Annotated in this window: 36 protein-coding genes, 4 tRNA genes and 1 other RNA gene; 15 read left to right on the forward strand and 26 right to left on the reverse strand. The window is 28.1% G+C overall.

Annotation, left to right across the window (positions count from 1 at the left end):
* From ACXYRK_RS01840 to ACXYRK_RS01870, 7 genes are all read left to right on the forward strand, one after another.
* On the forward strand, positions 1-574 hold a 574-nt coding region (locus ACXYRK_RS01840), incomplete at its 5' end, for a hypothetical protein (RefSeq protein ID WP_458617814.1).
* A gap of 43 nt (positions 575-617) precedes the next feature.
* Positions 618-1,616, forward strand: a complete 999-nt coding sequence (locus ACXYRK_RS01845) for a heat-inducible transcriptional repressor HrcA (protein ID WP_458607329.1) — start codon at positions 618-620, stop codon at positions 1,614-1,616.
* Position 1,617: 1 nt separating this feature from the next.
* Positions 1,618-2,466: a nucleotide exchange factor GrpE gene (grpE, locus tag ACXYRK_RS01850; RefSeq protein ID WP_458617816.1), complete on the forward strand. Its 849-nt coding sequence runs from the start codon at positions 1,618-1,620 to the stop codon at positions 2,464-2,466.
* A 76-nt stretch (positions 2,467-2,542) separates the two neighbouring features.
* Positions 2,543-4,336 (forward strand): molecular chaperone DnaK, encoded by a 1,794-nt coding sequence (gene dnaK / locus ACXYRK_RS01855; RefSeq protein ID WP_435128983.1) that lies wholly within the window; start codon positions 2,543-2,545, stop codon positions 4,334-4,336.
* 137 nt (positions 4,337-4,473) lie between these two features.
* Positions 4,474-5,262, forward strand: coding sequence for an NAD(+) synthase (gene nadE, locus ACXYRK_RS01860; protein WP_458617817.1), 789 nt, complete (start codon positions 4,474-4,476; stop codon positions 5,260-5,262).
* A gap of 8 nt (positions 5,263-5,270) precedes the next feature.
* Positions 5,271-5,996, forward strand: a complete 726-nt coding sequence (locus tag ACXYRK_RS01865) for a YebC/PmpR family DNA-binding transcriptional regulator (RefSeq protein WP_458617819.1) — start codon at positions 5,271-5,273, stop codon at positions 5,994-5,996.
* A complete protein-coding gene (locus ACXYRK_RS01870; RefSeq protein WP_458614070.1) occupies positions 5,996-7,015 on the forward strand; it encodes a ZIP family metal transporter in 1,020 nt (339 codons plus the stop codon). Before ACXYRK_RS01865 ends, ACXYRK_RS01870 begins: the two co-directional genes overlap by 1 nt.
* 32 nt (positions 7,016-7,047) lie before the next feature.
* Here ACXYRK_RS01870 and hpt read toward each other — a convergent pair whose 3' ends face one another.
* From hpt to ACXYRK_RS01915, 9 genes are all read right to left on the reverse strand, one after another.
* A complete protein-coding gene (hpt, locus tag ACXYRK_RS01875; RefSeq protein ID WP_458597576.1) occupies positions 7,048-7,590 on the reverse strand; it encodes a hypoxanthine phosphoribosyltransferase in 543 nt (180 codons plus the stop codon).
* A gap of 53 nt (positions 7,591-7,643) precedes the next feature.
* The gene (greA, locus tag ACXYRK_RS01880; protein WP_458617821.1) at positions 7,644-8,126 is read right to left on the reverse strand and encodes a transcription elongation factor GreA; all 483 of its coding nucleotides are present in this window, start codon (positions 8,124-8,126) and stop codon (positions 7,644-7,646) included.
* The gene (locus tag ACXYRK_RS01885; protein ID WP_458607334.1) at positions 8,116-8,820 is read right to left on the reverse strand and encodes a BC85_0335 family putative methyltransferase; all 705 of its coding nucleotides are present in this window, start codon (positions 8,818-8,820) and stop codon (positions 8,116-8,118) included. The genes greA and ACXYRK_RS01885 overlap by 11 nt, the downstream gene beginning before the upstream one ends.
* On the reverse strand, positions 8,796-9,251 hold the full coding sequence (gene ruvX, locus ACXYRK_RS01890) for a Holliday junction resolvase RuvX (protein ID WP_458607335.1): 456 nt from the start codon (positions 9,249-9,251) through the stop codon (positions 8,796-8,798). Before ruvX ends, ACXYRK_RS01885 begins: the two co-directional genes overlap by 25 nt.
* Positions 9,233-11,860, reverse strand: a complete 2,628-nt coding sequence (gene alaS, locus ACXYRK_RS01895) for an alanine--tRNA ligase (protein WP_458617822.1) — start codon at positions 11,858-11,860, stop codon at positions 9,233-9,235. The genes ruvX and alaS overlap by 19 nt, the downstream gene beginning before the upstream one ends.
* An 8-nt stretch (positions 11,861-11,868) precedes the next feature.
* Complete coding sequence (gene mnmA, locus ACXYRK_RS01900; protein ID WP_458617824.1) at positions 11,869-12,981, reverse strand: tRNA 2-thiouridine(34) synthase MnmA; 1,113 nt, start codon at positions 12,979-12,981, stop codon at positions 11,869-11,871.
* 69 nt (positions 12,982-13,050) lie between these two features.
* Entirely contained in the window at positions 13,051-14,493 is a 1,443-nt protein-coding gene (gene proS, locus ACXYRK_RS01905) for a proline--tRNA ligase (protein WP_458617826.1), read from the reverse strand.
* A gap of 74 nt (positions 14,494-14,567) precedes the next feature.
* Positions 14,568-14,642 (reverse strand) — tRNA-Gln (locus ACXYRK_RS01910).
* A gap of 3 nt (positions 14,643-14,645) precedes the next feature.
* A tRNA-Tyr gene (locus tag ACXYRK_RS01915) sits at positions 14,646-14,729 on the reverse strand.
* 275 nt (positions 14,730-15,004) lie between these two features.
* Here ACXYRK_RS01915 and ACXYRK_RS01920 point away from each other — a divergent pair.
* The 7 genes from ACXYRK_RS01920 to ACXYRK_RS01950 all read left to right on the forward strand — a co-directional run bounded on the left by ACXYRK_RS01920 (position 15,005) and on the right by ACXYRK_RS01950 (position 20,401).
* Positions 15,005-16,624, forward strand: coding sequence for an ABC-F family ATP-binding cassette domain-containing protein (locus ACXYRK_RS01920; RefSeq protein WP_458617827.1), 1,620 nt, complete (start codon positions 15,005-15,007; stop codon positions 16,622-16,624).
* A gap of 5 nt (positions 16,625-16,629) precedes the next feature.
* Positions 16,630-16,896 (forward strand): hypothetical protein, encoded by a 267-nt coding sequence (locus ACXYRK_RS01925; RefSeq protein WP_458617829.1) that lies wholly within the window; start codon positions 16,630-16,632, stop codon positions 16,894-16,896.
* A 385-nt stretch (positions 16,897-17,281) separates the two neighbouring features.
* Positions 17,282-18,640 carry an HNH endonuclease signature motif containing protein gene (locus ACXYRK_RS01930; RefSeq protein WP_458617831.1) on the forward strand — a complete coding sequence of 453 codons (1,359 nt, stop codon included), beginning with the start codon at positions 17,282-17,284 and terminating at the stop codon, positions 18,638-18,640.
* Positions 18,633-19,313 (forward strand): 16S rRNA (uracil(1498)-N(3))-methyltransferase, encoded by a 681-nt coding sequence (locus ACXYRK_RS01935; RefSeq protein WP_458617833.1) that lies wholly within the window; start codon positions 18,633-18,635, stop codon positions 19,311-19,313. Before ACXYRK_RS01930 ends, ACXYRK_RS01935 begins: the two co-directional genes overlap by 8 nt.
* A gap of 128 nt (positions 19,314-19,441) precedes the next feature.
* Positions 19,442-19,876, forward strand: coding sequence for a 50S ribosomal protein L13 (gene rplM / locus ACXYRK_RS01940; RefSeq protein ID WP_458617835.1), 435 nt, complete (start codon positions 19,442-19,444; stop codon positions 19,874-19,876).
* A complete protein-coding gene (gene rpsI, locus ACXYRK_RS01945) occupies positions 19,876-20,271 on the forward strand; it encodes a 30S ribosomal protein S9 (protein ID WP_435128936.1) in 396 nt (131 codons plus the stop codon). Before rplM ends, rpsI begins: the two co-directional genes overlap by 1 nt.
* Before the next feature lie 53 nt (positions 20,272-20,324).
* A tRNA-Ile gene (locus ACXYRK_RS01950) sits at positions 20,325-20,401 on the forward strand.
* 62 nt (positions 20,402-20,463) lie between these two features.
* On the opposite strand, the gene ACXYRK_RS01955 is transcribed toward ACXYRK_RS01950, so the two are convergent.
* From ACXYRK_RS01955 to ACXYRK_RS01965, 3 genes are all read right to left on the reverse strand, one after another.
* A complete protein-coding gene (locus ACXYRK_RS01955) occupies positions 20,464-21,126 on the reverse strand; it encodes a hypothetical protein (RefSeq protein WP_458614611.1) in 663 nt (220 codons plus the stop codon).
* Between the two features lie 75 nt (positions 21,127-21,201).
* A complete protein-coding gene (locus tag ACXYRK_RS01960) occupies positions 21,202-21,453 on the reverse strand; it encodes a hypothetical protein (protein WP_458607341.1) in 252 nt (83 codons plus the stop codon).
* A 487-nt stretch (positions 21,454-21,940) separates the two neighbouring features.
* A complete protein-coding gene (locus ACXYRK_RS01965) occupies positions 21,941-23,356 on the reverse strand; it encodes a hypothetical protein (protein ID WP_458615073.1) in 1,416 nt (471 codons plus the stop codon).
* A gap of 229 nt (positions 23,357-23,585) precedes the next feature.
* Here ACXYRK_RS01965 and ACXYRK_RS01970 point away from each other — a divergent pair, with 229 nt between their 5' ends.
* On the forward strand, positions 23,586-24,641 hold the full coding sequence (locus tag ACXYRK_RS01970) for a hypothetical protein (protein WP_458617837.1): 1,056 nt from the start codon (positions 23,586-23,588) through the stop codon (positions 24,639-24,641).
* A gap of 31 nt (positions 24,642-24,672) precedes the next feature.
* Here the strand turns inward: ACXYRK_RS01970 and ssrA are convergent.
* The 14 genes from ssrA to ACXYRK_RS02040 form a co-directional block, all read right to left on the reverse strand.
* Positions 24,673-25,051: a transfer-messenger RNA gene (gene ssrA, locus ACXYRK_RS01975) on the reverse strand.
* On the reverse strand, positions 25,042-25,488 hold the full coding sequence (gene smpB, locus ACXYRK_RS01980) for an SsrA-binding protein (protein ID WP_435128922.1): 447 nt from the start codon (positions 25,486-25,488) through the stop codon (positions 25,042-25,044). The genes ssrA and smpB overlap by 10 nt, the downstream gene beginning before the upstream one ends.
* A gap of 81 nt (positions 25,489-25,569) precedes the next feature.
* Positions 25,570-26,298 (reverse strand): hypothetical protein, encoded by a 729-nt coding sequence (locus ACXYRK_RS01985; RefSeq protein ID WP_458614061.1) that lies wholly within the window; start codon positions 26,296-26,298, stop codon positions 25,570-25,572.
* A gap of 2 nt (positions 26,299-26,300) precedes the next feature.
* The gene (locus tag ACXYRK_RS01990; protein WP_458614060.1) at positions 26,301-27,707 is read right to left on the reverse strand and encodes a hypothetical protein; all 1,407 of its coding nucleotides are present in this window, start codon (positions 27,705-27,707) and stop codon (positions 26,301-26,303) included.
* A gap of 100 nt (positions 27,708-27,807) precedes the next feature.
* Entirely contained in the window at positions 27,808-28,569 is a 762-nt protein-coding gene (locus tag ACXYRK_RS01995; RefSeq protein ID WP_458617839.1) for a hypothetical protein, read from the reverse strand.
* 195 nt (positions 28,570-28,764) lie between these two features.
* Positions 28,765-38,790: a GDSL-type esterase/lipase family protein gene (locus ACXYRK_RS02000; protein WP_458617841.1), complete on the reverse strand. Its 10,026-nt coding sequence runs from the start codon at positions 38,788-38,790 to the stop codon at positions 28,765-28,767.
* 179 nt (positions 38,791-38,969) lie between these two features.
* Positions 38,970-39,054 (reverse strand) — tRNA-Leu (locus tag ACXYRK_RS02005).
* A 68-nt stretch (positions 39,055-39,122) separates the two neighbouring features.
* Entirely contained in the window at positions 39,123-39,386 is a 264-nt protein-coding gene (locus ACXYRK_RS02010; protein ID WP_435128905.1) for an HPr family phosphocarrier protein, read from the reverse strand.
* 254 nt (positions 39,387-39,640) lie between these two features.
* Complete coding sequence (locus ACXYRK_RS02015; protein ID WP_435128902.1) at positions 39,641-40,963, reverse strand: ABC transporter ATP-binding protein; 1,323 nt, start codon at positions 40,961-40,963, stop codon at positions 39,641-39,643.
* Positions 40,956-42,263 carry an ABC transporter ATP-binding protein gene (locus ACXYRK_RS02020; RefSeq protein WP_458597595.1) on the reverse strand — a complete coding sequence of 436 codons (1,308 nt, stop codon included), beginning with the start codon at positions 42,261-42,263 and terminating at the stop codon, positions 40,956-40,958. The genes ACXYRK_RS02015 and ACXYRK_RS02020 overlap by 8 nt, the downstream gene beginning before the upstream one ends.
* 8 nt (positions 42,264-42,271) lie before the next feature.
* Positions 42,272-43,324: an ABC transporter permease gene (locus ACXYRK_RS02025; RefSeq protein ID WP_458615079.1), complete on the reverse strand. Its 1,053-nt coding sequence runs from the start codon at positions 43,322-43,324 to the stop codon at positions 42,272-42,274.
* A complete protein-coding gene (locus tag ACXYRK_RS02030) occupies positions 43,325-44,380 on the reverse strand; it encodes an ABC transporter permease (RefSeq protein ID WP_458617843.1) in 1,056 nt (351 codons plus the stop codon).
* On the reverse strand, positions 44,381-47,422 hold the full coding sequence (locus tag ACXYRK_RS02035; RefSeq protein ID WP_458617845.1) for an ABC transporter substrate-binding protein: 3,042 nt from the start codon (positions 47,420-47,422) through the stop codon (positions 44,381-44,383).
* Between the two features lie 8 nt (positions 47,423-47,430).
* Positions 47,431-52,938, reverse strand: coding sequence for a PDxFFG protein (locus ACXYRK_RS02040; protein WP_458617847.1), 5,508 nt, complete (start codon positions 52,936-52,938; stop codon positions 47,431-47,433).
* Between the last annotated feature and the right edge of the window lie 284 nt (positions 52,939-53,222).

Consider the following 53,222-nt stretch of genomic DNA (forward strand, 5'->3'; position numbering starts at 1 on the left):
GAATATAATCTTTTGTCTACTTGCTATTATTTTAAATTTTATTTTTTATAATATTATTTATGATAAAAACAGAATAATTTCTAATGCAGTTAATTTTAGTGAAAATTATTCAAATTATAAATTCTCTATTAATTATCTTACATATGCTTACATTCCAGGGGCAGTTGATATTATAATTCCTTTATTATTACTTATTTTTTACACTTTATTATTTAAAAAACAAACAAACCAAATAAAAAATTTGATAAATAGCTTTACTTTTTCCTATTGTAATTATTTTATACCAAAGCCTTTTTTTGAGAATTTAATACAAGTAAAGAAATTTTATTTCGATTATCATAGTATAAATAAAAAAGTTAATTTAGATATACATAATCATAAAGAACAAATACATAATGAAAAAGAAAGATTATATATTTTTTATTTTATCATCTGAGGATATCATTTTGATCAAATAAATAAAGGAAATATTATTTATGATGACTTATATTCTAATTTCATAACAACCTATCAAAAGGTATTTAATGAAGATATAATTTACCAAACATCAGAAAATAAAAATTTAGCAATTTAATTATTTATTTGCTAAATTTTTATTTTTGTGCTAGAATATTATTATGATTAAAGAGGAAATAAACAAAGGTCATGAGTTAATTCTAAAGTACACTGTGCTTTTATATATTGAATCAGGTGAGGCAGTAAGTAGTGCAAAACTTATTAAAAGATTTAATGAAATAACTTTTTCACCTGCTAAAATTCGGTATTTAATGAATGATCTAGAAAACAAGGAATTTTTGATAAAACCGCATTTATCTAGTGGTCGCATCCCAACATCAAAAGGACTGAGCTATTATGCAAACTTTTTATCAGAAACATATGAAGAAAAGTTGTTAAGAAAACTTGAAAAGATTTTAGACAAAAAAAGAAATGATATAGACACAACTATTGAGCAAGCAGCAAAAATTATTTCAGAAATTACTAATTTAACATTAGTTACAACTGATTTATCACAAAAGCATCTGCTCAAAAGCATCGAAATGGTTCCATTAGATCAACATCGAGCCACGATTGTAATGGTAATTTCAAATGGAGAAGTTTTTTCAAAAATAATTACTTTTGATAAAGATGTAAGCATTAATGACTTACGAATTGCTATAAAGATATTTAAAGATCGCCTTATTGATATCCCATTAGATAAGTTAGCAGACCATGTTTTATCACTTGCTGAACCGCTTGCATCACAAATTAAGAATTATCAAAAGGTAATCGATTCATTTATTACTCAGGTTTTTACAGAAAAAATTAATCACATTACTCAAAATAAAGTTTTTGGTAAATCGAATATTATCTTAAGAGATGATATAAATAGAGAGACATTAAATAAGATGTTAGAATTAATCGAAAACTATTCTGTTTGAGATCGCATCGAAGAAAGTGTTGAAAATGATCAAAAACTTAAAATATCAATTAACGATGAACGAACATATATGTCTAAGCGAATCGAAAACAATAGCAATGTCACTGAGGTTTCAGTAATTGGTGCTCAAGCATCTGATTACGATGCAATGCGAACAGCATTAAATGTTTTAGAAATTTTACTAAAGAAAAGAGGTTAATATGTTTAATAAAAAATATAAACATGGAGATAAAATAACAGGTGATTTTCGTCTTTATTTAGATGGTCACCATCAAAAAGAATATGATAAAAATACTACAATTACCTTAGGAAATAATGAATATTTACCAGATTTAGATAAATATATCATTGGTCGTAAATATAAGAAAGTTTTAGAGGTTGAATTTACTTATTCTAAAAAGTTCGATGATCCAAAATTTGCCGGAAAAACAGTTAGGTTAGTAATAACACATGTAAATTCAAACCATATTGTTTCAGATGATAGCATAGTTGAAGAAGGTGGGGTCAAAGAAGAACTTGCAAAACTAAGAGCAGAAGTTTTCCTTTTAAGACAACAAATTGCTCAAAAAGATTTAGATATACTTAAATTACAAACAGAGTTTAAAGAAAAAGCATCGCAGTTATCAAAAAAGGCAGATCAGATGTTACAACAAGAAATTGAAAACCAAAAGCAAAAACTCGAAAACGAGCGAAATGATATTAAAAATTATGCTTTGCAATCTTTCTTTGAAGATTTTGTTATTCCTTATAACAACCTTGTAATGGCAGTTAACTTTGGAAGTAATTCAACATCTGAAGAAACTCGTAATTACACAATAGGATTTAATATTGTTTTAAAACAATTTGAAGATGTTTTTTCAAGTAATGGTGTTGAAATAATTAATCCACAACTTGAAACTGAATTTGATCCAAGTTCGCAAGCAGTAGTTGATTTTATCGACTCTGATATTGATAATATAGTAAAAAAAGTTACAGCATATGGTTTAAAATTAAACTCACGTTTAATTAAACCTGCATCAGTTATACTGACAAAAAAAATTAGCAATTAAATTCTTTGTTTGCTAAATTATGTTATAATTAATCTATATAACAAACAAAAACAAAAAAACTATTAAGGAGAAAATCATGGCAAAAGAAATTATTTTAGGAATAGATTTAGGAACTACAAATTCAGTAGTTACAATTATGGATGGAAAAAAATCAGTAGTTTTAGAAAACCCTAACGGTAAAAGAACTACTCCATCTGTAGTATCGTTTAAAAACGGAGAGCAAATTGTAGGGGATAATGCTAAACGTCAAGTTGAAACTAACCCAAATACAGTTATCTCTATTAAAAGACTTATGGGAACTGATAAAACAGTTCATGTAAATGGAAGAGACTATAAACCAGAAGAAATTTCAGCAATGATTCTTTCATATATGAAAGAATATGCTGAAGCAAAATTAGGAACAAAAGTTAAAAAAGCAGTTATTACTGTTCCTGCATACTTTGACAATGCACAACGTGAAGCAACTAAAATTGCTGGTAAAATAGCAGGATTAGATGTATTAAGAATAATTAATGAACCTACAGCGGCTGCATTAGCATTCGGTCTTGATAAAGATCATAAAGGAATGAAAGTATTAGTATATGATCTTGGTGGAGGAACATTTGATGTTTCAGTTCTCGAAGTAGAAGATGGAACATTTGACGTATTATCTACCTCAGGTGATAACCACCTAGGTGGAGATGATTGAGATCATGAAATTGTAAACTGATTAACTAAGAAAATTAAAGATGTTTATAAATTTGAAGTTGGAACTGATAAAACTCGTTTAAATCGTCTTAAGGAAGCTGCTGAAAAAGCAAAAATTGATCTTTCTGAGCAAGGACAAGTTACTATTGCAATTCCTTTCTTTGGAATGACAGAAAATGGACCTGTTAATGTTGAATTAAACCTAAAGCGTAGCGAATTCGAAGAAATGACATCACATTTATTAGATCGCACTAGAAAACCAATTGAAGATGCTTTAAAAGAAGCTGGAATTACTGCTAAGGATTTGCATGAAGTATTATTAGTTGGTGGATCAACTCGTATGCCTGCAGTGCAAGATATGGTAAAACGTACCTTAAATAAAGAACCTAACCGTTCAATTAACCCTGATGAAGTCGTTTCAATTGGTGCCGCTATTCAAGGGGCTGTATTGGCAGGTGATATTGATGATATCTTATTATTAGATGTTACACCATTAACCTTAGGAATTGAAACTATGGGAGGTATTGCAACTCCATTAATCAACAGAAATACCACAATTCCTGTAACTAAATCACAAGTATTCTCAACAGCAGCTGATAATCAAACCGAAGTAACAATCCGTGTTGTGCAAGGTGAAAGACAAATGGCATCAGATAATAAGACTTTAGGTCAATTCAATCTTGGTGGAATCGAACCTGCACCTCGTGGAGTACCACAAATTGAAGTAAGTTTTACAATTGATGTTAATGGTATTACAACTGTTACTGCTAAAGATTTAAAAACAAATAAAGATGCAAAAATTACAATCACAAATTCAACAAAACTTTCTGAAGAAGAAATTCAAAGAATGGTTAAAGAAGCAGAAGCAAACAAAGAAGCAGATGCAAAGCGCAAAGAAGAAGTTGAAACCATTGTTCGTGCTGAATCATTAATCGACCAAATTAAAAAGGCAACTGCCGAACAAGGTGATAAAATGGATGAAAAAGCAAAAGCAGAGAGTGAAAAACTTATTAACGAATTACAAGAATTAATTGATAAAAAAGATATTCCTGCATTAAAAACAAAATTAGAATCAGTAGAAAATGTAATGCGTGATTTTGCAAACTATGCAGCACAACAAAATGCTACAAAATCTGAAACAAAAAATTCCGACGAAGACACAGCAACAGTTGTAGAAGACTAAAAATAACCCTATTATGGGTTTTTTTTACTTTTAAGTCTAGATAATAGACTTAAAAGTAATTTTATATTACTATATAGTAATTTTTATATAAAAAAACAAATTTTATAATATAATATAACTTATGTAGAAAGGTAAGTATGAGTAAAATTACCAATTATAATGGTTTTGAACATTCTTTTAATGAGCAAAAAGCTTATGAATATATAGATGTTCTAAAAACTTTTTTAAATGATATGTTACAAAAAGCAAATGCAAAAGGATTTGTTGTCGGAATTAGCGGAGGAATTGACTCATCGTTAACATATGCTTTAGCGAAATCTGTAACAGATAATACGATTGGGGTTGTAATACCGGTGCAATCAATGCTACAAGCCGATTTAGCAGATATACAAGCACTTGAACAAAGGTTTAACACAAAGTTTAAAACTATTAAATTAAGTGCTGCATTTAAGGCAATAAGCAAGGAATTAAACCTAGCAAACCCTCTTGCAATCGCTAATATTAAGCCACGTTTAAGAATGACAACTTTATATGCAATAGCACAAGAAAATAATTATTTAGTTTTAGGAACTGATAATGCTGATGAAGTATATATAGGTTACTTTACTAAATACGGTGATGGTGGAGCAGATTTATTACCTATTTGTCAACTAACAAAGGGTGAAGTTGCTTATCTAGCTCAACTTTTAGGTGTACCGGATAGTATTATAAATAAAAAGCCATCAGCTGGTTTATGAGATGGACAAACAGATGAAGGTGAACTCGGTTTTTCATATCGTCAATTAGATTTTTATATAAATCACCTTGATAAACCACAAATTATTAAACAACACTTAACAAAAGATATAATCAACAAAATAGAATATAGACATAAAAATACAGAACATAAAAGACAACCTGTTTTTAAACCAAAACCAGTAGAATAGGAGACATTATGGCAGGACATTCACACTCAGCTAATATTGCGCACCGCAAGGGTGCCCAAGATGCAGCAAGGGGAAAAATTTTCCAAAAACTTTCAAAAGAAATTTTTGTTGCAGCTCAATTAGGACCAGATCCAGATAAAAATCCTACTTTAAAACTTGCTATTTCAAAAGCAAAAGCAAAAAATATGCCAAAAGACAATATCGAAAGAGCAATCGCTAAGGCAGCAGGGAACAAAGATGGTTCATCATATACAGAATTAATTTTTAATGCTACTATTAGTGGTGGTGCTACCTTTATTGTTGTAACTTTATCTGATAATATAAATCGTGTTAAATCGAATATCCAAGCATATTTTAATAAGCAAAATGCAACCTTAGGAAAAACTGGACAGATACCTTTTTCATTTGATAAAAAAGGTATTATCGAATTTAGCAAACAGAATATTTCAGAAGATGATTTAATGCTTATCGCATTAGAAAATGGTGCAGATGATGTACAAAGTAATAATGAAACATTTGTCATCTTAGTGCAACCTGAAAACTTTAGTGAGCTTAAATCTGCACTTGAAACAGAGTTTAAAATCGATAACTTTATCCAATGTGAAGTTACATATATTCCAAATGTGTATGTAAATTATGATGCAGAAAAACAAGCAAAATTATTGGATTTTGTTGAAAAATTAAAAGATGACGATGATGTACAAGATGTATTTCATAATGTAGAAATTAACTAATGCAGTGATTAAATAATCTTTATTTAGGTATTAACAACGGGATAAATAACCCTTATTTATCGAAATTTTTATTAAGTTTAATCTTTTTAATTGTTCTTTTAATGGTTCCTATTATCTTATCATTTGTGCTACCGATATTTAAAAAACAAATTCAAAAAACTAAAGTATACTTATATGCTTTTTCAACTGGTTTTTTTATAATACTTGCTTCCTTTGGTTTCTTGCGTGAATCATTAGAAGTTGCTTCGCATCATTCTGAAATATTTGGCGAAGGTACATCAGTATATTATTTATCTAATATTGGTATGGTAGGTGGAGGAATTTTAGTCGGATTAACATTTGCTTTTGTTTTAAAATTTGTTATTTCTTCAAAATTAAACAAACAACTGATGAAGTCAAAAAAACTTAGTGTTTTTGTCCACGAACATAAACATAGCAACAGCGAACATGACCACACCCATAGTCATGAAGAATTTTTAAGCAACCGAGAAGATAAGTTACAACTTGTAGAAAATACTCTACTAGCAAAAACTGAAGGAAAGTTAAAACTTATCGCTCTGCTATTATTACTTACACATCGCATCCCGGAAGGATTATTAATTGGTTATAACCTTTCACAAGTAGCAGCCGATGCATCAAAAGCAAGCGATATTACTGTAGCATACTTTATTTCCTTAATCTTACATCTTATACCCGAAGAAACCATCTTCTACCTTAGATTACGTGATGCAGGATTTTCTCCTTGAAAAGCATTATTCACATCCTTTGCTGGTTTAGGTTTATTTTTACCTTTTATCCTAATTGGTATTTATGGTGGTGATTTTGTTAGTGATCCACTTAAAAGTATAATTTATTCGGGTATAGGTGGTATCTTTATTTTTACATCATTAGTTGAATTCTTCCCTGAATTCTATCATGAAATATTTAATAAGAAAAAATGATTTATTACTTTATTAATGTTATTTTTAGGAGTTGTTTTTTCAGTTATTATTCTTTCAATCCATTCACATGGTCATTAAAAATACGGAAATTTTCCGTTTTTTTTTAATTACTATAAATATTTTTTATCAAATATCCCAATATATGGTAAGTTTCTGAGTTTTTCTTTATAATCCAAACCAAAACCAACCAAAAATTCATCTGGAACTTTTATTGCTGAAAAATCTGCTTGCAAATCATTCTTTCGATGAAATGGTTTATCTAACAAAGTCAAAATTCTTAGTGATTTTGGTTTACGTGATAATAAAAGGTTTTGAATTTTTTCTAATGTAATTCCACTGTCAATGATATCTTCAACGATTAAAACATCTTTATCAAAAATATCTTCTGCTAAGTCCATAATTATTTTTACACTACCTTTGGATTGGCTACCTCCTGCATAACTGCTTGCTGTAATAAAATCAAGCGAATGGTCAACTTCAACATCTTTAATCAATTGTGCTAAAAACGGTATAGAACCCTTTAATAAGCCAACAATAACTAAGTTATCACTTGTTTGGTAAGTTTGATTAATTCATTCTGCACACTTTTTAATTTCTGCTTCCAAAAATTCTTGTGTATATAATATTTCTTTAATGTGTGGGTGTTTGTTCATTTTGTTCTCCTTGTGTTATATTAAAAAAAGCCGTAGTAAAATACAGCTTAATTTTATAAATGTTCTACATTTATGATTTTTATTGAATATTTATTTGGAGCTTCAATTTCAATAATATCTCCTGGTTTTCTACCAATCATAGCAACTGCTAAAGGACTTGACATTGATACCTTATCTTCAAACGGGTTGGTATCGTGTGATCCGGTAATAGTAACTGATTTTTCCAGATTCTTTTCCAGCACCAAAAAGGTTACCAACGAGTTTATTCCAACTGTGTTATCAGATTTATCATGTTTTGATTCGATAATTTGTGCATTATCAAGAATATTTTCAAGTTCGCTTATACGTCCTTCAACAATTCCTTGACGTTCTCTTGCTGCATCATATTCAGCATTTTCAGATAAATCACCTTGAGCACGTGCTTCTTTAAGTGCTTCCTGCACTGCCTTACGTTCAATATTGACTAAATTTTCATATTCTGCTTTATACTCGTCATATTTTTCTTGTGAAAGGTAAATAATGTTTTTATTGTCCATTTGATACTCCTAAATTATCTGTTATTATATCGTTTTTTACAATAAACAAGAATCGATTTGTAATATATGATACTTCATGTTTAATATTTTTATCTTTAAGCTTTTTATCTAACTCTAAAATTTCTGAATTTTTATATTTCTTTAGGTTTATTGCAAGCATACCTTTTGCATTGAGATTTGGATAATGATTTTCATACAAAGTATTAAGGTTCTTATCACTGTTAAAAACTGCCACAAAATCAATATTTTCATTATTATAAGGTAATACTGGTTGCATAAATTGATCCGGAAGTTTTCTACGAACTTCATTATATTTTATAAAATCAAATTCATCTAAGTCGTAATAACCTGCTAATTTGACTTTTTCAACCATGCAAGCAAAAGGGAATAAATCATTTTTCGATATTACTAACAATGAAGTATATTTATTTATATAAAATGTATTAATTAACCCTTCGATATCTAAATCATCTGCTTTAGATTTAAATTCATCTTTGAGAATATACGGTAGCGTACCTATATCATTCCGTAAGGTTTGTATCTGAATTTGTGTTTGTTTTTGTGATTTTTGTACATATTTTTTTCTAATATATCTTGCATAAATTTGTAATCCGATATATATACCGATACCAACCACAAAAACTACAACAGCAGATACTCATAAGCCAGTTATTGTTGCTTGTGATAATTCCATTTAATTTCCTTTCTATGCTTATAATAATCTAAATACTCTTGCAAAATTAAAACTGCTGCTATTTTATCTTTATATAATTTTCTTTTTGCTCTTGTATATCCTGCTGAAATTAAAGTTTCATGAGCTTTTTTAGTTGTGTATTGCTCGTTTACAAATAAATAAGGAATATTAAAATTTTCATCTAATAATTTTGCAAATTGTTCTACCATTAAGGTTCTTTCGCTTTTTTGGCCACTAATTTTGAGTGGGTAACCTAAAATCAAGCCATCAATTTGGTATTGATTTATATACATTTTTATTTTATTTATAACTGCTTGAAAATCATTTTCATCCATTTCAAAATTTTCTAAACCAATTGCTATAATTTCATTTTCATCAGTTATTGCAAAACCACAGGATTTTGTTCCTAAATCTAAACTGAGTTTTCTCATTTAATACTATATAGCAGTTGCAAAATGTTTTTGTTATCAGAAATTTTTCCCATAGCTAAGATGTTGTTTCCACCACCTCTACCATTTAATTGCTGCATAAGTCGCTGTGCAATAAGGTTTGAATTATATTTTTTTGACGCAACAACTAACATTGGATCTATATCAGGAGAAGTTAAAACAACTAAAGCATCTGGATATTTTTCTCTCAATGTTGAGGCAACTATTTTTATTTGTGATTTATCAACTGATGTATTCAAATAAACTTTATGATTGTTAATTTCAACAAACTCCGCTGCATCATAGTCAAAAACAAATGATTCAGTCTGTTTTTTACTTTCTTTTATATAATCATTGCGAACTTGCTGTATCTGATTATTTAAATATTCAATTGCTTGTTGTAAATTATTTGGTATATCAATATCTTTTTTATAATTTGGATTGATTTTTTCAACTTTTTCAATACTTTTATTTAATTCTATAATTAGCATATCCTTTTGTTCATTTAAATATTCATTTACTGTTTCAAATGATGAAATAGCGCGAATCCGGTATACACCAGCCGCTTTCTTTTCAACATTAGTAATTTTAAAATCTTCTAAATTAGCAGTATGTGATAAATGAGTTCCACCACATAAATCGGCTGTAATGCCTTCAAATTTGACTATACGGACTGCTTTTGGGTCCATATATTCAGCTTCTTCTAAGGTCATTATTGCACCAATTTCTTTGGCTTGTTCAGTTGACATAATTAAATAATCACGTTTTGCATCTTGTTTAATATATAAATGAATTAAGTCTTCGATTTCTTTAATTTGAGCTTCTGTAGGTTTTTTATCTGCTGGTAAATCAAATGTTAAGCGCTCTTCATTGTTATCGCTACCAAGTTGTTTAATTTGTGGCCCTAAAACTTTTCTTAGAGCACAAAATAACAAGTGAGTTCCGGAGTGGTTTCTCTCTAAACCACGACGAATTTTTTCATCAACATAGCATTCTATTTCATCGAAACGATTAATTTTACCTTCAACCTTATGAATATGGTTTCCGAACTTATCTTTAAAGACATCTATGATAATTATTTTATTATCATTTTGCAGCATATATCCTCGATCGTGTTTTTGCCCACCACCTGTAGCATAAAATGGAGTTTGCTTTAAAATAACATAACTTATTTTATCAGATGCATCAATTTCTTTTTCTGTATCTAGCAGATGTAAAATAGTGGTTTTAGATTTTGTATCAGTATATCCTATAAATTCATCTTCTTTATTTTTAATTAAGGTTAATGAGTTAATAACTTTATCCATTCCTGAAAGTTTTTTACCACGACTTATTTGACTATGTTTTTCTTTTGCTTGATGATACGAATCCATTTCAATACTTATTCCATCTTGTGCAAGTATTTCAGTTGTTAATTCTATTGGAAATCCATATGTTTCAAATAACTTAAATGCTATTTCACCTGAAAAAATTTTTTGATTTGACTTTATCTCAGATTTTAATAATAATCTTCCGTTCTCGACTGTTTTTAAGAAATTCTCTTCTTCTTCATAGATAATTTGTGCTACTTTTTTGGCATCATATTCATATGGTAAAGTGCTTTTTATAACATCAACTAATTTATATAAAAAAGGTTTATAAATACCTAATTGCATTGCTATATATGCGCTACGACGCACTAAACGACGTAAAATATAACCACGACCTACATTTGATATCTTAGCACCATCGGCAACAGCATTAACAACTGCACGCATATGATCAGCAATTATTTTAAAATAACTATTTATTTTATTTTGCTCAGGTTCTTTGGTAAAATAGTTATTTATATCATATCTAAAACTAGTATATTTTTCTATTTCATAAATTATTGGTAAAAACAAGTCAGTATCATAGTTTGTAGGGGCATCTTGTAAAATTGAAACAATTCTTTCAAAACCTGCACCTGTATCAATATTTTTTTGCTTAAGTTCTATATAGTTTCCTTCACCATCTGAATTATAAGTAGAAAACACAATATTTCATATTTCAATGTAGCGGTCATTTTCAATATCTTGTTTTAAAAGTTCGATGCCACGACTATCATATTTTTGTCCACGATCATAAAATATTTCAGTATTAGGTCCACAAGGTCCAGATCCTACTTCTCAGAAATTTGTATCTTTTGTCCCTGCTATCAAGTGTTTTTCCGAAATTCCATAACTTAATCACAGATTCTTGGTTTCTAAATCTTCATAATAATATGTAAAATATAACTTTTCTTTTGGTAGTTTTAAATCATTTAATAAAAACTCTATCGCAAATTCAATAGCTTCTTTTTTAAAATAATCCCCTATCGAAAAATTTCCAAGCATTTCAAAAAAAGTATGGTGTCGAGCTGTTACCCCGACATTTTCTATGTCATTAGTTCGAATCGATTTTTGTGAGTTAGTTAAACGTCGAGATTGTGGAATTTTTTTTCCTGAAAAATATTCTTTTAAGGTTGCTACACCCGAATTAATTCAAAGTAATGATGGATCATTTTGTGGAATCAAACTTTTTGATTCAACAATATAGTGATTTTTAGATGCAAAAAAATCTAACCATCTTTGTCTTATTTCTTTTGATTTCATTATGCTCCTTATAAATAATCTAACCTTTTATCTTTATAAAATATTTCATCAATTGTTGCTCCACCAATGCACTTGTCTCCATCATAAATTACAACATGTTGCCCCGGAGTAACTGCAGAAGATGTTTGAGAATAATGTACTTTTATATGTGTATCACTTAATATTTCAAGTTTTATTGGTATATCTTCTTGACGATATCGAAATTTAGCAGTCAAATTATTTTTATCAAACTCTGTATGATTAAAGGTGTAGTTCGAAGCAATCAAAGCATCCGAAAGCAGTCACTGCATTTGAGTGCTTGGTGCTACATAAATAATGTTTTTTGTTACATCTCTTCCGCAAACATAATAAGGTTGCTCCATCCCACCTAAATTAAGTCCTTTGCGTTGTCCGATTGTATAATAAAAACTTCCTATATGTCTTCCTATTATTTTATTAGTTGTAATATCAACAATATCCCCATCACAAGCAGGAATATAATTTTGTAAAAACTCACCAAAATTACGTTCACCGATAAAGCATATTCCTGTCGAATCTTTTTTATCTGCAGTTGCTAAATCAAGTTTATGAGCAAGCTCACGAATCTGTGATTTGGTTAGTTCTGCAAGTGGCATTATAACATTGGTAAGTTGCTCGCTGGTTAATTGTGCTAAAAAATATGTTTGATCTTTATTAGTATCTTTTGCACGATATAAATGCCCGTTTTCAACCTTTGCATAATGTCCCATTGCAATATAATCTGCTTTCAGTTCATTAAAAGCATATTTGGCAAACTTGTCAAATTTAATATATTTATTACATAAAATATCAGGATTCGGTGTACGCCCTTTTTGATATTCTGATATAAAGTTTTCAAAAACATTTTGTCAATACTCTTGCACAAAATCAACTCTATATAGTGGTATTTGTAATTTTAATGCAACTTTTTGAGCATCTAAATAATCTTTTTCTTGTGGACAAATATCACTATTCACATCTTTGTTTCCTAGATAATCGTTATTTACTACACTATCTCAATTGCGCATAAATAAACCTACCACTTCATAACCTTGTTGTTTTAATAAATATGCACAAACTGACGAATCAACACCACCACTCATTCCTAAAACAACTCTTGCCATAAACTCCTTTCATCAAATTATAAAACATTTATAAATATGTAAAAATACTAGACAATTTAGCCTAGTATGCTAATATGCTTTAGCAAAAATTACATAGCGATTAGTGATATTATTACAATCTTCAAAAATGCAGTGATTTCTATTCCCTGGTTTTTTAAACAACTTAATCGGTATACATCTAGTGGTAGCACCTGTTTCTTGTTTAATCCGTCTTTCTGCTTCATCTAAGCAACAAAAAGGAGCATAAACAAATTTTCCAGCTTCAATTTGTTGTTTTAATTCTTGATACGAATCTACATAAACCACATTTTCTTTCAATCGTTTTAATGCAGTTTGATATAAGTTATTATGGATATCGGTTAAAGTTTGTTTTACTGTTGCTTTTATATCAGTTATTTTAACTTGAAATTTTTGCAAAGTATCACGACGAACAAAAGTTACTTCATCGTTTTCTAAATCACGTGGTCCTATTTCAATTCTTAATGGAACACCTTGGATTTCGCTATTAGATGCTTTAAATCCAGGATTTCGATCAGAATTATCTAAATTTACACGAAATTTTTTAGATAACTCATTAAATATGAATTTACCTATAACAGATACTTTTTCAGATTTTTTATTAAATAACTCCAAGATATCAACTTGAATTGGTGCAACAAATGGAGGAATAATAATTCCGCGATTATCTCCGTGTGTCATAATAAGGGCACCTAACAAACGAGTAGAAACACCTCAGGATGTTTGATAAACATAATCAAGTGTATTTTCTTTATTTTTGAATGTTATTTCATATGGTTTTGAAAAATTTTGTGCTAGATAATGGCTTGTTCCCGCTTGCAAAGCCTTTCCATCTTTCATCATCGCTTCTAGCGTATATGTCGAGCAAGCTCCTGCAAATTTTTCACTTGGTGTTTTCTTACCTACTATTGTAGGGATTGCAAGAAAATTTTTCAAAAATTTTGCATATGTATTTATCATTTCACGAGTAAATTTTCGGGCTTCTAAGGGATCAGAGTGGCAGGTATGTCCTTCTTGTCATAAAAACTCACGTGAACGTAAAAATGGGTTAGTGGTTTTTTCCCAACGCACAACATTGGCTCATTGATTATAAATTATTGGTAAATCATTATAGGAATTTATGCTCTTTTTGAATAAATCTGCAAATAAAACCTCAGATGTTGGACGAATAACAAGTGGTTCATCTAATTCACGATCCCCAACACATGTCACAGTTGCTAATTCAGGATTAAATCCTTCAACATGGTCCTTTTCTCTATCAAACAATGATTTAGGTATTAATAATGGTAAATAAACATTTTTAATTCCTTTAAATCTAAAAATTTTATTTAACTCTTTTTGAATAATTTCCCAAATACCATATGAATTTGGTTTGAAAATAATAGAACCTTTTGAGGGTCCGTATGCGATTAAATTCCCGTTTTTAACTACATCTGTATATCACTTAGCGAAATTTTCTTCTAATGGTGTAATTTTTTCTAATTCACGATTCATATTTTGCTATTATACCACTTTCTCTATGTTTAAATTGTGTGTTTAGTCATAAAAAAACACCCCTAAAGGTGATATGGCTGCCCCAGTTAGATTCGAACTAACGCATGTCGGAACCAAAACCCGATGCCTTACCGCTTGGCTATGGGGCAACATGGTGGGGGGAGAGGGATTCGAACCCCCGAATCGTAAGAAAGTGGGTTACAGCCACCCGCATTTGGCCGCTTTGCTATCCCCCCGAGTTGCTAAGATATTATAACAGTTAATAATTTTTTTCATAATTTATTTTCACTTTTTTATTATCAGATGTAAATTATTAACTGTAAAACCAATATTTTGATAATTTTTTAAATTTCTCATTATCAAAATATAATGTAAAACATTATTTTAGTTTTTTTATATTAAAAAGAAAAATTTAAGATAAAATTAATAAGAGCCGACATCGAGCAATATGCTTAATTGTCACAGCCTTCTTTTGAAGGTTTTTTTAAATTTAGCAAACTAAGGGGTAAAAATGTTAGAGATTCAAAATTTAAGTATGGTTTTTAGTGATAAAAAACTTTTTGAAAATGTTAATTTAAAATTTACTGAAGGAAATACATATGGGGTAATTGGAGCAAATGGTGCTGGTAAATCAACATTTTTAAAAATTATGTCAGGTGAACTAGAAGCTTCTGCAGGACAAATTATAAAAGAAAAAAATAAACGCATTTCTGTTTTATCTCAAGACCACAATGCATATAATAATTATAATGTAACCGATGTTGTAATAATGGGAAATACTGATTTATATGCAGTTTTAGAAGAAAAAAATGCCATTTATGCAAATCCCGATGCAACAATGGATGACTACACAAGAGCCGGTGAACTAGAAGATAAATATGGTGAATTAGGGGGTTGAACAGCCGAAAATGATGCACAAGAATTGTTATCAAATCTTTCAATTCCAAAAGAAAAATGACATGTACCGATGTCACAATTAACAGCTAATCAAAAAATTAAAGTGTTATTGGCAAAAGCATTGTTTGGAAATCCGGATATTTTGATAATGGATGAACCAACTAACCACCTTGATTTACGTTCGATTAAGTGATTAGAAAACTTTTTGACTGATTATCAAAATGTTGTTATCGTTGTTAGTCATGATAGTGATTTTCTTGATGCAATTTGCACTCATATTGTTGATATAGATTATAATGAAGCGAAGATTTATACAGGTAATTATTCATTTTGAAAGCAATCATCTGAATTAGCTCGTGAAATAATGAAACAAAGTAATATTAAAAAAGAAGTACAAATCGAAAAACTTAAAGAATTTATTGCTCGTTTTAGTGCAAATGCTTCAAAATCAAGACAAGCAACAAGTAGAAAAAAAGCACTGGAAAAAATTTCTTTAGATGAAATCAAACCTTCTAATCGCAAATACCCTTATGTTCGTTGAGAAATGAATCGTGATCACGGGAAGCAAATCTTATATGTTGAAAATCTGACTTATAAAAATGAAAATGGTGATGTTTTGTTTGAAAATGTATCATTCACTTTACGTCCTGGTGAAAAAATGGTTATTGTCGGTGATGATGATATTGCTAAAACCAGACTTTTAGAATGTATTATTGGTGAAAGAAAACCATCGAGCGGAACTATAGAATGAGGTCAAACTATAACACCAAGTTATTTCCCTAACGATAACAGTAAATATTTTGATACCAACGAAACCGTTTTAGAATGAATTTCAAAATGACCTTTATTAAATAAAGAAAAAGAGAATAAAGAAAATGACGATGCTCGTATGCGTGGTTTTTTAGGGCGCATGTTATTTAGTAATGATTCAGTATTTAAAAAAGTTTCCGTTACAAGTGGTGGAGAAAAAGCACGTTTAATGTTTTCAAGAATGATGCTTTTAGAATCAAACTTTATTGTTTTAGATCAACCACTTGATCACCTCGATGCAGAAAGCATTGATTCAGTAATAGAAGGAGTTAAAAGTTATAAAGGTGGTGCAATATTCACTACATATAATCGCGCTTTTGTAAATCAATGTGTCGATGTGATTTTAGAGCTTCAATCACCAACAAAAAGTTTTTTATTCCGTGGTAGCCTTGAAGAATACGAAGAAATTATGATGGGTAATTAAAATTTATGAAGATAATAGAAAAAGTGTTAGATAACTTGAAAAACGGTGAAAATCTTTCGCAAAACGTAAATTTTGTGAAAGAATATTTACTTTCTGCAAAAGAAAAAAGTAAAAATGACATTACAAAAGCATTTCGTTATGCAAACGATGATGAATGATATACAACAAAAGAAGATATTAAATTTTTTATTGATAATGCTAAAATTCCCCAAAATAAGGTAATTTGATGTCCGTTTGATTTACCTGATTCAAATTTTGTAACTGTATTTTAAAATAATGGCTATAAAGTTCTTTCATCACACATATATAATAGACAAGATTTTTATAAATATCAACCAGATGAAAATTGAGATATTATCATTAGCAATCCACCATTTAGAAATAAACATAATTTATTAAAAAGACTTCTTGAATTTAACAAACCATGAGCACTGATCTTTGGAATTCAAGCATTAAATAGTGAAAAATTTTGTGATTTTTTACAAAAATTCAAGAGGGTGCAATATGTACATTTAAAACGTAGAATGTGTTTTACAAAGAATTATTTGAACTATGATCATATGAATTTGCAAAGGCCATCATTTGCAAGTATGTGAATTGCTAACGACTTATTCGATAAAGATATCCAGGTATGGAAAGGTGTAGATTACAAAAAAGATGGAAAAGAATATACATAAAGATATAATACAAATTTGTATTTCTGATAAATATTTTGACTCTTTAGTCATTCAACTAAAAAATATAGATAGCAAAAAAACACAAAAAGATTTAAAAAGAACCATTTTAGATGAACTTATATATAATAAATTCATTAATAATATTTCTCCAAATAATATCAACTGAATTTTTGAGAAGAAACAATATCAAGGTTTGTTTATTACGAATACCAACACACTTGTTTATTTTAGTCAAAAACTAAACAAAAAATTTAAATTAAAAAGCAGAAACGCTTTTATTAAGCAAAACTCTCTACCTATTATTAAATTATACGAAAACAATCCACAATTCAAGAATATTTACCTTTGTTTAAATCCTTTAGATTGATATTTCTTAAAGTTAAAAAATCAAAAACTTTACATTTCAAATTCTGTAATTCTCGATCTTGAACAACTAATATATATAGATTTTAAAATTAGTGATTCATTTTTAGATTTTATAGATCAGAATATAAAAAATAAAACAGAAAACTTATCTAGAAATCTCTCATTAATTCAGTCTATAAAACAGAAACAATTATCTAGTTTAAAAAATAAACTTAATAAGCCGTTAATTATTGAGTATCAAATGATAAAAAATCACATTTTTATTGATGTTTATGGTAAATTTGATGGTGTCAACAGACAAGACACATTATTGTCATGTAAAATTATTTCAAAATTATCACACCAATTTGAACAAAAAACCTTAAATCTTTGATTGCTAAATGATGATTCTGTTTCTATGAACATAAAAAAGTATGTGACTTCATTAGGTTTTTCCTTCCAGTATAACACAACCGTAAATGAGCAAACTAACAAATATAATTACGATATAGATAAAACAAAACAATTTTTATTAAGAAATCAAAAATTCCTTAGAGCCAATATATATAAAAAATACAATAATTATATTAATATAGGTGAATGTTTTGCTTGTGATTATAATATTAATGAAAATCTTATAACAGCACATATTTATCGTCATACAGATATTCAAGCAGAGCATCAAAAAAATAATATAAGTATCGATGATGCATTTAATTTAACCACATCAGGTGATAACGGATTTCTTTTGTGTCCAAATCATGATAGAGAATATGAAAAGGGTGTTATTTACTTCAACCCATTTAGTTTTGCTTTCAAGGTAAATAAACACTTTTTTCTAAAGCATGAAACAAAAAAAATAAATTATGTAGATTCAAAACTAATTAATAAATTTAATAATTTACCAAAAAATGCTTTATCATCTATCTTCAATACAAATTTTATAAATAACATTAACAAACATATAGCCAGATTAAAAATTATCAATGAATAGATTTTTTGTTAATTGTAAAGAAGATAATTATTTCATTTTGGATGCAGATGTTTTAAAACATCTTAGTGTGATAAGAATACAAGATAGACACTTCATCTGTGTTTATCATGAAAAATTTTATAAGTGTGTTTTAGAACATAATAAAGCGAAAATAATAAGGGAACTAAATCTTTTTAATGAACATAAATATAAAGTTGTTTTAGCTTTATCGGTTATTAAATATGAAAGATTTGAATGAGCTTTACAAAAAGCTACTGAATTAGGTGTGGATATTATAATACCGATGCAAACAGAATTTACTAATAGGGAGTTAATTAACCATTCTAAATTTCAAAAGAGAATTCATAGATTTAAAAGTATCATCAAAAATGCTGCAGAACAATCATTCAGAAATAAAATTCCCGAATTATTACCGTTACAAACTTTTGACCAAGTGATTACATACCAAGTTGATAATAAAATTTTAGCGTATGAAAAGGTTGATTTTCAAATTAAAATAAACCAACCTATATCAGAAAATACTTTATTTTTTGTTGGTCCTGAAGGTGGTTTTAGTGAAAAAGAAGTAACAAAAGCTATGGATAATAACATCAAAATAGTTTCACTTGGAAAAAGAATTTTAAGAGCAGAAACTGCAGCAATTTTTATGTTATCACAACTTGAAATTGACTAATTCATATATATACAAGTCGAATTTAGCATAAAAATTTAAACTTCTTAAATTCGTGTTATATTAATTTTCTGGTATAATAAATTAGCATTTTTAAAAATATGTCAATTTCAATTAACGTAGGAGGATGTATGAGACAAACAACTATTGTAAATACACAACAAGCAAATAAAAAATGATATGTAATCGATGCTGAAGGACAAGTTTTAGGTCGTCTTGCTGCATTTGTTGCTTCTGTTTTAAGAGGAAAAAATAAACCTACATTTACACCAAATGCTGATATGGGTGATAATGTTGTTATTGTAAATGCCGCTAAAGTTATTTTGACTGCTAAAAAAGATGAACAAAAAATTTACTACTCACACTCAGGTTATCCTGGTGGTTTAAAAAGTATTACAGCAGCAAAGTTAAGAGTAAAAAGACCTACTGCATTAGTAGAAAAAGCAGTTAGTGGAATGATTCCTCATACAAAACTTGGTAATAAACAGCGTCGTAATTTATTTGTTTATGCAGGTCCAGAACATAATAAAAAAGCACAAAATCCAGAAAGATTAGAGGTTAAATAATGAACCAAAAATTAGAATACCGTGGTTTAGGAAGAAGAAAATCATCTGTTGCTCGTGTTAAATTAACACCAGGAAAAGGAAAATTTTTAATCAATAAACGTGATGCTCGTGAATATTTAACATCTGATATATACTTAAAAGATGCTAATCAACCTTTTGTATTAACTGAAACATTCGGAACATTTGATGTTAATGTTAATGTATGTGGTGGTGGATTAAGTGGTCAAGCCGGAGCAATAAGATTGGGTATTGCTCGTGCTTTATTAGAAGCAAGCGCTGATTACCGTGCTATCTTAAAAAAAGCAGGAATGCTTACTAGAGATGCTCGTGCTAAAGAGCGTAAAAAACCTGGATTACGTGCTGCACGTCGTGCAAGACAATTCTCTAAACGTTAATTTTCAAATAATGCTAGATTATTATATAAATATGATATAATAGTCTTGCTTATGCGAGCGTAGCTCAGCTGGTTAGAGCACACGACTGATAATCGTGAGGTCGATGGTTCAAGTCCATTCGTTCGCACCATATCAAATTTGACTAAACAAAAGAAGGTTTTACCTTCTTTTGTTTTTGTCTTTATTGTTTTCTTAAATATTTTCTCGATCTTTGTAAAATAAAAATGCTTGATATAAGTCTTTATAAATTACATTACCATTGCTTAACTCTTTAAAATGATAACCAAAAATTAAAAAATAGAATATCGGTAGTGCAGATTTTGAGTTTATTATAAAGGCCTTTACAGATAACATATTCATCAAAAACTTCTTATTATTATCAAAAAGATGATACAATGGTTTGTTTTCATCTGATTTAGACTCTGTTTCACCACTTAAATATAATTCGCTTTCATCATATTCAAAGTATATTAGTCATTCATTGAAGTTATTTTTCATCTTTTTGTTTTTAATGTACATCTGTATTATAAAATAAAATAAAAGAATAATTATCAAAAGATATACAGCATCAAAAATATGAAAATAACTTAAGGTGCTAATCAAGTCGTTATCAAAGTTGATTATTTTATAAACAGATAAATTTATTAATAATTCATTTAAAAATAAGGAAAAAGTTATAAATAATAAGAAGATACCATATGAATATAGCTTATTTTTACTTTCTTTTATATATAACAATGCACCTTTTTTAAATAATATATTTGTTTTCTTTGCTTCAGAAATATGTATTAGTTTTTCTGTTTTATATAAAAGAAAATTAGTAAATGAATTATCTTGAACAAACAACTTAATCAATAAGGCAAATGAAAATAAAGATATTATGAAAAATAAATTTATAGTCGTTAGTATAATAATGGATACAATCATTATTTAAACTTCCTGATTAAAAAAATTCACATAATCCATATATAAACCATAAAAATAATCACTATGTTCTTCTTTAAAAGATTTGTGCATATCAAAGATAAAAAATGCAAAAATATCATATGCATCGGCTTTGAATAACTTTTTAAATTCCTTAGTTGTCATTATCCTATCCTTAAAATCAAAAATATTTGTTGGTAAATGTATATAGTTATTTATCGGCAACCCACTATTAAAATAAATATTTACATCTAGCATATTTTTAGTATCTAAAATGTTTGTATTTTTTACTTTATAATCAAAATATTTAAGTACTTTTTTACCAAGAAAATAACCCTTAAAACAATATCTAAATGTGAATATATCCATAACCAAAAAGGCTATATATATAAATACAAAAAGTAATATCATTTCTGGGAATGTTTTAGAATTTAAATAATGATCTAATAAAATAAATAACAAAGTAAGTGGTGGTAAACTAACAAATCTAAAGATTATGATTATAAACCAATATAATATTTTTCGATTGTAGGTCAATAGATACTTACGAAACTTATATCAACCTTTAATAAAATTTATGTGGTATTCATTAGTTTTTTGAGTTATATCCCTTATATATGTATCTTTTGTTATAAAAAAGAAGTTTTGATATCTTTTTGTATAAATAACAACAAAAAATATATGTACTAGAATCACAAAACAAATATTTATGATAAGAAAAATAAAAATATATTCTATTGTCATATTATCCTAAATTATCAGTTTTTGTTTTATTAGGTAATTTTCTTATATATCAATAATTATATTTTTTGTTATATACTTTTTTCAACCCTCATAAATGAAGTAATCAATCTGGCTTATCTAACATTTGATTTAAAGTTAATACTTCATTGGTTTTAAGATTTTTGAAAACTAAATTTCTTCCACCTATACCACCTTGGTTATAAGTTTTATTTAGTGGTGTTTCCTTTACAACTACTCATTCTACGGTTTTAATATTATTTAAATTTGATGCGATGTTTTTTAATTTATTCTCTAATGATCTTAGATAGTCATTTACCTGAGCATTCATATTATCTATATTTTTTATTTCTAAACCAGATAAGACTCCATCTAGTATCTCAAGTTCAAATCAAGGAATATGAACAAACATTTTTTGCACAAATACACCTTTACTTACTTTGCTAAATTTAAAAAAATTTCTTTTATAATTTTTAGCAAGAGTATAAATATTTCATGTTCATCCTGAAATTACATTCTTAGCATATGAATAACCTTCTAAAACTCCATCCAGCAATGATGATTCAGGTAAATTAAAAAATCCCTTTAATTCTTTTCTGTTTTTTATATAAGCATCTCTTTGTGTTTCAAAACTATTTATTATAGCACTTAGTATAAAAGAAGTTGTAGCAGACAAACCACTCGCAATGAATCCTAAACCCAAACTAAATATCCCTAAAAAGAAACTAAAAGCAGAAGCGACAGCAGTACCTACTTGTAAACCGTACATAATTTTTAGTCTTTTGTTATATCAAAGTATATTATCATTTATATCTTTATATGTTTTTACAATTTTATCTTTCTCTTTTTCAAGTTCAAAAAACTGCTTTGTAAGTGTTTTTGAGTTTACTTCATTATTATCAATATTAATAACATAACCTTTATTTGTATCTAAAATAACTCTTTTTATTTTTGTTTCATCTCGTAAAGATTCTTTTGTTTGTTCTTTATTATTAGTGATATTAGATTTAAAATTATTCAATGATGTCTTTAATTCTTTTTTAAATTTTTTATATCCATCATTTGAAATAAAATTGTTGATTTTTTCTTGTTGTTCTGGTGTAACTACATTTTTTTCTTTATATATTTTTACAAAATTACTTGCTAGTTCCTTAAAATCAGTTATGGAAATCTCATTGACTGCTTTTACTGTGCCTTTTTTCTTTGACATTAAATTTTCGACTATATTATCAAGTAACACATCTTTATTTTTAAACAAAGATTTAGACAAATATGAAACTTTTTCTAATTCATTATATTTTTCAGTATAAGTAAGGTTTTTAGTTAGCTTACTTTCTATTTGAACATTATTTTGATTTATTCCAGATAAACCACTTAGTCCTGCAATGGGTTCACCTAATTGAAAAATTACTTTTTTCATATAATTCCTTTTATGTTTTAATTTTATCAAAAATTTTGTATTTTATACAACCTATTTATAGACAAATATTAACTTAAATTATATGTTAAGCGATAAAAGTGTATAAGTGTTTCTTCATTTTTTTAATTAAAATGCATAATAATGAAAATATTTTCGTGTTTTTTAGGTAATTTGTCTTGAATTGCCAACTTTCGACTTGTTTTTTTTTTTTTTTTTGTAAAATAAATCTATGAAACTAATAAGACTTATAAAATATTCAATTTCATCGTTTATACCTGTTATAGCCATTACAACAAGTTGTTCTAAGGTAGAAAGCAAAAAAGAAGAACCTAAAAACCTGGATATTTCATATGATTATGATATTTTTACTGTTCCATATCAATATACAAACTTTATCAATAAGTTAGAAGCACTAGATGCAAATGATTATGATTTTGTGATAATAAAAACAAGTAAAATTGGTATCACAAAGAAGTTTACAAGACAAGAATTTATCAAGCTACAAGCAAAAATTAAGTCAAACACTTTAAAATTTAATCTAGATACTAAATCAGAAACATTGCTTACATTAGATGCAAACAATGATAAAGAACTTAAATCAATTGAAAAAGAATTACAAAAGTTTTTTAATAACTATTATGTGGATATTAATTGATTTGAGGACACATTAAAAAATATGATTCATGATGCAGGTGGCGGAATTAGTGGTAGAATTTCATATCAAAAAGCAGCTCAAAACAATAAACTCAATGAATATAACGAAGTTGTAAGCGAAATAAAAAACTTCTTCATTAAAAATGCCAATATCAAACTTGCCGATGATTTGCAAATAACAGAAATTAATCAAAATATCAAACCAAATTATTCGCTAGAAATTAAACTTAAAACAAGCGAGAAAAACTGCGAATCAAATGTTATTAAAATTGACTTTTCAAAACCTAAAAAAGATTGAAATGATGCAAGAATTATAGATGAAAATTTAAGAAACACAATAACTAAGAAAATGAAAATTGCTATAAATGACTATTTTGATAGAAACGAAAATGCAAAGAACTTTATAAAATTCATTAAAGTATTAATTTTAATCGATGACAAAGGAATCATAACATCAAAAATTAGTAACTCACTTTCGGAATTTGTATGAGAAATGGTTTCTAAACTTCCTTTTATTAAATATGTTCCATTCTTTTTGATATATAAGTTAGAATCGATAACAAATAGTTTTGTAAATAGATTCGTAAATATAGCAATTGCATCACTGAAAAATAAAATCGCAGCAGGGTAAATACTCTGCTTTTTTAAAAAGGGCAAAAAAATGGTGGAAGCAACGGGAATCGAACCCGTGTCCACACATAAATATAATTCATACTTCTACAGTTTAGTTTATTTTATTAATCAAATTATTTAAAACAAACAAAATAAATAACTTGATTTTAGCTTATTTAAGATTATTTATGCTAACTAATAACCCGATCCTTGTAAACCTTGTTTAATAGTCCAGGAAAAACTAAAAACAACTTGCTCTCTAATTCTTATGCGAAAGCAAAATTTGATTGTGTTGCAAAGAACACTGGTGAAACTTCTGGAGTTTCTGTTTTATTATCTTTTCCGTTTAAAAAAGCCTAGTAGAAATTATAGTCTTCCACACTACTGCGATACAAATTTACCTATATATGTCGAAACCATTATGCCCCCAAATAAGTTTTTAAAGTTTTTTGTAACCTTTTTTCAACTTCTTTTTTGGCTATTCTTTCACGTTTGTCATACTTTTTCAACCCTTTAGCAACTGCAATTTCAACTTTTATCTTTGATACTTTGTTAAAATAAATTTTTAAGGGAATAAGTGTAACCTGTTGAGTATCCAAAATATGTTTTAACTTACGAATTTCACTTTTATGCATTAATAACTTACGGATTCGGGTAGGTTCACATTTTACTTGCATATATTCTTTAAAAAATGCTTCACTTAAATATATTTCATTTTTATAAATTGAACCATAAGCAACATCAATACTTACAGAATTAGCACGGGCTGACTTAACCTCTCATCCTTGTAGTTGAATGCCTGCTTCATATTTATCTAAAATTTCATAATCTCGATGCGCTTGCTTATTATTTGCAATAATTTTCATAAGTTAATATATTATACAATTTTATTCGAATCATATAAAATGAGAATCTGTTTTTTATAAACCTTTATACATAATAATTTCTTAATTATTAAAATTTACATAGTCAAAATATAGCCCGTGGTAATATGCCTCATGTTCTTTTCTAAATGATTCGTGCATTTTATAAATAAAGAATGCATATACATCTTGTGCATCTGTTTTAAAAGTTTTCTTAAAATAAGAAACTCTTAATAAGCGAACTTTATCGTCAAAAAATCATCTTGGGATATATATATAATTATTTGGTTTCAATCCGTTATTAAAATATACTGATGCATCTAATAGTGGTTGGTCTTCTATAACTATTGCTTGTTTAACACACTGTTCAAAATGTCTAAGTGACTTTTTACTAAATAAAAAACCTTTAATATAAACATAGAATACAAACATAAATGCACTATAAGGAATAACTAACATACTTAAAAATTGAAATATTCAAATACCGGAAGATCCACCTTCTTTTTGATAAAGCACCATATTAGTAATATAATAAATGAAAATCACAATTAAGAGAAAACTTGTAATTGAAACAATATATAAAAGTTCTTTATAGATTTTATATATATATTTTTGTATTTTATTTCAACCATTAATAAAAGTAATGTGATATTCATTTGATTTTATTTTTATATCACGTTTATAAACATCTTCTATAATAAAACAAGGATATTGATATCTTATAATATACAATAAAATAAAAGTTGGCATCAAAATTAAGAGAATAAAACCCGCCATACCACCATTAATTCCTAAATAAAACTCTAATGGCATTTTTACCCTAAATTATCTATTTTTGTATGATTAGGTAATTTTCTTATGTAAAATTGTTTGGTTTTTGGGTTATAAACTTTCCTAAGATTTCATAATCATAGTTGTATGTCAGATTTTTTCAGCATTTCATCTATATTCAGAACTTGCCCAGTGCTTAGGTTTTTAAAAACTAAATTTTTTCCTCCTACTCCACCGTTACTATAAAGATCAGTTTGTAGTGTCTCTTTTATAACAACTCATTCAACTTTCTTAATCTCATCAATTTCTTTTGAGATAGCAATTAATTTTGATTCAATACTAGATAAAAAATTATTTATTTTAACTGCTACATCGTTTGTTTGTTTTATTTCGTTAGCATTAGTATATATATCGAGTCCGTCTAAGGCTAGTGATGGTATATGAATAAAAAGTGATTTGAGAAGTTTTGCGCTCCCTTCGATAGCGAATTTAAAAAAATGACCTTCCTTATAATTCTTTGCTGCTGAAAATATGTTAAGTGCGTATCCATCAATTACATTACGTGCATATCCATAACCATCATATACACTTTCACCAAGATTTTGTTTTGATGGTTTAAATATCTTTTGTAATTGCTTCATATTATTTAAATATACATCTCTTTGTGTTCTTATATTTGAGATTGCAATACTTAGACCAATTGATGCAGTCGTTGAAACTACTGTCCCGATGAAGCCTCAGCCCAAGCTAAAAAAACCTATTATTGTACTTATTACAGAAGCAACTGACATACTTACTTGTGCTGCTAATAATTTTTTTAGTGTACTATTTAAATAAACAAGATTATCATTTATATCTTTATAAATCGAATTTAATTGTTTTACTTGCTTTTCTAATTCAAAAAAGTGAATAGTTAATTTTTTTGAATTTTCTTGTTGGTTGTTAATATTTATTTGATAACCTTTTTCTCCATCTAAAACAATTTGCTGAATTTCTTGACTTGATCTATTTCTTCTTTTATAGTCTTCATATTTACTTCTTAAATCCGATTTGAAATTATTCAAGTCTTTTTTAAGTTTCTTTTTAAATTCTACGAATCCTTTATTGTTAATATAATCACTTAATCTACTTGCTTGTTGATTTGTAATTAACTTCTTTTGTTTATATATATTTATAAAGTTTTCAGATATTTGCTTAAAGTTTGAAAAAGTAATTTCTGTTGTTGCTTTTGTTACAGTTTTACTTTTTGAAACAATGCTTTCTGTAAGATTATCTAAAATTTTATTATTATCTTTGAATAAATCTTTTGTAAGCAAATCATCATTTATAAAATCTAATACAACTCTTTTTTCTTCATTTTGAACTTCTAATTTAACAATATGTGCTGGAACACCAGCAATACCACCCAAACCAGAAATTGGATCACCTAAATCAAATAGTAATTTTTTCATATTTTCCTTTATTATTTTATGTTTTCATTTTATCAAAATTCATAAAGTAGGACAAAAAGATTATCATAAATACCTGTTAATCCTTTCGTCCTACTTTGTATTAATTATATAACCCTTTTTTATTTATTCATTCATTTTTTAAATATAAAAATTGTTTATATAAATCTATATATATAAGGTTCCCGTTATGAACTTCTTTAAAATGATAACCTCAAGCAAAAAAATAATTCATAGCAATTATTTCTTGTTTTTTACTTGAATAGCCTATTAAATATTCATAATTTAGCAAAACCTTCTTCTCACTTTCATAATCAATATGATAAATAGGTTTATTTTTAAAATAGTTGGTTTCAGTAATTCCATTTAAAAAGTACTCATCTTGATGAAATTCAAATTTTTCTATTAAATTTTCTATTATTACTTTAGATTTTCTGAGTGCCTTGGTATATAATTTCAAAAACTTAAAAGTAACAATAAAATATATTACATATATAATATCTATCATCCTTATATAATTTAAATTTATAATTTCAGAATCTTTCATTTCAAATATATTATATTTTATTGCAATTTGTAGAGATATTTCTAATATTAATATAGCAAAAATTAATGATGTTAGAATACCAATACCAATTTTTTGATGTGTTTTACTTTTTTTAAGAAATATTTTTGCACCTTCTTTAAATAAAATATTAGTGTTTTTTGCAGATTCTAATCTAGATAGTATAGTAATTTTATTAGTTACAAAATTAGTCATATTAAGCCTTATAAAACTTACAATACATAGTCAAGTACTTGGTACAGCAGAAAAAATAAAACTAAAAATAATTACCATAATAAATACAAAAGAATCTCAATCCATAAATATATTTCCTTATTACTTTATTTTATCAAATATTGCTATTTATTGGAAAATATTAAAAACTTTCCTTATTACCTTGTGCAATAAACAAGGGAAGAAAAATTAGCATAAATAGTTGTTAATCTTTTTACCATCATTATCCCTTCATAAGTATATAAAAATACTAGTCATAGCTAGTATTTTTATATAGTATTCTTATCTTTTTAACGAACCACGAGCAATGGCTTCTTCTAAAACTTGTCGCATCAATTTACGAGTATGACGATCTCTTTGGGTAGGAGAATCATAGTAAATATAGGCTAATAATTGATCACTTCAATAATTTTTTATGCTTGTGCTATATGACCTATTTCCTAACACGAATTCTTTATTAAATCCTCCACGTCTTGCCATTCCCATTGCAACCTTTTGATCAGTTGTAAGTTTATTAAAAATGAGTTTATATCTAGAATCATTAATTGCTTTTTCAAAACCTGACCATAAACCACCCATAAAGTAACCTTCAACATCTAAACCTGAAAAACCTCAGAAAATTTCACCTGTTACACCTGCTCCCGTATGGATAAATCATAAGATAAATGCTGAAAGTCTAAATAATAACCTGAATTCATCATTTTTATAAAAGTCTTTACCTATTTTATATTGTTTTTTGCTTAGTTTTACAATCATTTGACGATATATAGGTGCAAAAATTGAACCTAGTAAATCCGAAACTTTATCTCCGTTCCTGAATATCTCTGTTATTCCACCATATACTACTCCATATGGTGCTGGCACATCTTTTTTAGCATTTGGTGAGCTTGGTTTATTCGATGAACTCGATGCATTCGAATTACTTACAGGTTTCTTTTTAAGTATCAGTGTATCAATAAAATGATAAATCCCACCTCTTTTGCTCATATCACTGGTTTCAAATAAGGAATTTAAAAAGCGAACATAATTTTCATCACCAATTGCATCTGCAATAAATGCAATTAGATTAGCTTGACTACCCATTTTACCTATATCAATGTTTTTATGATCATTAGTTAATATCATGTATAAAGCACCATCTAAAAAAGCACGTTTTATATAAGCAAAATTATCTTTATTTTTACTTAATTGTATTTTTTTAATGTTTTCATATATGTTATTAACTATTATAGGTAATTCAGGACGTTTTACTAATGCTTTCATAAGGTTACTTATAACATTTTGGTATAAAGTTAGATGCTTGTTTTCAGTAAGATTAAATCCTAGATTACGAAGTTTGGCAATCATCACCTGTGCAAGTCCTTTAGCAATTCTTGGATCAGGGTTAGACAATGTTTCTTTAACTCATGTAGTAAATTTAGATTTAAAGTCTTTTGAATTAGGTGATTTAAATAAGATATTTATCGCTCCAAATCAATCATCAGCAATTTGATAATCATTTCCACGATCAATAAAATCACCTATAACCATATTAATAATATCACGGATATTTTTGTTTTGTAAAGCTAAAATAATTGTGTCATTAATTACACTTGGATCATTAAAAACTCCGTCTTCAACTAAAACCTTTGAAAGGTTAAGATCGTGAATTACTTTAGTTATTTTAGTCTTATCATCTAACAGGTTTGATACTAAATTTACCAATAACTCCTTAGCACCAACTTTATGCTGTGTAATAACATGATCGTTAATAACTTTTTTAATAAATGGAAAATCAGTAACTTTTATCGTTTGTAATGCATTAGCGATAAACTTAGATTTAAATCCATTAAAATCATTAACCTGTTTAATGGTTTGTACCATTGAATCAGCAAGGTTATCAAATACACCAATTCGATTAAACATATTGCCAAAATCATTTGCGAATGCTTCGATAAAGTCATTAATATTAGTTGATTTCTTAACATTTAAAAATGATACTGCTTTTTCAATCACTGATTTAATTGCTGTTTTAGTTGCAGCTGATGATAAACCATCTAAAGCAAGTTTTTTAATTGAATTTTTAAACTCACTTTCATTTGCTGCTACTGAAATATATTTTTTAAACACATCGAAAAAAGTGTTTGAATAAGCAAATGTATTTACATTATTTATGTAGTATTTAGCAATATTTGTAATTAATGTTTTTAATGTATCTACTTTTAACGCAGAATTAATTAAATTAGTAAATTCGCTTTGTGATAAAAATCCATTTGTAATAAATGCTTGAGTTTTTGCATCAAAAGCGTTTCAAATAAATCCACCAAAATCAACTTTTTGTATTGCTAATTTAAATATATTTTCAACTAAAATAATAAAATCATTTTTGTTTTGTTGAATACCATTTTCTCGAACTACATCGTTAAGTAAATCAATGATTTTTGCTTCATAATCATGAGATGAAACAAATAACTTGAAACTTTCTATTAATTTATTTAATACACTATTAAAATCAAAATTAAGTCCATTTCTTGCTACTTCATCAACTGATGAATCAATTAATAAATCTGTAACAGGAACATAATGATTAACTTCTTTAATTGCACCTAATAAAGCTTTTACTAAGTCTTCTTTATGTGATACATTAGTTAATAATGCAGCAAAGTCTGAGTGTTCAAGTTTATGAATAGCAAATTTAGCAATAAGGTTCTTGATATCATCATTTTTATAAAATAGAGATATTAATTTCTTGCCAATAGTTTTTAATGAATTTTTAAAATCATCATTATTGAATATATTTTTAATTAATTCAGAAAGATTATGTGAGTTTTTAATAACATCATATCTACTTATAACATTATCTAATAAAGTTGCTATTCTTGATTTAATTTCATTATTTTTTAACAAACTTTTAATTACTTTTTTAAGTAACTCTACATCAATGCCATTGCTTGTATATGAATTTGGGTTCTTGAAAATATAAGCAAACATTTGATCGACAAATGCATCATTTTCACTTATTGAGTTATATAAAGCAACACCATTTTGTACTACTGTATTTTTATGATTTTTAATATTTTCGAATGTTTGTAATGCCGCAATTAAAACATTATCATTAAATACAAACAATTTTGGTATTTCAACTTTTAATTTTGCTGCATATGCTGCAAATGAATCCGTTGATGCAAATGTATCAGTTAATAAGTTAATTAAGGGTTGATATACATTAATTTTTTGTAAAAATGGAATTATTGAAGAAATCAAATCATGAATTAATGAAATCTTATTAATACCAGCAAGATTTAAGCCTAATTGATTTATTCATTTATCTAAAACGCTTGCTAATATATTTGAAACCGTTGTGTTGGTTAATATATTTTGAATTCCATTTGCAAAACTTGTTTTAACAAAATTTTCAATATTGGTATTTTGTAGTAAGTTTTTAAACAAAGCAAAAGGGTTGTTTAAATATGTTATTCAATCGGTATTTTTAATCAATTCAGGTACAAATGTCTGTATTGCTTGAGTTGATAATGTATCGTTTAATACCACTTTTACAAGTTGTTTAATATCATCTTTTGAAATAATCGATAGTATTTGTTTGTTATTAATTGAATCGATTGCAGAATTGATAAATTTATCAAAATATCCATTATTTTTTAAATGAATTAACAGTTGTGTAACAACCTTAATAAAGGATTCTTTATGTGTGGCAATAACGTTTGTAGCAAGTAGTGAATCTACATATTGCTTAGGATTTTTAAATACTTTTTCAGTAATAATTTGTGATATTTGATTAGGTATTTGAGCAAGTTTTACTAATACATCATCAGTACTTGAAGCAGCATGTTGCAAAGTTTCAAATACTTTTTCGATAATCGGATCAATTAAACCGATGTGATGCACAACATCTTTGATATTACTTACAAAAGCACGAATAAATACTTCATTTTCTGTTACATTTACACCATTTTGAACAAGTAAATTCTTAATGAGTTCATAAAGCGAATTATTGATATCAGAATTTTGTAATAAATCATCAATAAATGCTTTTAAATCAACTTTTATAGAATTTATATCTATAACTGTTAATAATTTTTTAAATAAATCATTATATGAAGTAACATTTTCAAATTCGTTAATATGTTCAATTAATTTACTAAATGTTGCATTAATTAAATTGTGAAAACGAATGTTCTTCAACATTGCTTTAGCAACATCTGAAAGTTGACTTAATCCGATAAAGTTTTGAATCTGTGTTTTTGTAGCAGTTGGTAAATTATTTATCAATTCATCAACAAAACTTCCATCACCTAATTTTGTAATTATATTAGTTATAATAGTGATAATATCGGTTTTATTTTCAGTAAATAATCCAGATTTAATTACTGCTTTTAATAACTTAATAATATTTTCTTCTTGCTTATTATCCTTGTTTAAACGAGCTTTAAATCCATTTAAAATCGCATTAGCAATACTTGTAAAATTAAAGTTTAATCCGTTGTTTTGCAACGATGCATAAATTACTTCAAAAGTCAATTCACTTATATCAAGTTGACTATCAACTATATCGTATATCTTGATGATGTTTTCAGCGAGTTTATTTTTATCATTTACCCCTTTTAAATATGGTTGCAACACTTCCTTATTTAAAAGTGATATTACAAGTGATTTTAGTTTTTCTTTAACAGATGCTTTTGAAACAAATTCTTTGATTAAAGCTACTACTTTTTCTTTAATAGAATCTTTTAATCCAGTAATATTAAAAATTGCTTTAACTAACTGGTTATATGAATCAGGTGCTTTTAATGATGAAATATGATCAATAGCACTATCACCAAGTGATTTAATGATTTCTTTAGTTTTTGAATCTTTAAGTATAGTTTTAATCAAATCTCTTAAAGCACCCTTTGTAAATCCTAGGGTAGTTTCTACTGAATCAACCGAGATTTTTTCTGCTAATGCTTGTGTATTAGCATCTGTTCAATATTTATCTAATAATTTGTTAAAAATTTGTTTTAGTCAATTGTGCTGATTTTGCACAAATTCTGAATTTAACAATACTTTTACAAATGCATAATTATTTAAATCAATTGCTGATAATAATTTATTTGTAAATAAACTAATTAATTCATTTGTATTAGTTGTTTTATTAATTTCAGCTACTGGTATAGCAAGTATTTTATCAATAATCGAAACATTACTATCAAGGTTATTAATAGCCTTAAGTAATGGGTTTAATTGATTTAATTGTTCATCACTTAATTTTTGCGATGCATCTATAATCTGATTTGAAACTAATGCATTATTTATGATATCCTTAAAGATTAAAATGTTGTTAACAAGACTATTAAAGATATAGTTAGCAACCGTTGCTGTATATGCTGGATATTTTTTAACTGCATCTGAGTTATAAAGTTTTTTAACTAAATTATGTAAGTTTTCAATAACTTTGGTTTGCAACTGTGATGCTAATGAAGTTTTTAAAGTTGCTACTCTTTGATCAAAAACTGATTCAGAATCATCAAAGAATGTTTTTAAGTTATTTGCAACTAAGTCAATAATTCCTAATTCTTTTGCTCATGAATATGCTTCTTTGAGAAAAATATTTAAAAACTGATGAGTTTGTGGATCATTATAAATTTCAACAAAGTTAAATTTTATAACATTCGATAGAATGGTATTAATATTTGATACCAAGCTATCATCATTTAAAATTTCATCGATTCAAGTTGTTAAACTAGTTTTTAGTTGTTCTCCATTAATAGATTTAACAACAAGATTTAATAAATCTTTGATACTGTTTATTGATTTAAGATTTTGGATGTTATCTAAAATATTATCAACAATTCCTTTAAATAAATTTTTAGTAGATTCTTTATTTAAAAATGAATAAATAATTTGATCACTTATTTGTTCTGATGCATATTTATTAACTTCTGCTAATGTTGCTTGTGGAAGTAAATTTAAAATTTTTGAACCTAAATGTTCATCTGTTTTAAAATGGTCATATACATTAACAAAGATTTGCTTTAAATCATTTTTATGACTTGAAATGAAATTATCTGGCAACCCTTTAATTAAGGTAATAACTTTTTGAGAAATCACATTTGAACTAAACTCGGATGCTATTTCATTTGCAAATAAATTAAGTATCTTTATAGGATTAGTATTTCTTGATTTTTGATATAAATCCAATGCTTTAAATAAATGTTCTACAACTTTTAAATTATCAAATTGTGATAATAAATAGTCTAATAAATCAGAAATAAGTTGGTTTTTATTAGTAGTATGTGCAAAGATTCATAAATTACCTATTTTTTCACTAATAATGTTTGCTAATAACTTCTTCAATGTAGTGTCGGTTTTATATTCATTAATAATGTTGGTAATCGATTCTTTGTTTGAACTTATAAAGTTAGTGTCTTTTAAAAATAGATTAATTATGTCTATTCAACTATTTGCATTAACAAACTCTTGAGAGTGATCTATGATAAATGCTGTAAAATTGGTAAATATAGAGTTAAACGCAGTGTTTTTGATTATCTTATCAAACAAAGTCTTTGATTCTGTCTTATTAAGTCCTAAAACACTCTCTGGGAGCATTTTGTCAAGTGCTGCTGAAGCATATTGATCTTTAAATTTAGCAAAAACTTTATTAATCAACTCTTTTAATAATTCTTTATTTGTAGTAAATAAAGGGGTATTTAATAAAAGTTTATATAAATCAAGATCGCTAAAGTCAAATAATGATATTAATTGCGGTAGTTTTGATAATAATGAATTTACATCATCAGAAGTTGTAACAAGTTCAATAACTTGTTCAATTAAAGGATTTAATTTATTTAATGACTTAAGTACACTTAAAGCACTTGGATAAACAGAATTAAGAACAGGTAAAAACTTTTGATCAAGAGCGAAACCATTTGCATTTGTAACTTCATAAATTATCTTAGAGGTTGTTTTAGTTAGATCATTATTATTAATTACATCTAAAAGAATCTCTTTAATTTCTTTATTTATAACTTCTTTAACTTTCGGTTCTTTTAAAAGAATTGAAACAAGTTCTTTTGGTGATGATAGTTTATCAAGTAAATCAGGATTCTTTAAAACACTTTCTAAAAGCGCAACTACTAACTTCATTATTTGTGGACGATTTATAACATTTAAAGTTAATTGCAGAATTTCATTTTTATCAACATATTTTGCTATTTGTGGTTTATCAAGCAAGTTGCTTAATAATGATGTTATACCACTTGAAAGCACACCTGATTCTTGTAATGAATTTAAAACGACAGCAGCGGTATTTAACACACCATTTGAATTATCTTTAATTCATTTTTGATTCAATAAATCCTTAATTTGAGTAATTGTGTTAGTAGTGTATTTGTTTTTAATGATTGCAAAAATTGCATCCGGGATTTGAGCAAGAATTTTTATTGGTTCATTCGATGTTTTAACTGCATTAAGTTTATCAATAAATGCATCAATAATCGGATTGATAAGTTGTTGTTTTTGGATATATGGGATGATATTTTGTGAAAAATCACTTATAAACTTGATATTATCTAAATTCTTAATATCTATCCCAAATGTAGTAAGCGATGTAGACATTACATCATTGATGATTTGTGGTAGTTCATTATTAGTTAAAATATTATTAAAAATTGCAATTAATTGTGGTTTAAGATTATCAATTGGTAAATGTTGTATTGCATTAGCAATTAAATCATTTAGGCTTTGCGCTTTATTATATTCAGCAGTATTATTTAAAATCGCATCTAAGGTTGCTTTTAAAATATCAAGTATTTGTGGTTGACTAAATACTAAATTAATTAACTTATCAAGTGATTTAGTTGGGATATATTTTGCAACCGAACTATTAGCAAAAAGATTGGATACAGATTTTGAAATACCTTTTAATGTATTTAAATCTAAGGCATTACTGATAATTTGTTTTATAAATGCTTTATGATGCTGCAATAAATCAGAATTTAAAATTATTTTAATAAAATTAAGTAATTTTGGTTCATTTTGCAATCCAATAAATTCTGTTGTAATTAAAGATCTTAATGCTACTGAAAATAAATCACCAATGTGGTTGTATCCGTAATATGGAAAACTATTCAATGTATATGAGGTAAATTTATCAATTAGTTGTTGGTTATCATTAAGTTGTTTTAATAATTTAATTAAATCATTTATAACAACATTTACTTCATCAGATGTGATATTTGCTGTTAAATTATTTTCTTTTAAAAAGTTATAAAGAAATTCTGAAGCAACTGCCTGTAGTTTAGGACTAGTTAAAAACTCGAATAATAAGGCATTAAGGTGACTAGAAATGCGAGTATTGATTTGTGGATCTTTTAGTATATTTGAAAACACATCAGATAAATTTGAAACATCTGTAAAGTTATCTGGATGTAAAGCATATGAATCCGCAAATGCTGAAACTAGTTCTTTAAGATGCTCAGAATTTAAAACAGAATCAAGTATTGATGAAATATCAGATTCTTTAACATTATATTTTTTAATTGGTGCTAAAATCGCATTCATTACAGCAGATTTTACATTTGGTCCGAATACCTTAATTGCATTATTTAAAATGGTTTTTAAAGCATCAGCAAACTCTGTTTTATACTCTTTAACCATATCACTTGAAGCAACAGCAGAAATTACTATAGCAAGGTTATCTATATTTAAAATAGAGTATTTAAATGCTGCAGAAACATTATCTAAGGTAAGTTGATTTTGTTCTTGATATTCTTGTAGTTGAGTTTGCAAGTTATATAAAATTCTTTGTAAAGTATTTGAACGAAGTAAAGATTCAACTAATGAGTCCTTAGCAAATTTACCACTAGCAACTTTTTTATTAAACAACTTTGCTAACTTACGCTCTGGATCTAAAACATTATAAATAGAGTTATTAGTTAAAAAATCAAACGCTTCGCGAGTTAGATAAGAAAAAGTTTCAGTTAATTCTGCAATGCGATTTCCAAAATTATATATATCTCTTTTGTCATCAATTTCTTGTTCATAATTATTTTCTACATCTAAATATGAAGCAGTGTTTGGTCCAAAAAGTTGTGAATTAGGAATAATAGGTTGGATTTGGTATGTTGCACTATTGGCATCAAAATCCAAATATTCTTGTGAAAAATCATACCCTTTATAATCATTAATATTTAGTGATGGATTAGTGATTTTTAAATATATATCCATTGCCATTTTTTTGTATCCAAAAGTATTTGGATGGATATCGAAAAAGATAGTAGATAATTCGGAAGCATGTTTATTTCAATAATCATTATTAACAGGTTGGATAAAGTTAATTTTATTAATAATCGCAGTCTCTCGAATTCCTTTGTTTAAAACATTTACCAAGATATCAAGTGGTGAAAAATCTAAACTTCCACCTAATAACTTAGCTACATATTCTTTTATCACATTGGCAATTGATAACATCGGAGTAGGATAACCGATAAAGTTTATATTAGCATTTGGAGCGAATTGTTTTAAATTTGCTACGAATGTTGTAAGTCTTTTTTGTGTTTCTCTTAACGCATTATTAAATAACTTGTTTATTAAAACAACTGCATCAGAAATAATTGCTTGACCTTTTAAATAATTTTTTATTAAGTTAGTTACATCATCAGTTGCTAAGTTTTGGAATAATAGAAACAAGATATCATTAGCAGATAACGAAAAAGTAACCAAGTTTGCTTGTTGTAACTTGTCTTTTATTTGTTGAGCTTTTGCTTGTCAGTCATTTCCAAAAATACTTAATGTATCTTCATCCTTAACAAGTGAATCATCATAAGGGATTCCAAGTAACTTGATTCAATCAAGTAATCGAGAACCAGATACGGCAAAATTATTAAATGCTTTAACACGGTGGTTTTGATTTAACAAACGAGCTAAGTATGCAGGATATGAAACACCCGAAATACTTCCATCACTTTCTAATTGACCAGGATATGATTGTGGCAAGGTTCCATCAAATCCTTCAGTAATCGAATCACCAATCGCGACATAACGAATATCTTCATTAGCAGGAATAAAATGTTCTGATTTTTTACGTTTTGCCTCATCGATATGGTCAAATTTTTGATCACCTAAAATATTTACATTTGACAATGTGCTCTTAGGTGGTTGTACAGGTTGTTGTGGGAGTTGAGTATTAGGTATAAGAACTGGTTTTTGATAAAATTCCTTGCCTCCACGAGGTAATTCTTCAGAAGAACCTGGTGCCTTACATGCAACTGCAATAGTAGTAGCTGCTAATAAAAGGGTGGAACTTGTTATAAGAAACTTTCTTTTTTTCATACTTCCTTTCACTTCATTATATATTTTATATATAATGACTTTTTTATATAATACCACATTTATCCAAAAAAAAGAATGATTATTGGTGCTAAATACAAGCAAAAAGCACACATATAAAGATTGAAAAGAAAATTCAATCCTTGTATGTATGCTCTTAATATAACTAATTTGATAAATTTTGGTGCCCAAGACAGGACTTGAACCTGCACGGATTACTCCACTAGATCCTTAGTCTAGCGTGTCTGCCAATTTCACCACTCGGGCTTTTTGTTTTTATATTTTAGCATATTTTTACAAAAAAGTTAAAAAAATTAAAACGCAAAGCATTTTAATTAAATTAATTCGTTCTTTACAAATACATCATGAATGGCATCAAATGCTTCTTGTTCATCTTCGCCCATAACTTTAACAGTTACTTCTGCTCCACATTTAACACCTAAAGACATAATATTCATAATTGATTTTAAATTCGCTTCACGTCCACCTGATTGTAATTTAATATCAGATTTATATTTTGAAGCTACAGTTACAAGAATTGAAGTAGGACGTGCATGAAGTCCAATCGGATCAACTATTTTAGCTGTAAATTCTTTCATAATAGCCTTTCTTTATTTTATTAAATATTGCTACAAATGATAGCATAAATAAAATTTTATACTTTTTTACTGTTTTTCACTAAAATAAAGTAATATTTTGTTAAATATTTATCATATTTGTGGAATAAATCGCATATTTTATGTGATTTGAAATTTTTCACCTTGTATATAGACATAAAAGTAATATAGTTATGAAAATAAAGTGATTTATTTGTTTACGATAGAAACAAAAAAACCTTGCAAAAACAAGGTTTTTAATATTTTCCTGCTTGTCAATCTGCAACTTCTTGAGCAGTTCCGAGCACAAAATGATCATCGTTTATTTTAATTCATTCAGGTTGGTTGTTTTCATCATATTTATGCATATTGATATCATAAACATATCCAACCAAACTTCCTTTGCTTCCTTCAATTGAAGGAACTGCATCAAGTAAGCTTTTGGTATATGGATGCAATGAATGATTCATAATTTCTTCGGTTTTTCCTACTTCTAACAATCTTCCTTTATTCATAACAGCAATTCGATCAGAGATATATTCTACCATACGTAAATCATGTGCTATGAATAAAATTGTAAGTTGATACTTTTCTTTTAATTCATTGAAAATATTAACCACCTGCGCTTGTATAGACACATCAAGTGCTGAGATAGGTTCATCTGCAACCAATAGCTGCGGACGCAGTACAACAGCACGAGAGATACCAATTCTTTGTTGTTGTCCACCTGAAAATTCTAATGGATATCTACGCAATACTGATTCATCTAAACCAACAGATCTTAATATATCACGAACTAATAAACGCTTACATTCTTTTTCAGTATGTTTACTTAATTTATCACGTTCTGCTCTAAGTTCATCAAATAGTTTAGTTATATGTGGTTGATTTAATTTAATCACTTGGTTATATAAATCTACAAAGAATGCTTGATATGAAATATCTTCATTGGTTGCTATTTTAATATCTAATTCTTTTTCATAATTTCCAAAAAATTGTGGGTGGTTTTGTTGTGAAAACTCTTTATATAATTTTACTTTTGCTTCTTGATCATAGTTATACAAGAAAATTTCTTTTGCATTTTTGGTATTAGTTAAACCTTCTGAAACAATTGCTTCAACATTAGCATGTGGATTTAACGAGTTGGCCGGATCTTGAAAAATCATTTGAACTTTGTTGGTTAAAAAGTTTTCAATTGCTTTATATTCAGCAAGTTTTTTACCTACTTTGAACCCACGAGTAAGTTTTCTCGGTAAGGTTTTATCAAGTAGTTTAATTTCACCAAAGCTATAAGGAACCAATCCCACTAAAGCACGACCGATGGTGCTTTTACCACTCCCTGATTCGCCAACAAGTCCTAAAACTTCACCTTTATAAATGTTTAAATTTAAATCACTGACTGCTCTAAATGCTTTAATTCCACTTCCATAAGTGATATCAACATTGCGCATAGTTACTAATTCACTTTCACCATGCTTTGGGCGTAGCATTTCTGCTACACCTTTAGTTTGAGTTCGTCAAACTTCTTTTTCACCAAATAAGAATCTTTTAACTTTATATAATGTTCTTTCGTTACTCATTTTCAGCTAAAAATTCCTTTCATAATCTTTGGATAAGTTCAGGTGGTTGGTATTTTGGAGCTTGTGGATCTAATAAAGCAGACTTAACACGGTGAGTCTCTGAAACATAATAAAAATCTGGTTCAATTTCAAAGTCACGCCCTAATGCATAATCATTTCTTACCGCAAAAGCATCACCTTTGATGTTATTTAAACTTGATGGTACACTTCCACGGATGGTTGATAAACGACTTCCTTTGTTAACATCGGGCATGCTAAGGATTAACCCCCATGTATATGGATGCTGTGGATAGTGTAAAATTTCATGTGCTGTTCCTTCTTCTATGATTTGTCCTGCATACATAATAGAAATGTAATCTGAAATCGATGCAACAACACCTAAATCATGGGTAATAAATACGATAGATAACTTTAATTTAGTTTGTAAATCTTTAATAATGTCTAAAACTAATGCTTGCACAGTTGGATCAAGGGCAGTGGTTGGTTCATCCATAACTAGAATTTTTGGTTCTAATGCAACTATTGCAGCAATAACTACCCGTTGAACCATACCACCAGACATTTCATGTGGATATAACTTCATAACTGCTTCAGGATCATTTATTTTAGTTAGTTTTAAAAACTCTACAGCACGATCATAAGCTTCTTTACGGGTTTTAACAACCTTATTTAACAGCATCCCTTCCATAATTTGTGTTCCTACTTTCATTGTAGGATTAAGTGTTGACATTGGGTTTTGGAATACAGCAGAAACTACACGACCACGATAATGTGAGCGCTCTCAATCGCGAAATGAGAATTTTTCAACATTATTGTTGTATAAAAGAATTTCTCCACCATCGATAACAGCATTATCACCAGTAAGTCCATATAGAAGTGATGTTATTACTGATTTTCCTGATCCTGATTCACCGATAATTGCATGAACTTTACCTTCATAAACTTGCAAGCTTGTTCCACGAAGCACAATATTTTTTTCTCCTGGACGAGCTGGGTTAGTAAAAGAAAGTTTAATATCTTTTATTTCTGCAGCAATTTTTAATTTACTTCCATCTTCAAAAGTTCGGTATTGTACATTTTTATAAAAATTATCTCAATTGAAATAAGAACGTTTGAAACGGGAAAATAAAGAAAATTTCTTTTGTTTTTTTGAAACTTGTTGTTCATAGGTTTTTGTATCAATGTTAGTTTGTTGATTTAAAGATTCTTGATTTTGGTTTTTTAAACTTAAATCATTAGTAGTTTTGTTAGTTTTTGTATCAAAACGTCTAAATCATCTACTATTTTGTTCTTTTCTCACAATAACCTCTATCTTTGACGTCTCAAGGCATCTTGGACGCTCGCTCCTATTAATTGCACACTAGTTGTAATTAAAATCAACATTGTCGATGGAACAAAAACATATCTTAAATAGGTAGGAAAGACCTTTTGACCTTCTGAAATAAGGTTACCTAAGGTTGGAACGTCATCAATTGCTAAACCAATGAAAGCTAATGATGTTTCTGAAAGCACTACCCCAGGAATTGTAAATACTAACTGAGTAATCAGTATTGGCAAGATAACAGGAACATAATTTTTAAGAATTTTTCATGCTGGTGTACCTAAAACTCTCGAAGCTGCAACTCACTCAAAGTGTTTTGCGCGCTTAACTTGAGCACGGATTTGATTAGCCATTCCTGTTCATGATGTAAATGATAAAGAAAAAACAATTACTCAGAAACTTGGACTAACAACAATTGTCATTAAAATCAAAATAATGATTGTCGGTACTACTGAAATAACCTTAATTATAAATGTCATCACACGATCAAAACGTTCATATTGACCCATTAAAATCCCAATGGTAAGTCCGATGATAACTTCGATAAATGTAACAACTAATGCTAATGCAATCGAGTATCGCAATCCGTGTCATAAACGTGCCCAAATGTCGCGTCCAATTGAATCGGTTCCAAAAATATGATAAATTCCTGTTTGCTCGTCTGTTTGGTTAAATGTTAAGAACCTTGCATCAACATTGGATAAGTTTGGATCTTGTGTAGTAAATGGGATAATAAATGATAAAAGAATAATCACGACTAATAAAACAAAACCAAATACACCTGCAAAACTCTTTGAATAACGATATACAAATTCTTTAAATACCTTCGTTTCTGCACCCATATGTGCATCAGCATGGAAATCAAAAGTTTTACCTACTATTTTTCATGCTTGATATTGAAACGGTTGCAATATCATACTTGGAGCAGCATCCTTAGTTAGTTCATTTGTTGGACCAAGTTGTTGACGTTGCTTTAATTTAGTTAAATACTTTTTAAAAGAAGACACTAATTTAGATTCTTTTTTATCATTGAATGCCAATTATGCCCCCTTTCTACGCACTCTTGGATCTATAACTTCATATAAGATATCACGAGTTGCATAAGATAAAATAGTAAGTAAAGTAAACATTATAATTAAGAATAAAATCACATTATAGTCTTTTGTTTGAATTGCTTGTAGTAATGTTGCACCAGAACCAGAAATAAAGAAGATTTGCTCAATGAAGATACTTCCGATAAATGAACCGAAAATAACAGCAGGGAAGAATGTTGCGATTGGGAAGAGTGAAGGTTTAAGTGCATGTTTTCATACAAAACGGTTTTTTGATAATCCTTTTAAATATGCAAATTTAGCATGCACTGAGTTTAACTCACGATTTAATTCGGTACGAATATATTTGATATATACAATGATACTTCCAAGAGAAAGCGCTAATCCAGGTAGGATATATGTTAGGAAATTATGTTGAGCGAAGATATATGGTAAGTTAATTAAACGACCGATAAATACTAATATTAAAGCAAAAATAATCGAAGGAACCGATGAAAAAATACTTACTAACACAGTTGATACATTATCAACTATTCCGCCTGGGTTTTTACCAACTCATATTCCTACAGAAATTCCTATTACAACAGTTAATAATACTGAAAAAATTCCTACTAAAAATGATTTATAGAAGCGCTCTCAAATAAATGAATTTATTTCTTGTGCAGGAAATAATGATAATGATATACCAAAATCTCCGCGAAAGAGTCTTACTATATAGTGTCAGTATCTTATAATTAACGGCTGATCTAAACCGTATTTTGCTTCTATTGCTTTTTTTGCTACATCATCTAAACCAGCTGTTAAAGTATTTGAACCAGGAACGGCATTAATTAAAAAGAATGTAATAGTAATAACAATTAATCCAATAATAAAGAATTCGGCAATAATCTTAAAAAATCTTCAAGAAGAAATTAATAAAGGTGAATTAATGTTAAATAATTTCTCAACAAATGTTGCATCTTTAGTTCTTTTGTTTGAAAAAACTATAAAGTTATCATCAACATAAGTAGTTTTGTTATTTTCTTTTGTTTTAGATCATTTCATCTATTTTGCCCTCCCTCTTGGTAATCCTGGTTTTGGTGGTCTAGTAAAATCATATGCATATTGCAGCGCAAATGTATAAAGACTATCTACACCACCTACTCTGGTTATTTCTCAGTTGGTATCAACTTCCATTAATGGTACAACAATCGATGCATCACGAATAACTTTTTCAAGTTCACCGATGAAGATGTACACATATTCTTGGGTTCATTTTAATTTTGCCTCAGCATTTGTAAAGTTTCCGGTAAAGAATGCATTTATTCTATCAGTATAACTTTGCGAATCTTCTTGTGGACGAATGAAAGATAAATCAATAAATTTACGTCAAAAATCTATTTTTGTATCAATCTTTCCTAATGATCACTGAATATGTAAGCGATCTGCAGTAGCACGTGTAGCATCTGCTAATTTATCAATTCCTTCAAACATTAATAACAGTTCATTAAGAATTTTTTCCTTACGTCCTGCTTTAATATTCGGATTTTGAATTAGCATATATTCAATTAAATTTTTAATTAAACGGTCACTAAATATTCTTGATGTGTCTTTGTTTAATTTTTCAATTAATGGTTTAACTGCTTCTTCAAAAGCTGTTATATGATTCTTATCTCCTTTTTTAGCTTTTTCATATGCATCTTTTGCGCTTTGTGATGCATTAACTAAAGCTAAAAACGGAGTTTGTAATTTTGTTTCGATGTAGTTATCTACATCTAAATTGGTTGCTTGCACATATAATTGGCGAATGTAATCTGCATATGTGTAAGAACCTACTGGGTTTGTTTTAAAGGCAATACTTTTTTGGTTAAAACTATCTATTTCATCGGGTTTGAAGAATACTGCAACATAGTCTTGAGCACTATTTCCACCTAATCTATCATAGTTTTGATAGATAATGTCGTATTTTCCTTCTTCAATAAATGAAGCAAATGAGTTTTCAGGTAAACTCTTAATATCAATGTTTACAAAACCATCGAAAGTTCTACCTAATATTTCTTTTAAGTATGCACCTGCTTTCTTTTGTTCATCACTAGAGTTGTTTAAAAATTTTAAAGTTACAGATTTTAATCCTTTGTGTCTTACTTTAAAACGTTCAATATAAAATTGTGCTGTTTTTGGTGCATATGTTTGATCATAACGATGTGTTTTCTCAAAAGTATATCCTTTTGAAAGATGAGTTACAAAATCATAATTTTGTAAAGGGAATTTTACCCCATCCTTTGCATCACTACTCATATCTGAAAAGTAGGTTTCGATATTTTTCCCATCATATGTTCGATATTGTCCATATGCTGTTCAGGTGTTTACTGGAAATGAAAAGTCTCATCCAACTACTTTAAGCAGGTTCTCACGATTTACTGCATAGAAAATTGCGTTTCTAAGGTCTTCATCTTGTATATAACTTTGTGCGTTTGTTTCATTATCAAGGTTAAATCCAAAAGCAATTGTTCCATAACCTGTGTTTTTATTTAGATATTTTTTATATTCAGGGTTAGCAAAATATTGTGTTATTTTTTCAGCCGGAATATAAGTTTGTGAAATATAACCATCTTCAAAGAATGTTGCATTAGTGTTTCTGTCAGTTGAAAAATAAATTTTTATTCGGTTTGAAATGGTGTTTTCTGCATCGAAATAATCTGGATTTTTTTCTAACAATAATGATCCCTGTGGACCTAAAATAACATTTTCAGGTTTCATCAAAAATGGCCCATTTGTTAAAAAGTGTTGTTTTTGTGATCCGAAGACATCGATTCCGCCTGCAACTGTTTCAATATACTTACGATTTACAGGGAAAAGGTGGAAGAAAATAGTAAATAGCATATATGATAAACCTGGTGTCTTGTTCTCATCAAAAATCATTGTAAAAGTATTTAAATTATTTGCTAATGTCTCAATTGTAGGTTTAATTTTTCTTGCATCTTCATCAAATTTAAAATTTTGGTAAGGATTTGCATAAACATTTTTTACTAATGTGCGAACAAAAGTCTTAGTTTTATCTTTCGGATCCCTGAATGTAAAACTTTGTGATTCTTTTTCAATCTTGAAATTAGGATTTAAATCCATACTTTCATTAACTTGTTCGAGACTATAATCTAAATATAACTGACCTGTATAAAAACCAAAATCTAATGCAGCTTTTTTTATTGCTTCAACTTCTTTTGTATCAGCAGGTACATTATTTTTTGAAACTTGTGATTGTCACTCTTTTTCACTTGGATCTTGAATGTAACTACCATCAGCTAATTTAATATATTTTCTACGGCCTCATGGATTTTTATATGGTACACCAAATTTATCAACATAGTCTTTTTGAGCAGCAACAAATTTCTCGGCCCCGCGAATTGAGTATTTTAATACAGAATCTAGTTTTTGTGATCCGGTATTAATATCCAAAATATATTCTAAATAATCGCGTAAATCTTGTGCTGTTGAAACATCTCCGTTACTTCAGCGATTTAATCCGTTGTTTAGAAATCCAGTTACTGCCATATAGTTGTTGCTGTTTTTTGGGTTAGGGAATGCATAAATACTTGCATTTCGTTGTGGATCACCGATTGTCGCACGCCCTAAACCACCAGTAATACCAAAGTCATGTAATCCGTATCAACTACCACGAACTCTACCAAAACCATCACTTTCTTCTAATTTATTTTTAAATTTGAAGAAATCATTAAAGTTTGAACTCGGTTCAGTTTTTTTATCTTCTGTTGTTTTAACAGTTCCATCTGTATCTACCATAACCATATTTAACGGACTTGTTTTAGTAATAGATTTTAAATCACTGTTTGGTCCACTTTTAAGAAATGAATCGACTAATGAAGGTAATATTTTATCAACTGATTTATATTTTATATAGTTTAAGTTATTAATTGGTTCAGTTGCTAAACCAAGATCATAATCAATTACTGAATTTTGACTATGAACTTCATTTAGACTCTTTGTATTTGTTGTGTTATTTCCACTGGTGCTACACGCTATTGCTAGCAAGGATGCTGATGAAAGTGCAGCGGTTGTGGTAAATAAATATCATAACCTTTTTTTCAAATTAGCTCCTATCCTGTTATGTTAAATTGGTAATCAATCTTTATTATTGCTTTACCTTTATCTTGTGTTTTTGAATCTTCATTATGTCTTATAGTTACTGATGCTTGGGTTCCTGTTTTTCCGTTTTCTGCTAATTGAGTTACATCACCTAAAGTAAAATCGGAAACAACTTTATTATTTTCATCTACAAATTGAATGTAGTATTGATGCTTTGGTAATAATAAGGTATTACGGTATTTAGCCATAACTCCAAAATCAGATATTCATGAAGTATATCCTTCATCTTCTACCCTAACTTTAGAACTTGCATCACCTTGTTGTTTGAGATAAAAGACGTTATTTGTTCCTTTAATATTAATTGGTAAGAATTTTTGCTCACCTGTTTCTATATCAGTAAAACGAAGTTGTTTTATCTTTTTAGCATCTTCATTAGAAACATATCCGTATAATGCTAATGAATCAATACGTTTATTTCTAAAGATACCCGCTACAGTTCTCTCTCCGATACCAAAATTACGTAATTGTGAAATAAAGAAAGCTCTCGGACGTGATTTAATTGGTTGATTTTTAAAGTCTTTTAGACGGATGTCATCATCCATAATTTCTTTTCCATTATCATCATAAAGTTGCATTCCAATAGCGACTTTTTGATAGCGATCTTGGAAGTAACCGTTGCTTTTGGTTATAAGTTTTCCAAAATATGATGAGGATCTATCCTCGTTTCTTCCGTTTGAATCAGAAACATCAGATAATTTACCTTTATATACACCAATTACTTTTTCGTATGTATCTTGTAGTTGCTTGTCTTGCTCTTCAAATAATTTAGCAATTTCTTCATTAAGTTTCTTGTTAGCTTCTTGTAATTGATTTTTAGATGCTATATTAGTTGCTTTTTCAGATTCTAATTGCTTCTTTTGCTCATCCGTGATTTGAGTTTTCAATTCCTTATCAATTTGTGCATTTCGATTATCGAGTTTTTGTATTTCAATTTGGTTTTCTGATGCTAATGATTCTTTGATTTGACGATCTAATGAATTTTTAAAGTAAATATCCTTGGTTTGATTAAATAATTTATCAAAAGCTTCTGCTCTAACTGCATCAAAACTTGCATTAATAATATTTGAATAACTATTTTTACGTTCATTTCAAATTTTTAACTTAGTTGCATCAATTACATAATCTTGTCCTGTATATGCTTCGTTTGCATTAGTTAAGTATGTAGGCAAGTTACCAAAATCAGCTGTGGCAGGGACATATGTAGTTTGCACATAATCACGAGTTAGAGTTTCCGGAATTGAATATATATAGTCAGTAAATTTATCATTTAGCAAGTTTTCAACACGCGTAGAGTTATATTCAAGAATATCAGAAGAAGGATATCCATTGTTAAATACAGTATAAACCGCTCTTCTTAGGTATCAAATGCGATCATTATCACGATAACCTTGTCCTAAGTAAGTAATGATATTACCTACAAATTGATATAAGTCTTGTGTATTAGTAAATTCTAGTATCTTAGCAGCAGAATCTTTACCTACAATGCCAGTTATATAATCAGAGAATATTTTTTGCAACTCTAGTGCATCATATGATGTACGTTCTTGTGTTGGTGTGATAAATTCATTATCAACCATAAATTTTTTATCAAAGTAAAAGCTGTCTGTAAAAGTATTACTTAAAATATCGATTCCGTATTTAGATGAAAAAATTGCTTGATTTTCTTTTAACTGAGTTGCTGGATTAAAGTCTGTAACTGTTCAGAAATAATCTGAATTTCTAAATCTTAACATTAATTCATTTGCAAGTTCTTGATCGCTTGCTGCTGCAATTCTTGATTTATTTTCTGCTGATTCATCTGAAGTTGCTACTGCTGCATTAAATGCATCAAAATCAAATTTAGTTTTTACGTAATCAACATCTCAATTAAATTTAATTACGGGAGCACCGTCTTTAACAGTTAATGGTTCTAATGATGCTTTAGAATAATCAATCGATGTAAATTCAATAAATTTTTCGAAATTATCAAATGCTGCTGTTGTTTCGCTTTGATTTCCATTTTTAACTGTTGCTAAAAACTCTTTATTAAATGAGTTGTATAAATTATAGTTTTTTACAGTATTTTTATTAAAGTTGACAAATGCTATTTTTTCAACAAGAGCAGAAAAACTTCTAGGATTACGAATTATGCTTTGGAAGGTATCTTTTGAAACAACATTACCATCTGCATCGATCCCAGCTAAGAATGGAACAAATTTTTTGTCTTGATCAATGTTATATAAACCAAAACCACTAAACATTATTCCATAAGCCGGGTTCATTTGTGGACGACCACTAGCATTGTTATCACTGTTAAACTGTCTTGCATATGGTCATAAATCAGATTGCCCATTTTCATCTGGATTATAAAGGACTTTATCTGAAAAATGATTGTTTAGTATTAACGGGAATGTATATCCTTTTTGAATTTTTCCATCTTTAACAAAAGCAAAAACATTCAACAATTGAGCATAATATCCATCTTGAAATTGTGAACCTCTATTTTGGTTTTCCAAAATAAATCCTACATATGTATCAATTATTTCACTGAGGTTTGTGTATAAATCACCTTTATCTGTTAATGCTGTATATTCTAATGCGCGACGGGTTCCTGGTCGTTTTGTGTTATTTTGGTAAATTTGATCGATTCTGTTTGAATCTGCATCTAATTCAACTGCATCTGAACGGTATTTTAAAGAATCAACAAATCCGTTATCTGTAAAATTGGTTCCTTGAAGCAATGTTTTACGAATTGGACCAATTACACCACCAAAATCTGTATCACGGGTGTTTCAACCTGAATCTGCAAAACGGGTAATTAATAAACTCTCAATTGTACTCTTAATAATATTTGTTTGTTCACTTATATAATCAAGACTTTTTTCATCAAGTGGTTCATTTAACGGAACATTAATTGCTGGTTTTCCATCTTTGTCAAAGACATTAATTTTGGTTGCTATAGTAGCACCATTTGCATCTTTTTGTGTTTCAACTACTGAAATTATTATTGAATTTGGAGAAGCAATTTTAATCACATCTTTAATCGATTTTCCTAAACCATCTCTTATATTTTCAACAATATCAGAGATTGCTACTTCTTTAAAAACATAAACATCTTTTCCGTCTATTTGTTTTTTCTCAAAAGTTTTGCTTACACCCTCGATAAATGGATTTAATGTACCTGAATTTTCATCAAATGAATTAGCTATAAATAAATCACCTAATCTTGCTCCACGTAATTTTGCAGCTTCTTGCATTCCTTTAAAGTCTTGTAAAAATCTACGATCTTTTTCATCCAAAACACTGAACACATCACTGTTTGGAATTGGGTTTCCTCAAATTTGCTTGTCTGTTTCACGAACAAATTTTCCGTTTTTATCTTTAAATAAGAAGCGAATGTATTGTCCTGTTGTATCAGTATCTTCAGTTTGTTGCCCTAACGCGTTAACACGAACAAAATCTAAATTAGTACGTGCTTTTAAATAATTGCGCAATGATTTTGCTGAATAATAAGATGTCTCAGTTAAACCACCACGAGTAGAAATCCCTCCAACAACAACGGCATTACTGTCTTGATTAAGTGCTTGTGATTGGTCAAGTGTATAATGGTGTCCATATTCATGGGTTGCAACATATTTTAAGAAGTCAGTTGATATCCCTTCGTAATTATCTATTGTAGCAGAAAGCAATAATGGCAATCCTATACGATCGCTATCACGTAATCCATAATAGTCACCTTCGACTAATTTATAATCATAAAATCCTTGATCGTTAATTGTTCTTTGAATATGTGGTCCATTTAGTTTTTTTGCTAATTGTGGAAACTTTTTAAGAACTTTATCAACTAAACCGGTATATACTTCGTTATAAATTTGATATTTACGAGTCGATAATCCTCTAAGAGGTCTACCATTTTTATCAACGATGCTAATATCTTCTGGGCCTGATTTAATTGAAATTGGATTAATTGAACCTTTGTACCCTACTGCATCTTTAAATTGTTCGAATAATTTATTTTCGGCATCACTCATATGCATCGCATCAAAAGTGATAATTAGCGGAATATTTGTATTAGTGTTTTCTAATGTAATTTCAAGACGTTTATTTTTAACATCAATTGATTTAATTTTAAATTCACGTAAACGATTTTTGCTTTCCTGGGGAACTTTGCTTCAGTCACTCAATGAATCAATCGAATTCATCGCTTCGACTTTTGATGCATATGCAGATAAATTAGCATTTTCATCAGCATAAATTCAAAGTGTTTGTCCTTCAAATGCTTTAACATCAAAGAAATCTAGAAAATGTTTTAATTTTGGATCTAAAATAGCTTTAAATGTTTTGTAATTTACTTCAAAATATGGATCGATTTCGTTTTCTGCTGCTGCATAGACAAATTTTGCATCTTTACCATCTGCATCCTTATAAGAAAATTCGATACTCAAGATTCGATTATCACTATTATTTGGTTTTGATGATGTTACTTTTGTAACTTTTGCATCAACTAATGAATCATAAGTTATTTTTGGGGCATCTGAATGCCCTGAACTATCAGATGTTGGTAAATTAACATCCTTGGTTTCTAATGTAAATGTATATGCTGTGAGATCTTTTGGTAAAATCAATGTATCTTCTAAACGTGTAGTTTTTGGAATAAAGATTTTAAAGGTTTCTCCTAATAATCTGTTTGGATTATAAAGCGATAAAAATGGTAGATTATTTGCTGAACGAGAATTTTTTATCGCAGAAGCAAGTGGAATGGTTGCTAAAAAGTTATCAACAGTAACTTTATCTTGTTGATCTTTAAATGTTGCATATGTAAGTGAATCGGTTCGGTTTCCCGCTCCACCTATTACTGAGTAAACTGGCATCGAACCAAAGAATGCATCAGGGAAGAATTTGATTTCGCTTACTTCTTTATGTAAAGTAGAATGCGATCCTAATGTAATCGCATTTCCGTTTTGTTCTACTCCTGGTACCAATCTAAAACTATCCAAGGTTAATAAATCTGGTCCTCATGCAACATTATTAATAAATCACTTGCTAAAGTCGATAAATTTATCTGGCTTTACTGCTAAAACATATTCATCATAAAATGTAAATGAACCATATTTAACTGCTAAGATAAAACTTTCATTGTATCTTTTATAGTACTCATTAAAAAAGTCTTCAAATGAATAAAGTTTGCTTTTGTTATCATTGAATCCAAATGATTTATAGTCAGGTGAAATAAATCCAACTGCATTTTCTTTAGACGGATCAGTGATAAAGATTTCAGGTGTTAATTCATGATTTTCATTATATAACTTAGAAAAATCGTTTTTCAGTTCTTCTTTACTTACAGGCAGCGATGAACCACGCACCTCATCTGAGTTATTTGCATATCCATACATTGCTGCTACAGTTATAGCAGATGTAAATGTTATTATGCTGGCTGAAAGTAAAACTTTTGCTTTTAAACTAAGTTTTAGTTTTTTCATACTTCCTTTCTTTTTATAAGTTGGTTTAAATAAATATTCTATATAATTTTACCATAATTTTTCATATTTATATATTTATTGTGTTTTTAAAGAGTGCTATATATCATATGTTTTGAGCATTTTTAACATTTTTTAATAATTTTTTAAAATAATTTTGTTTTTAAGTAATTATTTACATTATTATTCATATAATTTGTTTTATCAGCATAAAATTTGTAATATCATAAAATGAGAGCGTAGAATTTAAGGTATATAAAAGCTAGTCCGTTACGGGCTAGCATTTT

It is taken from the genome of Mycoplasma sp. AC1221 (genome assembly GCF_054353815.1).